This is a genomic window from Edaphobacter bradus (genome assembly GCF_025685645.1).
Taxonomy (GTDB): Bacteria; Acidobacteriota; Terriglobia; order Terriglobales; family Acidobacteriaceae; genus Edaphobacter; species Edaphobacter bradus.
Genome location: NZ_JAGSYF010000004.1, coordinates 458,442 through 516,112 on the forward strand (window position 1 = coordinate 458,442; position 57,671 = coordinate 516,112).

53 protein-coding genes and 1 other RNA gene (2 of these 54 cut by a window edge) are annotated in these 57,671 nt (G+C 61.0%); 22 read left to right on the forward strand and 32 right to left on the reverse strand.

The genetic code is table 11. From position 1 onward, the window contains the following. Nucleotides 1-375, reverse strand: the 5' portion of a protein-coding gene (locus OHL16_RS16985) for a ThiF family adenylyltransferase (RefSeq protein ID WP_263368372.1). 705 nt of this gene lie to the left of the window's left edge; the window shows 375 of its 1,080 coding nt (coding positions 1-375); its start codon is at nt 373-375; its stop codon lies off the left edge, out of view. A 199-nt stretch (nt 376-574) separates the two neighbouring features. Here OHL16_RS16985 and OHL16_RS16990 point away from each other — a divergent pair, with 199 nt between their 5' ends. From OHL16_RS16990 to OHL16_RS17010, 5 genes are all read left to right on the forward strand, one after another. Beyond that, the gene (locus tag OHL16_RS16990) at nt 575-3,823 is read left to right on the forward strand and encodes a POTRA domain-containing protein (protein WP_263368373.1); all 3,249 of its coding nucleotides are present in this window, start codon (nt 575-577) and stop codon (nt 3,821-3,823) included. Continuing rightward, nucleotides 3,824-4,609, forward strand: coding sequence for a peptidylprolyl isomerase (locus OHL16_RS16995; protein WP_263368374.1), 786 nt, complete (start codon nt 3,824-3,826; stop codon nt 4,607-4,609). Continuing rightward, nucleotides 4,606-8,892: a translocation/assembly module TamB domain-containing protein gene (locus OHL16_RS17000; protein ID WP_263368375.1), complete on the forward strand. Its 4,287-nt coding sequence runs from the start codon at nt 4,606-4,608 to the stop codon at nt 8,890-8,892. The genes OHL16_RS16995 and OHL16_RS17000 overlap by 4 nt, the downstream gene beginning before the upstream one ends. Nucleotides 8,893-8,981: 89 nt before the next feature. Further along, on the forward strand, nt 8,982-9,767 hold the full coding sequence (locus OHL16_RS17005; RefSeq protein ID WP_263368376.1) for a BON domain-containing protein: 786 nt from the start codon (nt 8,982-8,984) through the stop codon (nt 9,765-9,767). Nucleotides 9,768-9,833: 66 nt separating this feature from the next. Beyond that, nucleotides 9,834-10,700: a UbiA-like polyprenyltransferase gene (locus tag OHL16_RS17010; RefSeq protein ID WP_263368377.1), complete on the forward strand. Its 867-nt coding sequence runs from the start codon at nt 9,834-9,836 to the stop codon at nt 10,698-10,700. A 57-nt stretch (nt 10,701-10,757) separates the two neighbouring features. Here the strand turns inward: OHL16_RS17010 and OHL16_RS17015 are convergent, their stop codons facing one another. Next, nucleotides 10,758-10,907, reverse strand: coding sequence for a lmo0937 family membrane protein (locus OHL16_RS17015; RefSeq protein WP_263368378.1), 150 nt, complete (start codon nt 10,905-10,907; stop codon nt 10,758-10,760). 91 nt (nt 10,908-10,998) lie between these two features. On the opposite strand from OHL16_RS17015, the gene pheA reads away from it, so the two are divergent. From pheA to OHL16_RS17040, 5 genes are all read left to right on the forward strand, one after another. Further along, complete coding sequence (pheA, locus tag OHL16_RS17020; RefSeq protein ID WP_263368379.1) at nt 10,999-11,823, forward strand: prephenate dehydratase; 825 nt, start codon at nt 10,999-11,001, stop codon at nt 11,821-11,823. A 48-nt stretch (nt 11,824-11,871) separates the two neighbouring features. Then, nucleotides 11,872-11,969: signal recognition particle sRNA small type (gene ffs / locus OHL16_RS17025), an RNA gene on the forward strand. 248 nt (nt 11,970-12,217) lie between these two features. Then, nucleotides 12,218-13,234 (forward strand): beta-ketoacyl-ACP synthase III, encoded by a 1,017-nt coding sequence (locus OHL16_RS17030; protein ID WP_263368380.1) that lies wholly within the window; start codon nt 12,218-12,220, stop codon nt 13,232-13,234. Between the two features lie 136 nt (nt 13,235-13,370). Next, nucleotides 13,371-13,943 carry a PadR family transcriptional regulator gene (locus OHL16_RS17035; protein ID WP_263368381.1) on the forward strand — a complete coding sequence of 191 codons (573 nt, stop codon included), beginning with the start codon at nt 13,371-13,373 and terminating at the stop codon, nt 13,941-13,943. Between the two features lie 23 nt (nt 13,944-13,966). After that, a complete protein-coding gene (locus OHL16_RS17040) occupies nt 13,967-14,632 on the forward strand; it encodes a hypothetical protein (RefSeq protein WP_263368382.1) in 666 nt (221 codons plus the stop codon). A 13-nt stretch (nt 14,633-14,645) separates the two neighbouring features. Here OHL16_RS17040 and OHL16_RS17045 read toward each other — a convergent pair whose 3' ends face one another. Then, entirely contained in the window at nt 14,646-15,365 is a 720-nt protein-coding gene (locus tag OHL16_RS17045; protein ID WP_263368383.1) for a VTT domain-containing protein, read from the reverse strand. A gap of 60 nt (nt 15,366-15,425) precedes the next feature. Further along, nucleotides 15,426-16,301 carry a menaquinone biosynthetic enzyme MqnA/MqnD family protein gene (locus OHL16_RS17050; RefSeq protein WP_263368384.1) on the reverse strand — a complete coding sequence of 292 codons (876 nt, stop codon included), beginning with the start codon at nt 16,299-16,301 and terminating at the stop codon, nt 15,426-15,428. 36 nt (nt 16,302-16,337) lie between these two features. Between OHL16_RS17050 and OHL16_RS17055 the strand changes: the two genes are divergently transcribed. The 5 genes from OHL16_RS17055 to OHL16_RS17075 all read left to right on the forward strand — a co-directional run bounded on the left by OHL16_RS17055 (nt 16,338) and on the right by OHL16_RS17075 (nt 22,334). After that, nucleotides 16,338-16,550, forward strand: a complete 213-nt coding sequence (locus OHL16_RS17055; protein ID WP_263368385.1) for a DUF3565 domain-containing protein — start codon at nt 16,338-16,340, stop codon at nt 16,548-16,550. 121 nt (nt 16,551-16,671) lie between these two features. Beyond that, nucleotides 16,672-17,835 carry a DNA-processing protein DprA gene (gene dprA / locus OHL16_RS17060; protein WP_263368513.1) on the forward strand — a complete coding sequence of 388 codons (1,164 nt, stop codon included), beginning with the start codon at nt 16,672-16,674 and terminating at the stop codon, nt 17,833-17,835. A gap of 272 nt (nt 17,836-18,107) precedes the next feature. Continuing rightward, nucleotides 18,108-20,945, forward strand: coding sequence for a type I DNA topoisomerase (gene topA, locus OHL16_RS17065; RefSeq protein WP_263368386.1), 2,838 nt, complete (start codon nt 18,108-18,110; stop codon nt 20,943-20,945). 20 nt (nt 20,946-20,965) lie between these two features. Further along, entirely contained in the window at nt 20,966-21,385 is a 420-nt protein-coding gene (locus OHL16_RS17070; protein ID WP_263368387.1) for a DUF4760 domain-containing protein, read from the forward strand. A gap of 664 nt (nt 21,386-22,049) precedes the next feature. Further along, a complete protein-coding gene (locus OHL16_RS17075; protein ID WP_263368388.1) occupies nt 22,050-22,334 on the forward strand; it encodes a DUF427 domain-containing protein in 285 nt (94 codons plus the stop codon). A 264-nt stretch (nt 22,335-22,598) separates the two neighbouring features. On the opposite strand, the gene OHL16_RS17080 is transcribed toward OHL16_RS17075, so the two are convergent. Beyond that, entirely contained in the window at nt 22,599-22,979 is a 381-nt protein-coding gene (locus OHL16_RS17080; protein ID WP_263368389.1) for a cupin domain-containing protein, read from the reverse strand. A gap of 94 nt (nt 22,980-23,073) precedes the next feature. Between OHL16_RS17080 and OHL16_RS17085 the strand changes: the two genes are divergently transcribed. Next, entirely contained in the window at nt 23,074-24,540 is a 1,467-nt protein-coding gene (locus OHL16_RS17085; RefSeq protein WP_263368390.1) for a pyridoxal phosphate-dependent decarboxylase family protein, read from the forward strand. A gap of 156 nt (nt 24,541-24,696) precedes the next feature. On the opposite strand, the gene OHL16_RS17090 is transcribed toward OHL16_RS17085, so the two are convergent. From OHL16_RS17090 to OHL16_RS17160, 15 genes are all read right to left on the reverse strand, one after another. Next, nucleotides 24,697-26,268 (reverse strand): sensor histidine kinase, encoded by a 1,572-nt coding sequence (locus OHL16_RS17090; RefSeq protein WP_263368391.1) that lies wholly within the window; start codon nt 26,266-26,268, stop codon nt 24,697-24,699. A gap of 215 nt (nt 26,269-26,483) precedes the next feature. Continuing rightward, nucleotides 26,484-27,509 (reverse strand): ketol-acid reductoisomerase, encoded by a 1,026-nt coding sequence (ilvC, locus tag OHL16_RS17095; protein WP_263368392.1) that lies wholly within the window; start codon nt 27,507-27,509, stop codon nt 26,484-26,486. A 129-nt stretch (nt 27,510-27,638) separates the two neighbouring features. Then, nucleotides 27,639-28,259: an acetolactate synthase small subunit gene (gene ilvN, locus OHL16_RS17100; protein WP_263368393.1), complete on the reverse strand. Its 621-nt coding sequence runs from the start codon at nt 28,257-28,259 to the stop codon at nt 27,639-27,641. A 29-nt stretch (nt 28,260-28,288) separates the two neighbouring features. Then, the gene (locus OHL16_RS17105; protein WP_263368394.1) at nt 28,289-28,636 is read right to left on the reverse strand and encodes a hypothetical protein; all 348 of its coding nucleotides are present in this window, start codon (nt 28,634-28,636) and stop codon (nt 28,289-28,291) included. Further along, nucleotides 28,637-30,463, reverse strand: coding sequence for a biosynthetic-type acetolactate synthase large subunit (gene ilvB / locus OHL16_RS17110; protein ID WP_263368395.1), 1,827 nt, complete (start codon nt 30,461-30,463; stop codon nt 28,637-28,639). A 51-nt stretch (nt 30,464-30,514) separates the two neighbouring features. Beyond that, nucleotides 30,515-31,105, reverse strand: a complete 591-nt coding sequence (locus tag OHL16_RS17115) for a hypothetical protein (protein WP_263368396.1) — start codon at nt 31,103-31,105, stop codon at nt 30,515-30,517. Nucleotides 31,106-31,123: 18 nt separating this feature from the next. Further along, nucleotides 31,124-32,815 carry a dihydroxy-acid dehydratase gene (gene ilvD, locus OHL16_RS17120; protein WP_396127210.1) on the reverse strand — a complete coding sequence of 564 codons (1,692 nt, stop codon included), beginning with the start codon at nt 32,813-32,815 and terminating at the stop codon, nt 31,124-31,126. Beyond that, nucleotides 32,812-33,318, reverse strand: a complete 507-nt coding sequence (locus OHL16_RS17125) for a hypothetical protein (RefSeq protein ID WP_263368398.1) — start codon at nt 33,316-33,318, stop codon at nt 32,812-32,814. The genes ilvD and OHL16_RS17125 overlap by 4 nt, the downstream gene beginning before the upstream one ends. Then, nucleotides 33,315-33,950, reverse strand: coding sequence for a 3-isopropylmalate dehydratase small subunit (gene leuD / locus OHL16_RS17130; RefSeq protein ID WP_263368399.1), 636 nt, complete (start codon nt 33,948-33,950; stop codon nt 33,315-33,317). Before leuD ends, OHL16_RS17125 begins: the two co-directional genes overlap by 4 nt. Nucleotides 33,951-33,968: 18 nt before the next feature. Beyond that, nucleotides 33,969-34,433 (reverse strand): GyrI-like domain-containing protein, encoded by a 465-nt coding sequence (locus OHL16_RS17135; RefSeq protein ID WP_263368400.1) that lies wholly within the window; start codon nt 34,431-34,433, stop codon nt 33,969-33,971. Further along, nucleotides 34,430-35,896: a 3-isopropylmalate dehydratase large subunit gene (leuC, locus tag OHL16_RS17140; RefSeq protein ID WP_263368401.1), complete on the reverse strand. Its 1,467-nt coding sequence runs from the start codon at nt 35,894-35,896 to the stop codon at nt 34,430-34,432. Before leuC ends, OHL16_RS17135 begins: the two co-directional genes overlap by 4 nt. A 2-nt stretch (nt 35,897-35,898) precedes the next feature. Next, nucleotides 35,899-36,573 (reverse strand): hypothetical protein, encoded by a 675-nt coding sequence (locus OHL16_RS17145; RefSeq protein WP_263368402.1) that lies wholly within the window; start codon nt 36,571-36,573, stop codon nt 35,899-35,901. A 17-nt stretch (nt 36,574-36,590) separates the two neighbouring features. Continuing rightward, entirely contained in the window at nt 36,591-36,767 is a 177-nt protein-coding gene (locus OHL16_RS17150) for a hypothetical protein (RefSeq protein WP_263368403.1), read from the reverse strand. Between the two features lie 8 nt (nt 36,768-36,775). Then, nucleotides 36,776-37,879 (reverse strand): 3-isopropylmalate dehydrogenase, encoded by a 1,104-nt coding sequence (leuB, locus tag OHL16_RS17155; protein WP_263368404.1) that lies wholly within the window; start codon nt 37,877-37,879, stop codon nt 36,776-36,778. A gap of 106 nt (nt 37,880-37,985) precedes the next feature. Then, nucleotides 37,986-39,167, reverse strand: coding sequence for a 2-isopropylmalate synthase (locus OHL16_RS17160; protein ID WP_263368405.1), 1,182 nt, complete (start codon nt 39,165-39,167; stop codon nt 37,986-37,988). Nucleotides 39,168-39,285: 118 nt separating this feature from the next. On the opposite strand from OHL16_RS17160, the gene OHL16_RS17165 reads away from it, so the two are divergent. From OHL16_RS17165 to OHL16_RS17175, 3 genes are all read left to right on the forward strand, one after another. Beyond that, the gene (locus tag OHL16_RS17165) at nt 39,286-40,209 is read left to right on the forward strand and encodes a LysR family transcriptional regulator (RefSeq protein ID WP_263368406.1); all 924 of its coding nucleotides are present in this window, start codon (nt 39,286-39,288) and stop codon (nt 40,207-40,209) included. A gap of 114 nt (nt 40,210-40,323) precedes the next feature. Next, entirely contained in the window at nt 40,324-40,791 is a 468-nt protein-coding gene (locus tag OHL16_RS17170; RefSeq protein ID WP_263368407.1) for a Spy/CpxP family protein refolding chaperone, read from the forward strand. A 198-nt stretch (nt 40,792-40,989) separates the two neighbouring features. Then, a complete protein-coding gene (locus tag OHL16_RS17175) occupies nt 40,990-41,586 on the forward strand; it encodes an outer membrane protein (protein ID WP_263368408.1) in 597 nt (198 codons plus the stop codon). A gap of 81 nt (nt 41,587-41,667) precedes the next feature. On the opposite strand, the gene OHL16_RS17180 is transcribed toward OHL16_RS17175, so the two are convergent. Continuing rightward, nucleotides 41,668-44,367, reverse strand: a complete 2,700-nt coding sequence (locus tag OHL16_RS17180; protein WP_263368409.1) for a penicillin acylase family protein — start codon at nt 44,365-44,367, stop codon at nt 41,668-41,670. Nucleotides 44,368-44,477: 110 nt separating this feature from the next. On the opposite strand from OHL16_RS17180, the gene OHL16_RS17185 reads away from it, so the two are divergent. Next, nucleotides 44,478-46,088 carry a Na+/H+ antiporter gene (locus OHL16_RS17185; protein ID WP_263368410.1) on the forward strand — a complete coding sequence of 537 codons (1,611 nt, stop codon included), beginning with the start codon at nt 44,478-44,480 and terminating at the stop codon, nt 46,086-46,088. Here OHL16_RS17185 and OHL16_RS17190 read toward each other — a convergent pair. Beyond that, nucleotides 46,012-47,067, reverse strand: coding sequence for a CPBP family intramembrane glutamic endopeptidase (locus OHL16_RS17190; RefSeq protein WP_263368411.1), 1,056 nt, complete (start codon nt 47,065-47,067; stop codon nt 46,012-46,014). The two genes, OHL16_RS17185 and OHL16_RS17190, sit on opposite strands and share 77 nt — an antisense overlap. 139 nt (nt 47,068-47,206) lie before the next feature. Between OHL16_RS17190 and OHL16_RS17195 the strand changes: the two genes are divergently transcribed. Then, nucleotides 47,207-48,202 carry a phosphoesterase gene (locus tag OHL16_RS17195; protein ID WP_263368412.1) on the forward strand — a complete coding sequence of 332 codons (996 nt, stop codon included), beginning with the start codon at nt 47,207-47,209 and terminating at the stop codon, nt 48,200-48,202. 96 nt (nt 48,203-48,298) lie between these two features. Here OHL16_RS17195 and rseP read toward each other — a convergent pair whose 3' ends face one another. From rseP to OHL16_RS17235, 9 genes are all read right to left on the reverse strand, one after another. Beyond that, nucleotides 48,299-49,648: an RIP metalloprotease RseP gene (gene rseP / locus OHL16_RS17200; RefSeq protein WP_263368413.1), complete on the reverse strand. Its 1,350-nt coding sequence runs from the start codon at nt 49,646-49,648 to the stop codon at nt 48,299-48,301. Nucleotides 49,649-49,692: 44 nt separating this feature from the next. Beyond that, a complete protein-coding gene (locus OHL16_RS17205; protein WP_263368414.1) occupies nt 49,693-50,895 on the reverse strand; it encodes a 1-deoxy-D-xylulose-5-phosphate reductoisomerase in 1,203 nt (400 codons plus the stop codon). Between the two features lie 408 nt (nt 50,896-51,303). Then, on the reverse strand, nt 51,304-51,711 hold the full coding sequence (locus OHL16_RS20370; protein WP_396127211.1) for a Rap1a/Tai family immunity protein: 408 nt from the start codon (nt 51,709-51,711) through the stop codon (nt 51,304-51,306). Between the two features lie 203 nt (nt 51,712-51,914). After that, nucleotides 51,915-52,133, reverse strand: coding sequence for a PEP-CTERM sorting domain-containing protein (locus OHL16_RS17210; RefSeq protein WP_263368415.1), 219 nt, complete (start codon nt 52,131-52,133; stop codon nt 51,915-51,917). A gap of 766 nt (nt 52,134-52,899) precedes the next feature. Beyond that, on the reverse strand, nt 52,900-53,763 hold the full coding sequence (locus OHL16_RS17215) for a phosphatidate cytidylyltransferase (RefSeq protein ID WP_263368416.1): 864 nt from the start codon (nt 53,761-53,763) through the stop codon (nt 52,900-52,902). Nucleotides 53,764-53,834: 71 nt separating this feature from the next. Continuing rightward, on the reverse strand, nt 53,835-54,554 hold the full coding sequence (locus OHL16_RS17220) for a hypothetical protein (protein ID WP_263368417.1): 720 nt from the start codon (nt 54,552-54,554) through the stop codon (nt 53,835-53,837). A 154-nt stretch (nt 54,555-54,708) separates the two neighbouring features. Beyond that, nucleotides 54,709-55,113, reverse strand: a complete 405-nt coding sequence (locus tag OHL16_RS17225; RefSeq protein ID WP_263368418.1) for a cupin domain-containing protein — start codon at nt 55,111-55,113, stop codon at nt 54,709-54,711. A 50-nt stretch (nt 55,114-55,163) separates the two neighbouring features. Continuing rightward, complete coding sequence (locus OHL16_RS17230) at nt 55,164-56,081, reverse strand: isoprenyl transferase (protein WP_263368419.1); 918 nt, start codon at nt 56,079-56,081, stop codon at nt 55,164-55,166. 144 nt (nt 56,082-56,225) lie between these two features. Next, a complete protein-coding gene (locus tag OHL16_RS17235; protein WP_263368420.1) occupies nt 56,226-56,759 on the reverse strand; it encodes a helix-turn-helix domain-containing protein in 534 nt (177 codons plus the stop codon). Between the two features lie 215 nt (nt 56,760-56,974). Here OHL16_RS17235 and OHL16_RS17240 point away from each other — a divergent pair, with 215 nt between their 5' ends. After that, nucleotides 56,975-57,598: an HD domain-containing protein gene (locus OHL16_RS17240; protein ID WP_263368421.1), complete on the forward strand. Its 624-nt coding sequence runs from the start codon at nt 56,975-56,977 to the stop codon at nt 57,596-57,598. On the opposite strand, the gene pncA is transcribed toward OHL16_RS17240, so the two are convergent. Continuing rightward, nucleotides 57,595-57,671, reverse strand: the end of a protein-coding gene (pncA, locus tag OHL16_RS17245; RefSeq protein WP_263368422.1) for a bifunctional nicotinamidase/pyrazinamidase. It continues 562 nt past the right edge of the window; 77 of the gene's 639 nt are visible here — the last part of the coding sequence; its start codon lies off the right edge, out of view — the gene reads right to left on this strand; the stop codon is at nt 57,595-57,597. The genes OHL16_RS17240 and pncA overlap by 4 nt on opposite strands.

A 57,671-nucleotide genomic window follows, 5' to 3' on the forward strand; every position in this document is an offset into this window, starting at 1 on the left:
GGCGACGTTGGCCGGGACAAGGTCGGCGATGTGCGCGTTGACGCGGATGGTGGAGTTGAAGAGGGCGATTTTGCGGCGGGCGGCCTCGGCCTTGGGGAGCGAGTCGAGCGCGTCCTGTTCGTCGAATAGAATCTGGCGCTGAAGATTGGAGGGTTCGACGAAGTCTCGGTCGATTAGGGTGAGGGTTCCGACGCCGGCCCGGGCGAGGAGCGAGGCTGCGGCTGCGCCTGTGGCTCCACAGCCGACGATGGCGGCGTGAGATGTTGCGAGGCGGCGCTGGCCTTCAACTCCAATGCCGGAGAAGAGAACCTGGCGGGAGTAACGCTCCTGATCGTCGATGGTGGCCGGGACGGGTTCTTGCACAGTGTGGGACATGCTGATGGCTTTCTACGCCCGAAGACGCTGCTCTTCCGTAGTATAGGGAATGGACCGGGATGGAGGGGGCCGACCGCCAATCTGGTAAGGGTTTCCGCATCCGTGCGGTGTGAACCTCAATGGAAGCAGAGAGGGGCGCAGGCGCGGCTCGCAGGGCAGCGAGAGGCGCCTGTGGTGCAGGAAAAACGGAAGGGGATGGGTGGATTTTTTGGTCCAGGTGCAGCGAGGTCGGGTGCTGGAGGCGCGTAAGAAAAAAGGGCATGGGCGTGCCGGACGCGTGGGCTGGGCCGGAGTTCTGCTGATGTGCGCTGTGATGGGGGTGGCCCAGACGCCGTCCTCGACTCCCTCTGTGACTCGTTCGGCTGCTGCAAGGACCTCTTCATATTCTGCCGGCCGGCGGAGTCCTGCACCGCAGGCGCAGCAGCCTGCGAACGCGCAACAGGCGCCGGAGCTTGAACCGATCGGGCCTGCGCTCGGGACGTCGGTGTGGCAGTGGAAGGGGCTGATCGTCGAGAAGATCGAGTTTGCAGGAGTGGTCTTTGAGAAGGGAGACAAGCTGCCGGAGGAGATGGAGCAGAAGGCGGGGCAGCCGCTGGACCCGGAGAAGATGCGGCAGAGCCTGCGTCGGCTCTTCGACAGCGGGAGGTATCGCGATATTGAGGTGCGGGGGATTCGCCAAGGCAACCGCGTGACGCTGATCTTTGCCGGGCGGGCGCGACTCTACGTAGGGCGGGTAACGGTGGAAGGGGTGAAGAGCGACCAGCTGACGACGCTGCTTCAGTATGCGACAAAGATGAGTCCAGGAGCCGCAGTGACGCAGGGCGCTGTGGCGGCGGGGTCGGAGGGTATCAAGCAGACTCTCGAGCAGCAGGGGTACTACGAGTCGAGGGTGTCTGTCACGAGAACGGTGGATGTGCCGAACAGCCAGGTGAATCTTGTGTACACGGTGATGCTGGGGCCGCAGGCGCGCGTGGGGCAGGTCGCCGTGGAGGGCACCGTCGGAATGACGCCTGAGGAGTTTCGCAAGAAGGGGAAGCTGAAGCAGGGAAACAAGGTGAGCCGTGAGACGGCGAGCAACGCTATGGCCAGACTTCATAAGCTGTACCAGAAGCGAAACCGGCTGGAAGCGACGGTGACGCTGCAGAAGCAGACGTATATTCCGGCGCGGAAACAGGTGGACTACGAGTTTGTGGCACACGAAGGGCCGGAGGTGAAGGTTGCCGTGGAGGGCATCAAGGTCTCCACGAGAAGGCTGCATCTGCTGGTGCCGATCTTCGAAGAGGGGACGATCGACAACGACCTGCTGAACGAGAGCGTGTACAACATTCACAACTATGTGCAGCAGCAGGGGTACTTCGACGCAAAGGTGGGTGTCAGAGTAATCGGGCAGGAGTCGGGGTCGGAGAGCGTGGTCTTCACAGTCGATCGCGGTATCAAGCACAAGGTGGTTGCTGTGGACATCAAGGGCAACCATTACTTTGGGACCGATATTCTGCGCGAGCGCATGCAGGTGAAGAAGGCTGACGCATACCAGCGCAGCGGCCGGTATAGTCCGAGCATGGTGGAAGGCGATGTGAGCTCGATCAAGGCGCTCTATCGAGCCAATGGATTTGATCAGGCGCAGGTGACGACGGACGTAAAGGACATCGATCAGGTTAGCGGAAAGGAGATCGGTGAGATTCGGGTAATGTACACGGTTGTCGAAGGGCCGCAGCAGAAGTTTGGCTCGGTGGATCTGGTGGGGGTGGATCCGAGCCGCGAGAAGGACATCCGTGCACTGATCAACGCGCAAACGGGGCAGCCGTTTTCGCTGATAACGCTCTCGGGCGACCGGGAGGCCGTTGTCGGCTACTACCTGAGCCATGGCTTCGATCAGGCGAAGGTGGAAATCAGACAGCAGAAGGAAGACGACGACGCGAATGTCACGAACGTCTCGCTGAACGTGGTCGAGGGGCAGCAGGTCTTCATCAACCGCGTTCTGGTCTCAGGGCTCGTGCATACAAAGCCCAAGGTAGTGGCGAACAAGATTCTTGTACATCCGGGTGATCCTCTGGACCAGAACGCGCTGCTGGAGACGCAGCGAGGACTCTACGGCCTTGCGCTATTCAACGAAGTCGTGACGGCGGTGCAGAATCCTGATGGCAACGCTCCGCAGAAGAACGCACTGGTGCAGATTACGGAGGCGAAACGCTGGAACGTCACCTATGGCTTTGGCTTCGAGGCGGAGACAGGATATCCGGGGACGATCAACCAGACCAATGCAGGGTACTCGCAGGAAGGGAAGGCCGGGGTCAGCCCGCGCATTTCGTTAGACGTGTCGCGGATCAACTTTCGCGGGACGGAGGATTCGCTGACGCTGCACTCTGCGTACGGCATGTTGGAGCAGGTGGCAGTGTTGACTTTTCAGAACCCGCACCTGCGTGGGAGCCAGACTGTCTCAGCGTCGGTTTCGGGCGGCTATACGAATATTCGCGACATTACGACGTTCGCCTCTTCGACGCTGCAGGGTGACTTTCGCGTCACGCAGAAGTGGGGACGCAAAGATACCTTCATCTACCAGTTCCTGTACCGCAGAGTGAAGGTTGACCCGAAGAGCCTGCAGGTTTCGGTCGATCTGATTCCGCTGCTGTCGCAACCGGTGCGTGTGGGCGGGCCGGGGATTACGTGGTTCCATGACACGCGGTCACCGAGTCCATTGAACGCGGTGAAGGGATCGTATACGACGGTCCAGTTCTTCGATTCGTCGTCGAAGGTGGGGTCGGAGACGGACTTCTTCAAGCTGGATGGGACGAACTCGACGTACTACCGGTTCAACAAGGATCGATATGTGCTCGCGAGAAGCACGCGCATCGGCTATCAAGGAACCTCGGGACCGAACCCGAATGCGGGGAACCCCGTGTGCGAGGGCGTGCTATTGAACACGAATCCAACTTGTAACGCAGTGCCCCTGCCGGAGAGGTTGTATGCAGGCGGCGCTTCGTCGCTGCGCGGATTTCCGATCAATGGAGCAGGGCCACGCGACCTGCAGACGGGATATCCGGTGGGTGGCTCGGCGGTGTTTGTGAATTCGATTGAGTTCAGGATGCCTCCGCCGACGCTACCGTATGTGGGAGATAGCGTCAGCTTCGTTCTGTTCCACGACATGGGGAACGTCTTCCAGAACCCGAAGGATCTGTTCCCGAGTTTTCTGCGCTTCAATCAACCGAACAGAGGCACGTGCAAAGATGTCTCGGGGACAATCGGCACGTGCAACTTCAACTACTTCACGCATGCCGTGGGGCTTGGCGCGCGTTACCGGACGCCAGTCGGGCCGATCCGGTTCGACTTCAGCTATAACCTGAATCCACCGATCTATCCGGTGATCAACGACTACACGAACAACAGCGTTCCGCATGTCGGACAGGCAAATCACTTCAACTTCTTCTTCAGCATTGGGCAGACCTTCTAGATGCGCGTGATGGCTTACAACCCGGCGATGCGATGGAGCGAGAACGCGGCCGCACTTGTCCTGGCGGTTGCGTTGCTCGGTTTGCCGGTGTGGGCGCAGCAGCCCTCGCCGCAGACTCCCGGCCCGGCGGCTGCGGCAGGGAGTGCAGCGGCCGCCGATGCGGCAGGGCAGGGAGTCGTACTGGACCGAGTGGTTGCCGTGGTGAACGACGACGTGATCCTTGATAGCGATGTGGATGAAGAGCGGCGGTTTGAGATGATTCAGCCATACCGCGGCGCAGGGGAGTTCTCGCGTGAGCGGGCGGTGCAGCGGCTGATCGATCGCGCGCTGATTGCGCAACAGGCGGAGCTGCAGCCGGAGGCGGCGGTTACGGACCAGGAACTCGACGCTCAACTGCAGACGCTGCGCAGGGATATTCCGGAATGCAAGCAGTATCACTGCGAGACGGATGCCGGCTGGGAAAGGTACCTAACGGCCAAGGGATTCACCCTGGAAGAGTTTCGTGACCGGTGGCGGACGCGGATGCAGCTGCTGCGCTTTATCGAGGTGAGGTTCCGTTACGGGATTCACATCTCAGAGGAGGAAATCAAGGAGTACTACGAGAAGACGATGCTGCCGGAGTACGCGCGGCAGAAGGCGACTCCGCCACAGCTGGACACCATCTCGAAGAGAATCGAAGAGGTCTTGCTGCAGCAGCGGGTTGGCAATCTGCTGCGCGACTGGCTGGCATCGCTGCGGGCGCAGGGGAGCGTGCGAATCATTAGTCCCGAGGGGGTGGCCCGGTGAGCGAGAGAGTGCAAGGGCCGCTGAAGGAGGTTGAGCGCGTCAGGGAGAAGCTCACTGAGGTGAAGCGGTCCTTGATGGCGCGTATCGGACGCGGCATGATGTGGACCGTCCTGGCGGTGGTGCTGTTGATCGCGGCGCTGTTTGGGACGTTTGCGTGGTACTCGACGACATCGGATTTCGAGCGCAGAGTCGCGAGGGAGCTTGTGAGTGTGCTTGAGGACGCGACGGGCGGGCGCGTCGAGCTGAAGGCAGTTCACTTCAATCTGTGGAAGCTGTCGGTTGAGGCCGATGGGCTGGTGATTCATGGGCTGGAGGGGCCGGGCGAGGCTCCGTATTTTTCGGCCGATAGAGTCCTCTTGCGGGTCAAGCTCTTCAACTTCTTCACGCATGTGACGGGATCGGGGCTAGCTTCGCATGTGTCGCTGAACTATCTGCGGGTGGAACATCCGCAGATGCACCTGATCGTCGATAAGGATGGAAAGACGAATCAGCCCGCGCCGAAGCATCCGCGGACAAGCTCGACGCCGATGACGGACACGCTGCTGGACCTGAAGGCGAGGCAGGTGGAGTTGGCCGATGGTGTCGTGTCGTTCAACGATCACGCGATTCCGTTCGATCTGGCGGCGCGCGATCTGAATGCGGAGATCCACTACATCTTCGCGAGCGACAGCTATGGTGCGACGGTCGATCTGAACGATCTGCGGACAAAGCTGGGCAAAGAGGGTGAGGCGCAGTCGAAGGTGCATCTGGAGGCTGAGCTCGGACGTGATGCGGTGGAGTTGAAGAAACTGGATCTTCATACCGGCACGGACTCTGAGATCCACGCAACGGGGACACTGACTCACTTCGCGAAACCAGACTGGAAGGTTGAGGCGAAGGGCACGCTCGATCTGAAGCAGGTTGCGGTGCTGACCGGAGTGGATGGGCTGAAGACAGGGGCTGTCAATGTGGATGTGACTGGCCACAACTGCGGAGTGACTCCGGCTGAGACGAAGAAGCGGCCGCGATTCTGGGAATCGCTGCGTTCCGGGACAAAGACGAAGCCGGGGACGACGGTCGCGCTGCCTGCTTCGCAGTGCGAGGCAGGGTATCTGATCGAAGGCTCGGCCAAGGTGAGGAACGCCGGGTACCGTGATGAGTTCGTCCGGCTGCACGATGTGAACGGCAGCGGGAAGGTACATATAACCCCTTCAGAATTGCTGCTGACGCAGCTTGTTGGAGATCTGCCAGATGGCGGGAGAGCAGAGGGTGAACTGCGAATCGTGAACCCTTCGGCCGAGGGCGCAACCGCGCCGCCACAACAGCAGAACGCACATGCCTATCTGACTGCGACGCTGACAAAGGTTCCGTTGCGCACGATCATGGATGTTACGGCGCCCGAGAACTACGGCGATCTGGGCTTCGATACAGCGGTCAGCGGGCCAGTCAAGGTGGAGTGGGGAGGGCCGGCGAAGGACATTGCAGATACGGTGGAGGTCGACGGCAATCTCACGATGGCCCCGACGGGGGTGAAAAGGAAAGGCGCGCTGTCGGATATTCGAGTGACGGGCGATGTGCTGGCGCACTACACAGGGAAGGATGAGACGGTGCGCATCCAGAGGATGACCGCACATACGCCGCAATCAAACATGGTGGCGAGCGGAGTTCTGGGAGTGAACACAGGCGATCGATTGACCGCGCTGAATGTAAATCTCTCGGTCCGCGATCTCTCGGAGTACGACCAGTTGCTGACCACGCTGGGGCTCGAGGGGAATGGGAAGAAGGGCGCGGCTGCCATTCCTGTTTCGGTGCATGGCCTCCTCGATTTCGACGGGACTGCGAGCGGACCAATTCGTGACCTGGATGTGAAGGGACATGTGGAGGGCAGCCAGATTGAGTTTGCAATGGGTTCGACAGACGCGCTGATCGACTCGCTGGTTGCCGACGCGGAGTACGCGCCGAACGAAGGGGTCGCAGTGGCGAACTCGACGATCAAACGGGGCTCGGCTGTGCTGAAGGCATCCGGCACGGTGAAGCCGCGAAAGGTGGTCTCGCGGCGCGGCGTTGCCAGCTATGTGTGGGATGAGGACCTCACCTTCGATGCCAATGTGCAGCTTGCCGATGGTTCTGTCACAGATGTGCTGAAGATTACAGGCCAGCAACAGAACGTTCCGGTGACGGGAACGATTGCCGCGAATGCTCATGTGACAGGAACGGCGAATGAGATGACAGGCAGTGGACATATCTCGCTGGTGAATGGAGTCGCGTACGGTGAGCCCTATGAGTCGGCTGCTGCTGATCTGAGCATTCAGGGCAAGGATATCGAGGCAAGGCACGTTCTGCTGAAGCTGCATGGGATGAAGGCTGCAGGCGATGGCGGCTATGACATGACCAGCGAGAGGCTGCATGGCCATATCGAAGGCCATGACCTGGTGCTGTCGAAGTTCGAGACGGTGAAGAGGGCCAACATAAACGCGGACGGGACGCTGAGCGTGGTTGCCGATGCGAATGGCACGTTGACGGAGCCGGGGCTGAAGGCAAATGTGAGGCTTGTCAAGGCGACGTATCAGGGCCAGCCGATCGGAGAGGCGACGGCTGAACTTCACAGCACGGGAAAGACGCTGTATGCGACGGTGAACTCGACGCTGGTGGGCGCTAACGTGGATTTGGCCGGGCAGACGCAACTGACGGGGAATTATGAGACGCAGGCGAAGCTGACGGTAGCCAATCTCGACATCAACAAGCCGCTCGCGATATTTGCGCCGGGACAGATGTCTGCGCAGTCCACCATAAACGGAACGGCAACGCTGAGCGGGCCGTTGAAGACTCCGAAGGCGCTGAGCGGGGCTGCGGAGTTCAACGTGGCCGACGTGAAGCTGGAGGGAATCGAGCTGAAGGCGGCTGAGCCGCTGCGCGTGAGCCTGCGAGACGGAATTGCGACACTCGAGCAGGTGCACATTACCGGTCAGGATACGGATATGCGGATGAACGGGACGGCTCAGTTGATTGGAGCCACCGATCCGCGCGGCGGCAAGTTGAACATCAAGTCGAGCGGAAGCGTGAGCATGTCGCTGCTTCATACCTTCGATGCCGACTTTACCTCGAGCGGCAAGGTGGAGTTCTCGGTGGCTGCAGGCGGGCAGGTGAAGAATCCCACGCTTAGCGGCAAAGTGCAGTTCGACAATGTAAATGTTGCGTTCGATGGAGTTCCAAACGGATTGAGCAATATGAACGGCACGCTGGTCTTGAATGAAGAGCGGCTGGAGGTGCAGACGCTGACGGCAAGGACAGGCGGAGGCGATCTGAAGCTGGGCGGCTCGATTCGTTACCGCAACGGCATCTTCGCCGACCTCACAGCGACGGGAAGCGCGGTTCGGGTGAGGTTATATGGCTTCAGCGCGACTGCGAATGCGAACCTGAGGCTGCAGGGAACGCCGCAGAGCTCTCTGTTAAGTGGCAATATTCTGCTGACTCGTTTTGGTATGGGGCAGGATGTCGACATTGCGGCATTTGGCAGCGCTGGAAGCGTCAGCACTCCGCCTGATCCGAATGCTCCTTTGAACAGGGTGCGGCTGGATGTTCGCGTGAAGAGTTCGCCGCAGCTGGACTTTCAGAACACGTATGCGAAGCTGGCGGGAACGGTCGATCTGACGCTTCGCGGCACGGTTGCGGTCCCCTCGGTTCTGGGCCGGATCCAGATCACCGAGGGCAGTGCGACGTTTTCTGGAGTCAAATATCAGTTGCAGCGCGGGGATATTTATTTCACCAATCCTGTGCTGATCGACCCTACGATCGACCTGGATGCGACCGCTCAGGTGGAGAACTATCAGGTCACGGTGGGGTTGCATGGAACCTCGAGAAGCCTGAAGCCGACGTACCGTTCGGAGCCGCCGTTGAGCGAGGCCGACGTCTTCGCCCTGCTGGCGCTCGGCAGGACGCAGGAAGAGGCACAGCTCTACCAGGAAAGGCAGCTGCAGACGGGAACCGACCCGACAACCAGCGCCTTGCTGGGAGGTGCGCTGAACGCTACGGTGAGCACGCGCGTCGAGAAGCTGTTCGGCGTGGGAAGCGTGAAGATCGACCCGGCGTTCGTGGGCACGCTGGGCAACTCCTCGGCGCGTATCACTGTGCAGGAGCAGCTCTCCAAGCAGATCACTGCGACCTTTGCGACGAACGTGAATACGTCGGCACAGCAGCTGATTCAGGTGCAATATGACCTGAGCCACGATAACTCGATTGTGGTGACGCGCGATGAATCGGGCGTCTTCAGCATTGTGTATAAGGTTCGCCGGCGGTATCGTTAGCTCCCGAAGTGTGAAATCTGCATCGTAGAGGTTTAGGCCGTACGGCTGCCGCTGCGACGGCATGGGCACGGCCACACTGAGGAGGAACCATGAAGCGATTCGGAGCTGCTGTCTTGTTGTGCGTTGCGTGCGGGTTCATGCTGACAGGCGTGCCTGACAAGGCAGCGCTGGCGCAGGCTGGAGCAGCTGTGAGCGGGAAGGATGCCGAGATCCAGGCCGACGTGATGAAGGCGCTGGACAACAAGAGATTTTCGAATGTGAAGGTCTCGGTTCAGGGCGGTGTCGTTACGTTGAGCGGGACCGTGAACCTGTACGCCGACAAGGTGGACGCCGATCACAAGACGCACCACAGGAAAGACGTAAGAGGTGTGCAGAATCTCATCGAGGTTGGCGGACCAACGGTCGAGGACGTTACGCTTCGCGACAAGCTGGCCGAGAAGCTGGCATACGACCGCGTGGGTTATGGGACGACGGCGTTCAATGCCTTCACCATCGGCGTGCAGAATGGCGCAGTGACGCTAGGCGGAGTTGCCTATGGGCCGGTCGATAAGGATTCGGCGATCAGCCTGGTGTCGAACTATCCGGGCGTAAAGGACGTGATCGACAACATCGAGGTAGCACCGGTTTCGCCGATGGATGACCGCATTCGGCTGGCGGAGGCGCGGGCGATCTATGGCGCTCCGCAGTTGAACAAGTATGCGATCGATCCGGCAAAGCCGATCCGTATTACGGTGGTCAACGGCAATGTGACACTGTCGGGCGTGGTGGACAACAAGGGCGACAAGGACGTGGCCAACATTCGCGCCAACGGTGTGCCGGGGGTCTTCAAGGTCGTCAACAATCTGGAGGTTGCGGGCGCCTCGCAGGAGAAGTAGCCGCAGTTTTCGCGGAAGGGCCATCCCGGTCAGCCGGTGCGGCCCTTTGTCTTTTACGATAGAGATATGTCTTCATTATGGAAAAGCACGGCAGTTACGCTTGAGATGATCAAGTGGGAACACTCCATCTTTGCCTTGCCGTTTGCGCTTACCGCAGCGGTGCTGGCGGCGGGAGGATGGCCGCAGTTGCGAGTGCTGGGCTGGATCATCGTGTGCATGGTGGCCGCGCGATCGGCGGCCATGGCCTTCAATCGGCTGGTGGACGCGCGAATCGATGCAGCGAATCCGAGGACGGCGATGCGCGCAATTCCTGCCGGAGCGCTGAGCGGCCGGTTTGTCGGGGGCTTCGTTCTGGTCTCGGCAATGATCTTTACGCTGGGAGCGGCGATGCTCAATCGGCTCGCATTTGCTCTGGCTCCTGTGGCGCTTGCGGTGGTGCTTGCTTATAGCTATATGAAGCGGGTGACGAGGTGGTCGCATCTGGTGCTGGGGCTCGCGCTGGGAATTGCTCCATCGGCGGCCTGGATTGCAGTGCGGGGAACGCTGGACGCGCGCATTGTCGTGCTGACTGTGGCGGTGCTGCTGTGGGTCGGGGGCTTTGATGTTCTGTACGCGTGCCAGGACTATGAGCACGATCGCCGGGTTGGACTGAACAGCGTTCCCCAGGCATTTGGAGTTCGCGGGGCCTTCTGGATTGCGCGCGGAATGCACTTGGGGATGCTGGTTCTGCTGTGCTGGTTGATTGCGCTGTTCGGACTGGGAGAGATTGCGGCGCTGGGGGTGGTATTGGTTGCGCTGCTATTGCTGTATGAGCACCTGATCATCTCGCCGACCGACCTGCGGCGAATGAACGCAGCGTTCTTTACGATGAACGGTGTGATCTCTGTCGTGTTCTTCGCTTTTGTTGCGGCGGACGTCTTTTTACACAGATAGGTATTGAAGAGCAAAGAGGCCCGTCTTACGGCGGGCCTTCTTGTTTTACCGTAGATATTAGTGTGCTCGCCGGTGAGAATAGTGGCTAAAGAGGAGAACGATGATGGCGAGTGCGAGAAAGATGTGGACCCAGCCGCCAAGCACATAACTATTGGCCATCCCCAGTACCCAGAGGATGAAGAGACCGATGATGATTGCCCTAAGCATTGTCCCGGCTCCTGATAGGGTGTCAAACATATTGCGCCTGAAGGTGGGCGGGTTGCAAGAGTGAATAAAATAGGAGCATTCGGGGTACATCTTGAAGATCGCGATTCAGGGAGAGTTGGGCTCTAACAGCCATATGGCAGCGGTGGCGATGTTGGGGAGCGCAAATGGGCTGGATATCGTTGCGTGCAGCGCCTCGGCGGAGGTCTTCGCCAAGGTCGTGGATGGGAGCGTGGACGGCGCGGTACTCCCGATTGAAAACAGCCTGCATGGTTCGGTTTCGGAGCACTACGATCTGCTGCTCGAGAGGCCCGTTGGCATTGTGCGCGAGAGCCTGCTGCGGATTCGGCACAACCTGATCGCCATGCCCGGGGTGAAGCCGGCCGAGGTGAAGCGAGTGATGAGCCATCCGGTGGCGCTCTCGCAGTGCCGGAGATTTCTGGCGGAGCACCCGGAGCTTGAGGTCGTCCCTTTTTATGACACCGCCGGAAGCGTGAAGCACTTGATGGCCGAAGGTCTGCGCGACGTGGCCGGGATCGCTCCGGAGCTTGCGGCGACACAGTATGGCGGTGAGGTGCTGGTGGCAGGGATCGAGGACCATGCCCAGAACTTCACGCGCTTTCACCTGGTAGTGCGTGAAGGAGCGCCGGGATACGACGGAGCGGGTGCGGACAAGATGAGCCTGGCGTTTGCCGTCGAACACCGGCCGGGCACACTGGTTGCGGCGCTGGAACGGTTGGCTGCGGCTGGGGTGAACCTGACGAAGATTGAGTCGAGACCGGTGCCAGGCAGCCCGTGGGAGTATGTTTTTTACGTCGATGTGCGATTCGATTCCGCCGCGAAAGCGGACGAGGCGGTCGAAGCATTGCGGCGGCATTGCCGGATGGTGAAGCTGCTGGGACGATATCGTGCGGCGTGATGACTCTGTGCATCTTGAGACCGCCCGGAGATGTTAGAATGAGACGTGTGCCGGGTCCTACGCGACGTAATCCCGCCAACCCCGCCAGGTCCGGAAGGAAGCAGCGGTAACGGGCAACTACGGGCGCAGTGGGTCGCCCGGTACATTTTATTTTGTGGCATATCTGGCGTGCTTTTCCAAAGCCGTCGAGGTGGCTTACGGTCTCTTCTCCCCCCTCTTTTTCACCCACAACAGAGGCAAATACACGGCCGGTGTGGAGGAGAGAGTTGCGTGCGCCACACGAGTGCCATGGTAATTGAGTGACAGGCCGACCTTTCTCAGAGAGAATGGTTGGCGTTGGATGAATGACAATTCAGCGCGGCAATTTGGACCGCCGGCACTACGAGGTGAAGGGTTGAGTTTGACGTTGAAGCCGCAGGCACGGGTGCGAGCGAAGATCAGTTCCGTTGGGGTGTATGTTCCGCCGCGGCTGTTGACCAATGCTGATCTCGAAAAGATGGTCGAGACCAACGACAAGTGGATCGTGGAACGGACGGGGATCCGCGAACGTCATCTTGTGGATCAAGGTGTGGCGACGAGCGATCTGGCGGTGGAGGCGGCCAAGTGCTGCCTGGCAAAGCGCGGCGTGGATGTGAGTGAGGTTGAGGTGATCATCGTCGCGACAGTGACGCCGGACATGATGTTCCCGGCGACGGCGTGCCTGGTGCAGGACAAGCTGGGAGCCAAGGGCGCGTGGGGGTTTGATCTGTCGGCGGCCTGCTCGGGGTTTCCGTATGCGCTGCAGGTGGGAGCGAAGCTGGTCGAGAGCGGGATGCATAAGAAGGTTCTGGTAATTGGGGCCGATGTGATGAGCTCGATCATCGACTACACGGACCGCGCGACGTGCGTGATCTTCGGCGATGGCGCGGGTGCTGTGCTGCTCGAGCCTTGCGCCGAGGGCGAGGTGGGGCTGGTTGACTACTGGCATGAGGTTGATGGTTCGGGCGCGGTTGCGCTCAACATGCCGGGAGGCGGAAGCCTGAACCCTGCGACCGCCGAAACGGTGGCGAAGAAGATGCACTACGTCCACCAGGACGGGCAGGCGGTGTACAAGTTCGCGGTGCGGAAGATGGCAGAGGCGACGGAGATGGTGCTGCACCGCAATGGTGTCGAGGGCAAGGACCTGGGGTGCTTTATTCCGCATCAGGCCAACAAGCGGATCATCGAGTCGACGGCGCACCGGCTGGGGATGCCTGAGGACCGAGTGATCATCAACATCGACCGCTACGGAAATACGACGGCGGGAACGATTCCGCTGGCAATGCAGACCGCGCTCGACGATGGCCGCCTGAAGAAGGGCGATCTGGTGCTGCTGGCGAGCGTGGGGGCCGGGTTTACGATCGGCGCGACGCTGCTAAGGTGGGAGTTCTGAAGGGGTTACGGCCGGAGGTTTAGAAGGTGTTCTGAATCGGGGCGGGCTTATGGCCTGCCCTGATGTTTTGTTGCCGGCAGGACTGGAGCTAGTCAACTTGCCTAAATTGTATCTGTGAGATATATATCTTGCAGATATGAAGGCCGAACGTGGGGCGACGTTGAAGGCGCTGTTGGGGCTGCTGAGCCTGGGGCCGATGTCGGGCTATGACATCCGCGCGCTGATCCAGGAGTCGATCGGGCACTTCTGGAGTGAAAGCTATGGGCAGATCTATCCCGGGCTGAAGCGGCTTGCGACGGCTGGGCTGGTGGAGAAGAAGACGGAACGTCAGAAGGGAAGGCCAGACCGTCATCTGTACTCGCTGACCGATGAGGGGCGTGAGGAGCTGTGGCGATGGCTGCGACTGCCTCCGGTGGACGAGGTGCCACGGAATGAGCTTCTGTTGAAGCTCTTCTTTGGCGCGCAGGTTCCTGCGAGTGTGTGCCGGGAGCATGTTGCAGCGCACCTGGCAAAGCACGAGGCTCTGTTGAAGCGGTATAGCGTCGTTGCCAAGGCGCTTGAGCGGGAGCACGGCCACGACCCCGATCTGCCGTACTGGCTGATAACGCTGAGCCTAGGCCGTCACACGAGTTCGGCAGAGGCGAAGTGGTGCAAAGAGACCTTGAAGCGTTTGGAGGAGTTGGAGAGGAAGAAAAAAGGAGGCAGGTGATGCACGTACATGATCCGTTGTGGATGAAGATTTTTCTTGGAGTGCATATCACGGCCGGAGCATCGTCGTTTCTAATGGCTCCGATCGCACTGGTTACGGCAAAGGGTGGAAAGCAGCACAGGCGCTGGGGAAAGGTCTACCTATGGTCGATGGGGGTTGTAGCCGCGACGGCGTTGCCGATGGCGATCTATCGGCCAGTGCTGTTTTTGGCACTGGTGGCAGTCTTCAGTTTCTACTCGTGCTTTTCGGCGTGGAGAGTGCTGGCTCTGAAGGACCTTCCGAAAGGTGGGAGCGCAAAGCCCATTGACTGGGCCGCGGGTGCGATCACGTTTGTAACGAGTGCCTGTCTGGCGGGGTTTGGTGCGTTCAAGCCTGCCATCGTGCAGAACATGGGGATTGTGGCGATTGTGTTCGGGTTTATCGGGATGGGACTTGCGTCTGGGCAGTTGAAGAGCTTTATCGTGAAGCCCAAGGAGAAGATGTTCTGGTGGTATACGCATCTGGGGAACATGATCGGCAGCTACATTGCGGCGTGGTCGGCGTTCTCGGTGGTGACGTTGTCGCGGTTTCTTGGGAGCCGGTGGTACGTGTGGCTGTGGCCGACGATGGTGGGTGTGCCGGCGATTGTGCTGACGATGGCGTATTACAAGCGGAAGTTTGCGCCGAAGACGAGAGCAGCGGCTGCCTGAGGTTGAGGCCGAGCTACGCTACTGTTCTGGTGTGGCTTGCGATCCCTTGTGGGGCTTCGACGCTGCGTGAGGTCTTGTAGAGCTTCCAGAAGGCAAAGGCCGCGCTGCCCAGAATGGCGGTCCACATGACGATGAGAATTGGAGTGGCGTACTGCGTGGAGAGGTGGTTCCAGAGCCGCAGGACGTGGCGGCCATAGCGGACGCCAAGCCAGATCGCCGAAGCGTGGCGCAGGCTGCGGCTGATGCCAAACGTGGTAAGGAACTTCTTGCGTGACATCTTGAGCGCGCCGGCGGCGAGGACAAAGGGCGACAGCGGGATCGGCGGTGGCAGCAGTGCGGGAATCGCGATGGAGAGGATGGCATGCTGCTCCATCCATTCGCGGACGAGGTTGAAGGTGCGTGGCTGGACGTGTCTTTCGAGGAGACTGATACCGCCGGCGTATCCTGCGCGGTAGCTGAGGTATCCGCCGACGAGCGAGCCCGAGATTGAGGCGAGCAGAAGCAGCAGGATGTTGGTGTGTCTCGCCGCGAGCACGATGAGCATGATGTCGGTGATGCCCGGCAGGGGCAGCGGTACGAAAGACGAGTCGACGAGCGCGACAAAGAAGAGGCCGAAGAGGCCGAGGCTGAAGAGGACGTGCAGCAGCGCAGAGTGAGGCCGCGCCGGCGGGGCAAACGCCTCTGCGGCAACTGCTGAGTCGGCCACGATGGCTGTCGCTACGGTCGGCGTCATATAGATATGACGCCGACCCCGTGTCGGAAGTCGCGGGGAAAGAAGCGAAAAGCTACCGGTCTAGAGAAAGCGCAGGTTAGGGAGCGGGGGAAGAGCGTTGATTTCAGCGGCATACTGCCGAAAAAGCTGGATCGTGCGGATGCAGTCGGCGTCGAGGCGGTAGTGGATGTTGCGGGTCAGGTAGTGGCGGATAGTCTCGGATGAAAGTGGAAGGCGTTGAGTCCACTCAGAGACGAGGTCTTCGATGTGGGCGAGGCCGTGATCGCGCGAGAGAGTGAGGTTGTCGATGAGCTGCGCTGGAGTGATGTGAGCGATGGAGAGGGCCTCCGGTCGAACGGCCCAGACGGCGGCGACCCAGGGGAGCGAGGTTCGCGTGCGCCACTCGTGCGCGAGATCGAACCAATGGCAGTGGCCGACGGCCTGCTCGATCTCCGCGCGTGATTCGACGGCGCGCAGAGCGGGGTCTCCGATCAGGAGCGCGGCGTCGGCCTGCTTGAGCATTGCGACAGGGTCGGCCGTTGCCGGGACGAAGGCAGGATGGACGTTGAGGAACCTGCGGAAGAGGATCTCGGCATAGGCGACCGAACTGCGCGAGGCGGTATCGGAGGCGATGGACCGGATGGATTCGAGAGGCTGCGATGCGCCCCTGTGGTCTTTGACGATGAGCTGGATGGAGCGGACGTGGTCGAGAGATGCGATCGTGCAGTTGGGAACGACGGCCAGATCGGGCGTGAGTGAGGCGATGGGGATGAGGCCGAGATCGGCGCGGGCGGCGAGGAGTTCTTCCGCGCAGCGCGAGGGAAGCGTGTAGTGGAGCTGGAAGCGCTCGGCCAGCGTAGTGGCGAGCGGTGGATGCTCGAAGTCCCACATGAGAGGGGCGGGATTAAGAAACTTGATAGCGGCGACGCGGACGGGATGTGACGAGCTAGGGGCCAAGCAACTAGTTTATTGGATGAAGCGATAAGGACAAAGATGAAGCGAGCGATTATCGGGTTCGACAAAGATGAGGAAGGCCACTGGGTGGCGAAGCTGGAGTGCGGGCATGGGCAGCATGTGAGGCACGATCCGCCATGGACGGTGCGCGAGTGGGTGACGACGGAGGAGGGAAGAAGGTCGCGGCTCGGCGCTGTGCTTGAGTGCAAGCGGTGTGATGAGGAGTCGCAGAGCGAAGCCTCTGGCGAGTGACCGGATGGTAGTTGCTTGACATGAGAGGGGAGTGCCGTTAGGCTCTGCCGTCGATGGTTCTCGTTCTGGAGGTTGAAGGAGGCAAGTGGGCTCAGCGGGTTCGGTGGGGCAGGATGAAGGCTTGAGGGTGGGCCAACGTGAGACAGCGCGGTTAGCGTGGCTGGCGTTGATCCTTACGCCTGGCATGGGCGCAAAGCGGATATGGAAGGCGATGGCGCGGCTAGGAGGTGCAGCGCGGCTCTTCGACGCTTCTCTGACTGAGCTTGAGGGGTTCGGAATGCCTGCGCAGTCGGCGCAGTTCGTCTTCGAAGGGAAGGCGCGCGAGGCTGCCGAGAACGAGATGGCTCGGGTGATCGAGGCAGGCGGCCAGATTATGACGCCGGAGGATGAGGGATATCCGGCGAGGTTGCGGGAGATCTACGATCCGCCGGCTGTGCTGTGGGTTCGCGGAAGCGTGGAGCTGTTGTCGCGGCCGGGAATTGCCGTTGTCGGCACACGGCATCCTTCGCCGTATGGCGCTGGAATGGCGGAGATGCTCTCACGCGATCTGGCTGCGCGAGGAATGACGATTCTGAGCGGCATGGCGCGTGGCGTGGATACGGCGGCGCACAAGGGAGCGTTGGAGGCCAGAGGGAAGACGGTCGCGGTGTGGGGAACGGGGATCGACGTCATCTACCCGAAGGAGAACAAGAAGCTCGCTGAGAGTATTGTTGCGAGCGGCGGGACCATCGTGAGCGAGTATCCGCTGGGGACGTTTCCTGCGCCGCAGAACTTTCCGATCCGCAACCGGATTTTGAGTGGGATGAGTGTGGGCGTGCTGGTCATCGAGGCGGCCGAGTACAGCGGCACCCGGATCACGGCGCGTTGCGCGATGGAGCAGAACCGCGATGTCTACGCGGTGCCGGGGAACGTGACAAACAAGAACGCCTGGGGGCCGAATACGCTGATCAAGCAGGGAGCGAAGCTGACGGCGACCTGGGAAGATGTGTGGGAGGAGCTCTCCTCTGATATAAGGAGACAACTCGAAGATGAGATTGGAGTTGCAGGCGGCGATGAATCGAAATCGATGGGTGCTGCATCCTTATTTAGCGATTCGCCGCTGGCAGAGCACGAAAGGGCCGTTCTGGAGCGGCTGCGGCACGACGAAGCAACGCAGCTTGACGAGCTGATCGAGCGTCTTGAGGCGGAGTTGGGTTCCGCGGAGATATTCACCGCGCTGTTCGAGCTGGAACTCGCGGGACGCGTGAAGCAGTTGCCAGGCAAGAATTATGTTCGAGCTTTTTGACGGCGAGTAGAATAGCGGCCGGTAGAGCGGTGGAAAAGTCACAGAGATGTTTTAGTAAGTAGGCAGCTTGATTCGACTTGGCGGAAGGTTGGTAAATTGCTTCCCGCGTTTGGATCATTGGGAATTACAGTGACGTTTTGTGATGAAATGCGTCAGTTCAGGCATTGCGCTGAGATGACGTTTCTGAGAAAGCATGTTAGGTTCGCAAGGGAATGAGCGATGAAGGGAACGTTTTGTTTCGGCGGAGCGTTTCTGTTGGATGAAGGGAAGAGATGGCTAAGTCACTTGTGATCGTAGAGTCGCCGGCGAAGGCGAAGACGATCAATAAATATCTCGGCAATGATTACCAGGTGGAGGCCTCGCTGGGGCACATCATGGACCTGCCGAAGAACGATATCGGCGTGGAACTGAAGAAGCGGACGTTTGAGCCGACTCTGATCGTGTCCCCGGGCAAAGAGAAGGTAGTAGCTCATCTGAAGAAGCTGGCGTCGAAGGCGGAGATGGTGTATCTCGCACCTGACCCTGACCGCGAGGGGGAGGCGATTGCCGCGCATCTTTCGATGCAGCTTCTGCCGATGGTGAAGGACAAGAGCAAGGTGCGGCGCGTGACGTTTAACGAGATCACGCAAAAGGCCGTGAAGGCCGCGTTCTCGCATGCTCGCGATGTAGACGAGAACCTGGTGGACGCGCAGCAGACGCGTCGTGTGCTGGATCGACTTGTGGGGTATCAGATCTCTCCTCTGCTGTGGGACAAGGTTCGCCGTGGACTGAGCGCGGGGCGCGTGCAGACTGTGGCTCTGCGGTTGATCGTGGAGCGCGAGCAGGAGATCAACGAGTTCAAGCCGGTGGAGTATTGGACGATCAACGCGGTGTTGAAGCCAGGTGCAGACGGGCAGGAGTTCGTCGCGAGGTTTGTCGGTATCGATGGCGTTGCTGCGCGTGTTGCGAACGGAACGGATGAGAGCGGCAAGGAGCTTTTCATCGCCAGCTCGCTGCCGAACAAGGAGCGCATTGATCAGGTCGTTGCGCAACTTGAGAGAGCGAAGTGGAGCGTGCGTTCCGTTGAACGCAAGGAGCGCAAGCGGAACCCGACGGCTCCGTTTACGACGAGCAAGCTGCAACAGGATGCCTCGGGCCGGCTGGGCTTCAACGTCCGCCGGACGATGGGCGTCGCGCAGCGTCTATATGAGGGCGTAGAGCTCGGCAGCGAGGGCACAGTCGGTCTGATTACGTATATGCGTACCGACTCGACGCGCGTGGCTCCCGATGCGATCGTCGATGTACGGGAGTACGTTGAGAAGAAGCTTGGCGCGCAGTATCTGCCGGCGAAGCCGAACGAGTACAAGAGCAAGAAGGATGCGCAGGATGCGCACGAGGCGATTCGTCCGACGAACGTGGCGTTCACTCCCGACAGCATTCGCAGGTATCTGAGCGATGAGCAGTACCGGCTTTACCGGCTGATCTGGCAGCGGTTTGTGGCGTCGCAGATGGTTCCGGCGGTGTTCGATCAGACGACGGTGGATATTGCTGCGGTCGCGGACAAGACGTATGACTTCCGCGTCTCGGGTTCAGTGCTGAAGTTCGACGGCTTCCTGAAGGTGTATGAGCAGGTGAAGGTCGACTCGGCGAAGAAGGATGACGAGGACGACGATGCTGATGACAAGCGTCTGCCCGCATTGAACGATGGCCAGGCGCTGACGAAGGTACGCGTCGATTCGGAGCAGAAGTTCACCGAGCCGCCGCCGCGTTACAACGAAGCCTCCCTGGTGAAGGTGCTGGAGGAGCGCGGAATCGGGCGGCCTTCGACTTATGCGTCCATCATTAATACGATTCAGGATCGCGACTATGTGAAGAAGATCGGCGCAAAGTTTGTGCCGACTGAAATCGGCATCGTCGTGACGAAGCTGCTGGTGAAGAACTTCCCGTACATCTTCGACACGCAGTACACGGCGACGCTCGAGGGCGAACTCGATGCGGTTGAGGATGGCCAGGAGCGCTGGACCGATCTGCTGAATGGCTTCTACGACCACTTTGAGAAAGAGCTCAAGGTCGCCGAGAAGCACATGGAAGACATCAAGCGAATGGAGGAGCCAACGCACGAGGTCTGCGAGAAGTGCGGCTCTCCGCTGATTCTGAAGTGGGGCAAGTTCGGCAGCTTCTATTCGTGTTCGAACTTCACCAAGGTGAAGCCGATGACGGTTGCGGCTGGTCCGTGGAAGAAGGACCAGAAGGCAGTGGTGAAGAAGATTACTTCGGCGCTGCACTATCCGATGACGGTGAAGGCGACGACGGACGATGAGATCGCGTTTACCAGAGAGGCTGCGGACGCGAAGGCCCTCGTGGCTGCGATCGACGAGGCTTTCACGCAGGGCAAGAAGGTGACGGCCGAGACGTTCAGCTGCGACTTCACCAAGGAAAACTTCGCGGCGAAGCCGGATTTAAGCGCTCCGGGCGCGGAGGAAGACCCGGAGGAAGAGGCCTGCGACAACTGCGGCCGGACGATGGTGCTGCGCAATGGACCGTGGGGGCCGTTCATGGCTTGCCCGGGCTACAACGAGGATCCGCCTTGCAAGACGATCCGCAAGCTGAACCAGAAGGTGCAGCAGAAGCCTCCGGTGCAACTGGAGGAGAGCTGCCCGCGGTGCGGCAAGCCGTTGCTGCTGCGCAATGGGCAGTATGGCGAGTTCATCAGCTGTAGCGGCTACCCGAAGTGCAAGTACATCAAGCAGGAGCTACTGGATGTGAAGTGCCCGAAGGACGGCGGAGACATCGCGGTTCGGAAGACGAAGCGCGGCGATGTGTTCTACGGCTGCGTGAACTATCCGAAGTGCGACTTTGCCTCCAATCTGAAGCTGATCGACCATACGTGCCCGAAGTGCGACAGCGCGTATCTGCTCGAAGTGGTCAACGACAAGGGCACGTACTGGGTCTGCCCGAACAATCATGAAGCTCTGCCGAAGCGCCGCAAGAAGAAGGGCGCTGAGGAAGAGGCTCCAACAACACCGCGTTGCAACTATGAGAAGAAGGTCGCAGGACCGGCGCAGACGACGGTTGAGCGGCCTGATCCGGAGAAGACCCGGCCGGTGGTTGAAAGCGTTGTTGTTGCATAACAGTAAATCAAGGAGAACGAATGGCTACGGCAGCAGATGCTGAGGTGATACTGCGTTTGTACGAACTGCGGCAGGAGGAAGCCCTGCGGCGAGCACGGAAGTTTATGGTCTTCGAGTTCAACCCGAAGAACCTGGAGGAGCTGAGGGCAGTCTCACGAAATCCCGGGACGCAGGAGAACGCGTACTGGCGACAGACGGTGACCTACTGGGAGATGGCTGCCTCGTTCGTGCTGCGCGGGGCGGTCGATCCGGAGCTGTTCTTTGATTCGGCGGCCGAGGGCGTCCTGCTGTACGCCAAGTTTCACCACTTCCACGCGGTGACCGAGAAGGAGTCGGGGAACCCGTTCATGCGGAATACAGCTGCGCTGATTGAGCGGTTTCCGGCGGCTAACTCGCTCCACGAGATGTTTCTGAAGGCGTTTGGGCAGACGAAGTCCTGACGGATGGCACCTACCCCCCCCCCGGGTATTGTGCGAGTAAAATATCTGTTTTCAAGGGTTTATGCGTTTTGTCCTCCGCAAAATATTCTATTCAAAGGGTTTAGTAGTCAAAATATTCAAAACAAATGGGTTATAAACAGGAAAGCCCCGGACGGGTCCGGGGCTTTCCTGTTTCTTGTCTGTTTCTATTTTAGCGGATTGAGGGAAACTACTCTGCCACTTGGAAGTGGTTTGTTTTTATGGAGTTGAGTGGTTTGGGGGCTTGACAGGATTTCTGTGGAAAACTTGGGTAACGAGTCAGTGGTTGCGGGAAGGAGAATGTGGGTAGAGCAGCGGATTTCTCCGCTCCGCAGTGCGATGAGACTGCACTGCCCCGGTCGAAATGACAGATCTTACGCGATTGGGGAAGGGCAAGAAACAGATTCCTCCCCATTCGACCTCGCGAAGGGCAGGCTGCTGCGCTGCGGAATGGCAACAAGAGAGGTGCGGCAATTGGCAAGAGCAACAGAAAGAGCAACAAGCGAGCCTTCACTCAGGAGTGGGCTTTGGTTTTTGCATCATTTCTGTTACAACTAGAGAGTAGGTGTGGGGGTATGGGACCGGCAGCGAGGGTCAGGTTGGTGTCTGAGCTTGTCGTAAGTTATTGAAAAGAAGGTAGTCTACGATGGCGAAGGCAGTTTGGAATGGCCAGGTTCTGGCCGAGAGCGAGACGTACGAGACGATTGAGGGCAATATTTATTTCCCCGACGAGACGGTCAAGCGGGAGTTCCTGAAGCCAAGTTCGACGACCTCAAGCTGTCCCTGGAAGGGACAGGCGAGGTACTACACGGTGGTCGTGGATGGACAGGAGAACCAGGACGCGGCGTGGTACTACCCCGATCCCAAGCCTGCGGCCCGAGGTGTGAAGCACCATATTGCCTTCTGGCGTGGCGTGGAAGTGACTAAGTAAGCGCAGGCTTTGCCATAGCGGGCACCCGAGCTTTAGTGGCTCTCCAGGCGAACAGCAGATTCCTCGGCTTCGCTCGGAATGACAACCAAAAAGGCGAGTGGTTTTGTGGCTGGCGGTGTGGTTCTTTCCTACCCATGCCGCGATGTGGCTGCGGCATGAATGGGGCACCCGAGCTTTAGTGGCTCTCCAGGCGAACAGCAGCTCGGAATGACAACCAAAAAGTGGTGGAACTCGTAACGAGTTGCTCCGATTCCGGTTGCGGGCTCATTTTTCCTTCTCGAGTTCCACGACCATTACTTCAATCGGTTTATCACCGGCGTTGACATCGCTATGCATAGCGCCTGGGGGCATCGCGGGGAGCCAGTAGGCTTTGCCGGTCTCCCAGACGTGGCGCTCGGTGGGGCCATTCTGCTCAACGATGTTCATTGTTCCGCCGTTGAGCGCAATGATGACGCGGGGGTGATCGTGGCGGTGCATGGTCAGCGGCGCATTGGGCAGGATGACAGACTTCCACACCTTTACGTCTTCGTTCTCAAACTGAGGGAGGCGCTGCGTCTGTTGTGCGGCCTGCTGGGAGTGCATGACGCCGAAGACGGCCAGCGGGAGAGCCAGGAAGATTGCGGCACGGATCAGGTAGGTTTTCATAGAGGATTTTCCTTCGGCGGGAGGATAGCACCTGTTTGGGAACTGGCCTGCGATTTATTGCAGCAGCGTATGGTTAAAGTCTGCGGAGGGCAGGTTGAAAGGCAAGGATGAGGGGTTGCGCACGGGGATGACGGAGAAGACTCTCGATCCGGTGAGCGAGGCGGAGTGGGCTGAGTTGCGCGGGCTTGGGCACAAGATGCTGGACGGAATCTTTGACCACCTGCAGGGTTTGAGGACTCAGCCGGTATGGCAGGCTCCCGAGGCGGCGCTGCGGACACTTGCTGCCGAGGGCGTTCCGCGCCAGGGGCAGGGTGCGGCTGCGGCCTACGAGAGCTTCTTGAGGGACGTGCTGCCTTCTTCGGTGGGGAATACGCATCCGCGGTTCTGGGGATGGGTGATGGGGAGTGGAACGCCGGTAGGGATGCTGGCGGAGATGCTGGCGTCGGGGATGAATCCGAACGTGGGTGGATTTAACGACGCCCCAATGGTGGTTGAGGAGCTGGTAATCAGGTGGATGGCAGAGCTGATGGGGCTGCCGGAGGGGACGAGCGGACTGCTGACGAGTGGCGGGAGTATGGCGAATCTGGTCGGGCTGGCGGTTGGACGACATGCTCGAGCGGGGTTCGATGTGCGCGCGGAGGGAATGCAGGGAGGACCGGAGCTGCGGGTGTACTGCTCGACCGAGACGCATAGCTGGCTGAAGAAGTCGATGGAGCTGATGGGGATGGGGAGGGCGAGCCTTCGTTCAGTCGGAGTAGATGGCAGCTACCGGATGAAGATTGCCGAGCTGCGTGAGGCGATTGCGGCTGATCGGGCTGCGGGGCATCGCCCAGTGTGCGTGGTGGGGACGACGGGCACGGTGAATACCGGCGCCACGGACGATCTGACGGCGATCGCGGATGTGTGTGCGGCCGAGGGGCTGTGGTTCCATGTGGACGGGGCGTTTGGAGCGCTGGCCTACTGGAGCGAAAGGCTGCGGCCTGCGCTGAAGGGGATGGAGCGTGCGGATTCGCTGGCGTTCGATCTGCACAAGTGGGGGTATGTGCCGTATGAGATCGGGTGCGTTCTGGTGCGGGATGCGGAGGCGCACAAGGCGGCATTTGCCACGGGAGCAAGCTATCTGACGGCGATGGAGCGAGGGCCGGTGGCGGGCGGGATCAGGTTTGCCGACCGCGGCGTGGATCTGTCGCGGGGGTTCAGGGCGCTGAAGGCGTGGATGAGCCTGAGGGCGTATGGCGTGGATGCCCTGGTCGCTCTGGTTGAGCAGAACGTGGAGCAGGCGCGGTATCTGGCGGAGAGAGTAGAGGCTTCTCCGGTGCTGGAGCTGGCGGCGGAGGTTCCGCTGAATCTTGTGTGCTTCCGGTATCGCGGGGCGAGTGACCAGGAGAACAAAGAGATATTGATGCGGCTGCAGGAGAGCGGTGTGGCGGTGCCTTCGGGGACAGTGGTGGGCGGCCGATTTGCGATTCGTGTGGCGAATACGAATCACCGGTCGCGGCGGGAAGACTTTGATCTGCTGGTGGAGGCGGTGGAGAGGATTGGGCGCGAGGTGGTTGGGTGAGTTTTAGACGCTGGCTGACTTGACAGTGTGATTTCCCGGCACCCGATCACGATCGATAGCCGAGGCGTCCTGCGAACCCAGGTCTCAGAATCGAGACCCTTCGGCAGGCTCAGGGCAGGCTCTGGGGCACCCACTGTTGTTGCTATCCCAGGTGGGTTAGTAGGCGAGGGCCTGGTCGATGGGGATGCGGACCTGGAAGCATGTGGATCCGGGCTTGGAATCAACATGGATGTAGCCCGAGTGTTTGCTGACGATGCGCTGAACCGTGTCGAGTCCGAGTCCGAGTCCGTCGCCGAGGACCTTGGTAGAGAAGAAGGGCTCGAAGATGCGGTCGCGCAGCTCGGGCGGGATGCCGGGGCCTGAGTCCCATATCTCAACGAAGGCCATATGGCCACTGAGGTGCGTTTTGAGGCGGAGCGTTCCCTGGGCTGTGCCGTCCTTGCTGCCGGCGCTCATGGCGTCGACGGCGTTTTCGATGAGCGCGAACCAGACCTGGTTGAGCTCGCGGCCGAAAGCGGCGACGCAGGGTAGCGCGGGGTCGAAGGTAGTTTCGACGGTGACGTGGTGCAGGCGCGACTTGAACATGACGAGTGTGTTCTCGAGCGACTGCGCGAGATCGACGTCCTGAACGGGCGCCTGGTCCATGTAGGAGTAGTCCTTGATGGCGCTGATGAGGTCGAAGATGCGCAGGGTGGAGCTGACGACGGTCTCGGCCATGCGCTCGGCGCGGAGCGAGCTGGCGACTGTGGAGACGGCCACAGGGAGGGCTTCGGAGGACATGATGCCGGCGAGCTCGTCGAGTTTGGAGATGGGCAGGAAGGTCTCCGCCAACGCCGGGGCGATGGCCCAGGGATTTGGGACGTTGTGGGACTCGAGCCAGCGGAGGAGCTCAAGCTCGCGGTCGCTCTCGGCAAGGAGGTTTGGGGAGCTGACGGCCTGGGCCTCCCGCTCGGCCATGCTGGCACGGGCGCTGGCGATCCATGCACGGTACTGCGAGGTGATGGAGTCGGGGAGACAGAGATTTCCCATGCGGTACTTCTGGTCGCCGTACTGGCGCAGCTCGGAGAAGAGGCTGGAGGCGGAGCGCTGCGCGGCGGAGGCCGGGTTGTTGAGCTCGTGCGCGAGGTTGGCGGCGAGCTTGCCGAGGGCAGCGAGCTTTTCAGCCTGTTGCTCGATGCGCGTGACCTCGCGGACGCGGTCGAGCAAGGTGGAGACGCTGCGCTGCGCCATGGAGGGAATGGCTGCGAGCATGGCGGGGAAGAGGTCCTGATGGATGTCGAGCGCCCAGGTGTTGCCGATCGAGTAGCCGTCGGCGCCGAAGGTCTTCATGCGCGAGAAGGGCAGTTTGCCGGTCATCTGCCCGGCGCGGCCGATCCAGAGGGTCAGGGGGCCGGTGTTGTGACGGCGGACGTGGATCTCCCCCCTGAGGATGAAGGTCATGCGGTCGGCTGGGACTCCTTCGAGGAAGACGATCGAGCCAGGTTCGCCGACGCGCTCGGCGCCGTGGGTGGCGAGCCAGGCGTACTCCTCTTCAGTGAGGCCGTCCAGCGGCGGAACCGTGCGAAGGGCGGCGACGATCTCGTGCAGCGGAGTAGGATGCGCGGGCGGCCCGGCGAAGACCAGCGGACTCTCGGCCGGGAGGGTGATGTCGGGGATGTAGTTGTCGAGAGTGCTGATAATGCACCTCCATGTGCTGGCGAAGGGTGCGGGCCCTAAAAGACAAGCCAAGCTACCTTCCTATTGTTACAGAGAGTACGAAGGGCCCGATAGGAAGAGTTCCGATTATGTGACAAAGCGTCTGGTCTTGGGTGCCATTTGCAGCAGCTTCGCTATAGACAATGATAAAGCTTCGCGCAAGAGTTTGTGGACGGACCAATCCTTTGCGAAACCATCAGGCCTCCTGCTTGAGGAGGCCTGATGGTTGAAGCGGGTTGTGGCGGGCGTCAGGCCTTCTGCACGGTTCCGTCGACGACCTTGACGGGGTCGAGGAAGGGCATGGACTTGCGCAGGCCGGCGCCGACGGTCTCGATGGGGTGCGCGGCCTCCTGCTGGCGGATGCGGGCGAACTCGTGGCGGCCAGTCTCGTTCTCTTCGATGAACTTCTTGGCGAAGGAGCCGTCCTGGATCTCTTCGAGGAGCTTCTTCATGGCCTTTTTGGTTTCGTGGGTGACGATGCGGGGGCCGGCCATGTAGTCTCCCCACTCGGCGGTGTCGGAGATGGAGTGGCGCATGTAGGCGAGGCCGCCGCGATACATGAGGTCGACGATGAGCTTGAGCTCGTGGAGGACCTCGAAGTAGGCGAGCTCAGGCTGGTAGCCGGCTTCGGTGAGGACCTCGAAGCCTGCCTTGACGAGGGCGGCGGTGCCTCCGCAGAGGACGGCCTGCTCGCCGAAGAGGTCGGTCTCGGTCTCCTCGGTGAAGGTGGTCTGGAGGACTCCGGCGCGGGTGCAGCCGATGCCCTTGGCGTAGCTGAGGGCGAGCTTCAGAGCGTTACCGCTCGCGTCCTGCTCGACAGCGACGAGGCCGGGGACTCCGCCGCCTTCGGTGAAGACCTCGCGGACGCGGTGACCGGGGGCCTTAGGGGCGACGAGGGAGACGTCGACGCCAGCGGGCGGGACGATGGTGCCGAAGCGGATGTTGAAGCCGTGGGCGAACATGAGGGTCTTGCCGGGGGCCAGATTGGGTTCAACCTCAGCCTTGTGGACCTTGGCGGCGGTCTGGTCAGGCGTGAGGTTCATGATGACGTCGGCCCACTTGCTGACGTTGGCGACGGTGTCGACGACGAGGCCGGCCTTGCGGGCGCGCTCGGCGTTGGGAGAGTCGGGGCGGAGGCCTACGCGGACCTCAACGCCGGAGTCCTTGAGGTTGAGGGCATGGGCATGGCCCTGCGAGCCGTAGCCGATGATGGCTACCTTCTTGGCCTGGATGAGGGAGAGGTCTGCGTCTTGGTCGTGGTAGGTCTTTGCCATGGTTCTCTCTTTCTATTTAGTAGGGTATCTCAGTAAAACGACCGCGGATTGACGCGGAAGAACACGGATTAAACGCAGATTTGTTTCGATTCTGTTCTTCATCCGTTCCATCCGTGTAATCCGTGGTCGCTAGGTTTCGTCCTCGGCGAACTGGTTGGGCAGGTCTTCGTGAGGCTCGGGGCGGTTGGGGTAGGCGGCGTGAGGCTGCTCGCCGTTGTTGGTGCCGAGAGCCTTGAGGACGCGGCTGGTGTGGTGGCCACGGCGCATGGCCATGCGGCCCGTGCGGGAGACCTCGAGGACCTCGAAGCTGGATTCGCGGAGGACCTGCAGGAGGCCCTCGATCTTGCTGGCCGCGCCGGTCATCTCGAGCATGATGGACTCGGGGGCGAGGTCGACGACGCGGGCGCGGAAGACGTTGGCTAGCTCGAAGATCTGCGAGCGCGACTGCTGGCCGTGCGGGTGGTTGGGTCCGGCGGCGACCTTGATGAGGCAGAGCTCGCGGATGACGGCCTCGACGCGACCGAGCTCGTCGACGTCGCGGGTGATCTCGAGCTTGTAGAGCGAGGCGCGGATGCGGTCGGCGGCGTGCTCGGGGGCGTCGCAGACGATGGTCATGCGGGACACGCCCTCACGCTCGCTCTCGCCTACGGTGAGGGAGACGATGTTGACGTTGAGACGGCGGAAGAGGGAAGCGACCCGGGTTAGGACTCCGGGTTTGTCGTCTACCAGGGCTACGAAGGTATGGAGCATGAGGGCCTTTCTAATTCAGCGGTCATGAATCAAAGACGGACGGTTGTAAGGAAGCACGCTCCACCCCACAGCACGGCGAGCATAATGCAGGAGATTCCCAAAGACACCAGACGGCTCGATCGGTTTGCAAACGCGAAAATGGCGGTGAGCAATAAAACAATTGCGTTGCCGCTCATAATCGAGAATCTTGTTTTGCTATGATCGGCGCCCACAAGATTTTCGTTGAGCAAAGGTAGAAACCACCATCCGTAACTTAGTGTTGCGATCCATATTGCAATAGTTATCTTGCCTGCCAGTTTGCGACGTTTATAGGCCAACACCGAACATCCCAAAAAGATACCTGGAAGCGCATAAATCAAGGCAATTAGCAATGACATCTACTCGTCCTCTGCGGTTTCGATGAGTGGGTCGGGTCGGCGGACCATCTCGTGTAGGGCGGCGCCGGGGGCTATCATCGGATAGACGCCGTCTTCTTTTTCGACTGCGAAGTTGATAAGGAAGGCTGACGGCGCGGTGCGCGCTTTTGTGACTGTGGGGGTTACATCTTTGCGTTGGGTGATGTGTGCGCCGGGGATGCCGTGGGCGTCGGCAAGTTTGACGAAGTCGGGCGAGAGGATGGGCGAGCAGGCGTAGTTTTTGTCGTAGAAGGTCTCCTGCCACTGCCGGACCATGCCCAAAAATCCGTTGTTGATGACGGCGATGTTGATGTGGAGGTTCTCCTGGACGATGGTGGAGAGCTCGGCGGCGGTCATCTGGAAGCCTCCGTCGCCGGCGATGACCCAGACGTCTTTCTCCGGGCAGGCTACCTTGGCGCCGATGGCGGCGGGGAGCGCGAAGCCCATGGTTCCGAGGCCTCCGCTGGTGACGAGGGTGCGGGGTGCGGTGTGGTGGAAGTACTGGGCCTCCCACATCTGGTGCTGGCCCACATCTGTGACGATGATGGTTTCTTTTTCGCGGCCGGCAGCTACGGCCTCGCGCCAGATGTCGTGGATGACGTGCGCGGCGTAGAGGTGGCCGTTGTCGGGGAGGTTGATGATGTCGCGGACGGCGGCGGTGCCTTTGGAGGTGTTGATGTGCTTGAGCCATGCGTCGACTTCGGTGCGGTCCCAGGCATTCTGCAAAGGTGAAGCAGTTCCCTCCGCTTCGCTGCGCTCCGGTCGGGATGACACTTCTGAGGAGGGGATGAGGGAGAGCAGGGTTTCGAGGACTTCTTTGAGGTCGCCGATGAGGGCTACGTCTACCTTGACGTTCTTGTTGATCTCGGAAGGGTCGATCTCGATGTGGATCTTCTTCGCGTGCGGGGCGTAGCTGGCGAGGTTGCCGGTGACACGGTCGTCGAAGCGCATGCCGAAGGCGAGGAGGAGGTCGGACTCCTGGATGGCGTTGTTGACCCAGGACTCGCCGTGCATTCCCATCATGCCGAGCGAAAGCGGGTGCGAGGCGGAGAAGCTGCCGAGGCCGAGCAGCGTGCTGGCGACGGGGATGTGGAGGCGCTCGGCGAACTCGATGACCTCTTTTTCGGCACCGGACTGGTTGATGCCGTGGCCGGCGAGGATGACGGGCTTCTTCGATTGCTTGATGAGCTCGATGGCCTCGCGGGCCGCGGAGCTTTCGGCTCGGAGCATGGGATGCGGGCGGTAGGGCCCAGGCTGGGCGTCGTCGAAGTTGAAGAGCGCGGTGCCCTGCTGTGCGTCCTTGGTGATGTCGACCAGCACGGGGCCGGGGCGGCCGGACTGGGCGATCTGGAAGGCCTGGCGGAGCATGGGCGCGATGTGGTCGGGGCGCGTGGCGACGAAGTTGTGTTTCGTAATCGGCAGGGTGATGCCGGTGATGTCGATCTCCTGGAAGGCGTCACTGCCGAGAACTTTGCTCGAGACCTGACCGGTGATGCAGACGATGGGAATGGAGTCCATCATGGCCGTGGCGATACCGGTGACGAGGTTGGTCGCGCCGGGGCCGGAGGTGGCGATGGCGACTCCAACCTTGCCCGAGGCGCGCGCGTAGCCGTCGGCCATGTGCGCGGCTCCCTGCTCGTGGCGCACGAGGACGTGGTGGATGGGGAACTTGCGCAGAGCGTCGTAGGCGGGGAGGATGGCTCCGCCGGGGTAGCCGAAGACCGTGGTGACACCTTCGCCTACTAGCGTGGCCCAGAGGATTTCGGCTCCGGTTAGGGTGGGGTGTGCGTTTTGATTGTTGTCGGTCATGATTGGCTCCTTCTGCCTCGGGTCCTCTCGGATTTCATGTTCAAAGCTGATTTATTGCGCACTTGCGGTGGAGTTGTAGCGCCTTATCAGCCAAGGTCGGTACCGCTGTAGCATTCCCACGACAAACTCGATCTCCACAAGCGCTTCTTCTTCTAACCGGCCCTCCAACTTCCCCTGTCTCATAAGAAGGGAGAAGTGGTCCTCTAGAAATTCAACGGATTCCTTCCCAAGTCGTCTCACCAAGCCGTGCGCAAACGGGATCCGAGTCGATTTATAGAAAGTTCGCATCGATTCAGCATCGCTAGGTGTGATTACCGCAGGCTCCAATTGAGTCAACATCGACTCGAAGGTGTTGTTCCTGTCTCCTTCCAGTTCTCTTTCCACTTCCCCGAAACGCGACATGTCCCCGTCAAGACGAGTCTGCAGTGCAAGTGCCACTGAGAGATCGCGTACAAATAGCTCCAGCAACGACGAACTTACAGACACGGCCGCCAACAGAAGGCCCATCGATAGACAGTCAGCTATTTCCGAGGTGTACAGTTTGTATCTTGTCGGATTTTGGCCAAGCTCTGATAGAGCGCTGATGAGAGAAGCAATCTTCTTAATCTGTTCTTGTTCAAATGACTCTGTGTATGGGCGCATAACATTCTTCCGGGTTCATTAGGTTGTGACAGCGCCTTCGCTTGCGCTGCTTACGCTGTTGGCGTACTTGGCGAAGACTCCGCGCTTGTAGCGGGGTTCGGGGGCCTTCCAGGACTTGAGGCGGGCGGCGATCTCTTCGGCTGGGACTTCGAGGCGCAGCTCGCGGTTGGGGATGTCGAAGGTGATCTTGTCGCCTTCGCGGACGGCGGCGATGGGGCCGCCTAGCTGAGCTTCGGGGGCTACGTGGCCGGCCATGAGGCCGCGGGTGGCTCCGCTGAAGCGGCCGTCAGTGAGGAGCGCGACGGTTTCGCTGAGCTCGGGGATGCCCTTGATGGCGGCGGTGACGGCGAGCATCTCGCGCATGCCGGGGCCTCCCTTGGGGCCTTCGTAGCGGATGACGAGGACGTCGGAGGGATTGATCTTTCCGGCCTCGACGGCGGCGAAGCAGGCGTCCTCGGAGTCGAAGACGCGCGCGGGGCCGGTGTGATTGATGCGCTCGTGGCCGGCGACCTTGATGACGCAGCCCTCGGGCGCGAGGTTGCCCTTGAGGATGACGAGGCCTCCGGTGGGCTTGAGCGGCTTGTCCCAGTTGTGGATGACGGGCTGGTTGGGCGTCTCCTGCGCGAGCTTCGCTTCTTCGTGGAGGGTCTTGCCGGTGACCGTGATGGTGTCATGCAATGCGCCGCGCTCCATGAGGCGCTTGGCGAGGACGCGCGAGCCGCCAGCGTCCTGGTAGTCCTTGGCGACGTACTTGCCGCCGGGGGAGAGGTCGCAGATGAAGGGAGTGCGCTCGCTGATCTTGTCGAAGTCGTCCATGGAGAGCGGGATGTCGAGCTCGCTGGCGATTGCGATGAGGTGGAGGACGGCGTTGGTGGAGCCTCCGGAGGCGCAGACGGCGGCGATGGCGTTCTCGATGGACTGGCGGGTGAGGATTTTGGTGGGCCGGAGATCGTTCTTTGCCAGATGCATGACGAGCTTGCCGGCCTCGCGCGAGGCGTTGGCCTTCTCGGGCGACATGGCGGGGACTCCGGTGAGCTGGATGGGAGAGATGCCGAGGAACTCGGCGGCCATGGCCATCGTGTTGGCGGTGAACTGGCCTCCGCAGGCTCCGGGGCCGGGGCAAGCGGCGGCTTCTACGGCTTCTAGCTGGGCATCATTTATCTTTCCAGCCGCGTGGGAGCCGATGGCTTCGAAGACGTTGAGGATGGTGATGTCTTTGGTGGTGCCGTCGGATTGGGGTAGGTGGCCGGGCGCGATGGAGCCTCCGTAGAGCATGAGGCCGGGGATGTCGAGGCGGGCGAGGGCCATGATGGCGGCGGGCATGTTCTTGTCGCATCCTGCGATGCAGATAAGGCCGTCGAAGCTGTTGCCGCGCGTGACGAGTTCGATGGAATCGGCGATGATCTCACGCGAGATGAGCGAGGCCTTCATGCCCTCGGTGCCCATGGTGATGCCGTCGGAGATGGTGACGGTGTTGAACTCCATGGGGGTTCCGCCGGCCTCGCGCACGCCCTGCTTAACGGCTTCGGCGACCTGGCGGAGATGGAAGTTGCAAGGGCCGATCTCGGTCCAGGTGTTGGCGATGCCGATGATGGGCTTGTGCAGGTCTTCTTTGGAGAAGCCGACTCCGCGCAGGTAGGAGCGGGCGGCCGCTCGGCTTGGGCCTTCGGTGAGGACTTTGGAGTGCTGCTTGGGATCGACGATGCTCAAGAGTGGTATTCCTTCCATTTGTTGCCACTTGCGACAGGCAGATTGGGGATGATCTCGGTCATGGCTTTATGAAAGCGGGGCTGGTTTCCGAAACCGGGATACGGGGTGCAAAAGGTCTGACAAGATAGTCCCGCCTCATGCATTGCCTTCAGGACCATCGGCCTGATCGAGATGAGCAGGATGACAACTGCTTTGGGGTTATAGTCCCGTAGCCTTTTGGCAAACGACGAGACTGCCTTCCTGCAGAACGAGCGGCGATCCTTGTCTTCCAAGTGATTGACGGGTTCGAGCACGAGGTCGTCGAGATAGAAGCCGTTGCGTTTGAAGTTGTCGAGAAAGCGCGCTTCGCCTCGAAATGCTTTTCGTATCTCCCGAAAGAGCCCACTGTCCTGGTTGTAGAAAAACGTGCCGCCGTGCGGCGCCGACTCACCCACAAAAAGAGTGGTGATGCGGTCTGGCCGGTAGCTGGCTCGCGTTCCTTCAAAGTTGGTTATCGAATTCATACGACGGTGGCTTTTGGTGCGGACCAGAATTCTTTGTCGTGTTGGCTTTCGAATTTGTCGATGGCTTCGGCCTGGCGCAGGGTTAGGCCGATATCGTCGAGGCCATTCAGCAGGCAGTATTTGCGGAACGGGTCGATGTCGAAGTGGGCGTTGAAGCCTTGATCGTCGGTGACGGTTTGGGCTTCGAGGTTGATGGTGAGCTTGTGCTCTGGGTTCTTTGTGCAGCGGTCGAGCAGGGTTTTGACTTCGTCTTCGGTGAGGCGGACGATGATCATGCCGTTCTTGCCGGCGTTGGAGAAGAAGATGTCGGCGAAGGTGGGGGCGATGACGGCGCGGAAGCCGTACTGCTGTAGCGCCCAGGCGGCGTGCTCGCGCGAGCTGCCGCAGCCGAAGTTGCGCTCGGCGATGAGGACCTCGGCGCCCTTGTGCTCAGGTTTGTTGAGGACGAAGTCGGGGTTGGTGGCGGGGTGGCCGGCATCGTCGAAGTTATAGCGCCAGTCGTAGAAGAGGAACTCGCCGTAGCCCGTTCGCTCGATGCGTTTGAGGAACTGTTTGGGGATGATCTGGTCCGTGTCGATGTTGGGCAGCGGCAGCGGGGCGGCTTTGGAGGTGAGGATATTGATGGGTTCCATTGAGGCTCCGGAGGCGAGTTAGTCGATGAGTGGACGATTGAGTTCAGTGCGCCAGGTGGACGGGTCCGGGCTGGAGTCGGGATTGATGAGATACCGCTCCCAGAGGTCGGTTGCGGTCTTGTGTCCGTTCGCGTCGAGCCACTCGTGGAACTCTCTCCACGCCGCGGGAAGGCCGCTGTAGTTTCCGTGGAAGATCGTTCTGGCCACGGTCATGGCCGGCCATGTGGACGGGACGACGCGACCGGCGGGAGCGATGGGCTGCGAGACGGGGAAGCAGATCTGGAAGTCGAAGGTGTCGGTAGGCCTTCTGAAATGGTGGGTGAACCATGGGCCGGTGGGAGCGATTCCCTGAGCAGAGATCGCGGCGAGGACCTCTTGCACTCCGGGACCCATGACGCTACGGATCTGGTCGCTCGGGACGGTGAGATGGAGCGCGGCGGTGTGCTGCTCGGTGGTTTGCGTGATATACGGCGTTTCGATCATGCTCTACCTTCCGGGGAAGATTTTTCTGAGCTATTGGAGTTCCATTGACGGATGTCGGTGAAGTGGCCGGTGATGGCAGCGGCTGCTGCCATCTCAGGGGAGACGAGGTGGGTGCGGCCTCCGCGGCCCTGGCGGCCTTCGAAGTTGCGGTTGCTGGTGGAGGCGCAGCGCTCGCCGGGGGAGAGGATGTCGGGGTTCATGCCGAGGCACATGCTGCAGCCGGGCTCGCGCCACTCGAAGCCCGCGGTCTTGAAGATGGCGTCGAGGCCCTCCTGCTCGGCCTGGCGCTTGACGGCCTGAGAGCCAGGGACGACCATCGCGCGCACGGTGGTCGCGATGTGGTGGCCTTTGACGACCTTTGCGGCGGCGCGGAGGTCTTCGATGCGGGCGTTGGTGCAGGAGCCGAGGAAGACGGCGTCAACCTTGATTTCCTGCATCGGCGTGCCGGGCTTGAGGCCCATGTATTCGAGGGCGCGGGCGAAGGACTTGCGGTCGGCTTCGGTCCGCGCGTCTTCGACGGAGGGAACCTTGCCGTCGATTCCAGTGACCATGCCGGGCGAGGTTCCCCAGGTGACGCGCGGGGCAAGCGTGGCGGCGTCGATGTGCAGCTCACGGTCATAGGTCGCGCCGGGGTCGGTGGGCAGAGTGCGCCAGTGAGCTACGGCCTCGTCCCATGCTGTGCCAGTGGGCGAGAAGCGGCGGCCCTTGAGGTAGGCGAAGGTGGTCTCGTCGGGGGCGATCATGCCGGCCCGGGCTCCGGCCTCGATGCTCATGTTGCAGATGGTCATGCGGCCTTCCATAGAAAGCGCGCGGATGGCCGAGCCCGCGTACTCGATGACGTAGCCGGTGGCTCCGTCGGTGCCGATCTTGCCGATGATGTCGAGGATGATGTCCTTGGCGGTGACGCCGAAGGGAAGCTCGCCGTCGACCGTTATGCGGAAGGTCTTTGGCTTTGACTGCGGGAGGGTTTGCGTGGCCATGACGTGCTCGACCTCGCTGGTACCGATTCCGAAGGCGAGGGCTCCGAATGCGCCGTGCGTCGAGGTGTGCGAGTCGCCGCAGACGATGGTCATGCCGGGCTTGGTGGCTCCTAGCTCGGGGCCGATCATGTGGACGATGCCTTGGGAGGCGTCCTGTACATCGAAGAACTCGACGCCAAACTCAGCGCAGTTCTTACGCAATGCGTTGACCTGTGCGGCGGAGATCTGGTCGACGATGTGGAGCCGGTCGTAGGCGCTGGTGGTGGGGACGTTGTGGTCCACGGTGGCGATGGTGCGGTCAGGGCGGCGCAGCTTGCGGCCAGCCATGCGGAGACCGTCGAAGGCCTGTGGCGAGGTGACCTCGTGGATGAGGTGGAGGTCGATGTAGAGGATCGTCGGCTCGCCCTCGGGCTCGGCGACGAGGTGCTGCTGCCAGACTTTTTCGAAGAGTGTCTTGGGTGTTGATTGGGGTGCTGTGCTCATACTTAGGTTCCTGTGCTGTTGCTTGTGCAGATTATTGAGGAGATTCCGAGCTTGTCTGTTGTGGCCAGGTGGGGCGTTCCGTCCGTATCAACGACCGCAGCGAGACGAATTTGTGGAGCGCAGCCGTCTGACCTCGTCCAGTCGGCAAGGGTACTTTGCAATTGAAGCGGGACATGCAGAGGATCAATGTTGCGATCTGGGAAGAGCCAGAGTGAGAATGGTGCGTCCTTTTCATCAGGTGTACGGCTCTGCTCATCCCAACGCATTGCAGCGAAGACGATGAGCGGCTTCGTTGCTCCAAGGTCCATCCAGAGAAGACCGCGCTGCGTGCACTGTGCGACCACGCAACCTGTAATCGTAAGGTATCGATTGGCTGTAGAGGTTACGTGGCCCTTCCCTGAGAGAAAAGCAGACGCAGCCTCGCTAAGCGGAAGGCCATTTCCCCAGAAGGTCTGCGGGGCCTTTAGCTCATTTTTCAGTAAGTCAGCGAAACGTGAGTCGGCGAGTAGTGCAGCCTTTTGTCCGTCGGGTGCAGGCTGTGTGTACTGCCAGAGCCAGGAGAAGTCTTCGGTCTGCGGTTTGTCGTGCTTGAGGTGAAGTTGCGCGCGCGCCGCAGTGGCTCCTATGACGAGGAGGAGGGTGATGGCGGCGAGCTGGAGCGAGCGGCGCATATTCAAACCTAAGCAGAGACTCCTTACTTTTTCGATAAAGCTGAGTTCTTTGCAGCGAGGACCATCAGAATGTTGACCAGCGGGAACATGATGAGTCCGGTAATGATGAGCGGGACTGTTGGCGAGCCGTGCAGCCATCGGTAGATGATCGCCCCTGCTACGGCGAGATTCATCAGGATCATTTTGGTTCGCGGGACCATCGGCTTACTCATACGGCGTGCAGGGCCTGGCGGCGGTCGATGGACTCCGTGAGAGCCTGGTGAACGCGCTTGCCCATCTCATGCGTCGAGATGGTCTGGGTGTCGCTTCCGCGGGCGATGTCGGCGGTGCGGTAGCCGGCTTCGAGGACGGTGTGGACGGCCTGTTCGACGGCCCGGGCGTCCTGCTCGAGGTTGGCCGAGTGGCGCAGGACCATCGCAGCGGTGAGGATGGCTCCGAGCGGATTCGCCTTGCCTGTTCCGGCGATGTCGGGCGCGCTGCCATGGACGGGCTCGTACAGGTTGACCTGGCCGCCGATAGTGGCAGAGGGCAGCATGCCGAGTGAGCCGGTGATGACTCCGGCCTCGTCGGAGAGGATGTCGCCGAAGAGGTTCTCTGTAAGCACGACGTCGAAGTTGCGCGGGATGTTCATGATGTGCATCGCCATGGAGTCGACGAGCTGATGCTCGAGTGTGATCTCCGGGTAGTCCTTCGCAACTTCGGTGACAGTCGCGCGCCAGAGTTGCGAGACCTCGAGAACGTTTGCCTTGTCTACAGAGGTGACCTTCTTGCGGCGTTTGGCAGCGAGCTCGAAGGCGACGCGGGCTACGCGAACGACCTCGTCGCGTGTGTAGCGCATGGTGTTGATGGCCTCATTGGTCTCTTTGTTCCACGAGCGTGGAGCGCCGAAGTAGAGCCCGCCGAGGAGTTCGCGGACGAAGAGGATGTCTACGTCTTTGGTGACCTCGGGGCGAAGTGGCGAGCTCGATGAGAGTGCGCTGTACGCGACAGATGGGCGTAGGTTGGCGTAACCGCCTAAGGCTTGGCGGAGCTGAAGCAGGCCCGCCTCGGGGCGCTTGTCGGGAGTGAGCGAGTTGAACTTGTTGTCGCCGACGGCGCCGAGCAAGACGGCGTCCGAGTCGAGCGCGACATCGAGCGTAGCGGTGGGCAGAGGCGAGCCGGTCTCTGTGATGGCGATGCCGCCGATGCGGGCTTCAACGAAGGTGAAGTCGTGGCTGCCAAGCTCCGCTACGGCGCGGAGGATGTTGGTGGCTTCACGGGTGACTTCGGGGCCGATGCCGTCGCCGGCGAGGACTGCAATCTTGAGACGCATGCTTGAGTTCCTTATGACGTTGTTCCGGGGCTAAGCCCCTTTTACGTTGGCGCGTGTTCAGCGGGCTGAAGCCCGCTGCTCCCTCCGAAAGACAAAACCTCGTGGCTTAGGGAACAGTTTCGACCGGGATTGATTTGTTCGGCTGAAGCAGGCCGAGGATGTCCTGGTCGTAGATGGCTTTCTTGCGGTCGGCGAGTTCGGTGAAGCGGTGATAGACGTCGTCCAACTGTTCGCGCGTGAGGCCGTAGCCTAATTTTTCGAGGCGGTCTGCGAGGGCGCGGCGGCCGGAGTGCTTGCCCAGGACGAGATTGGTGTGCGCGACTCCGACGGATTCGGGCGTCATGATCTCGTAGGTGAGCGGGTTGGCGAGGACGCCGTGCTGATGGATGCCCGATTCGTGGGCGAAAGCATTGGCTCCGACAACGGCCTTGTTGGGCGATACGCCGAAGCTGATGAACTCCGCCAGCAACTTGCTGGTGGGGTAGAGCTGGTCCATCTTGATGTGGTGCGTGTAAGGGAAGCGGTCGCGACGGACCATGATGGCTGCGGCGATCTCTTCGAGTGCGGCGTTGCCGGCGCGCTCGCCGATGCCAGTGATGGTGCACTCGACCTGGCGGGCTCCGCCCTGGATGGCTGCAAGCGAGTTGGCGACGGCCATTCCGAGGTCGTCGTGGCAGTGCGCGGAGAGGACGACGTTCTCGATTCCCGGAACGCGCTGTTTGACCATGCGGAAGATGGCTTCGTACTCGGCGGGCGTGGTGTAGCCGACGGTGTCGGGGATGTTGATGGTGGAGGCTCCGGCCTGCACAGCAACGGTGATCATCTTGACGAGGAACTCGGGGTCGGTGCGGGTGCCGTCTTCCGTGGAGAACTCGACGTCATCGACGAAGGTGCGGGCGAAGCGGACGGACTCGGCGGTCTGGTCGAGCGCCTGCTCGCGGGTGATTTTGAGCTTCGCTTCGAGGTGTAGGTCGGACGAGGCGAGAAAGACGTGGACGCGATTGCTGGCGGCGGGCTGGACGGCGCGACCGGCGGCTTCGATGTCCTCGCGCTTGCAGCGGGCGAGCGAGGCGATGCGGGTGCCTTTGACCTCGCGGGCGATGGTCTGCACGGCGTGGAAGTCGCCTTCGGAGGCGATGGCGAAGCCGGCCTCGATGATGTCGACGCCGAGGTCGCGGAGCTGATGCGCCAGCCGGAGCTTCTCGTCATGGTGCATGGTGCAGCCGGGGGACTGCTCGCCATCGCGGAGGGTGGTATCGAAGAAGACGATCTGATTTGGCTCGAGCATAGAATAACTCCCGGTCTGGACGTTAGTATAACTCCGGCTTATGATGGCATTCGAGAGTATCAGAACTTCTAATCGTCATATTGAAGCCGGTAATTCTTCGGCCGCAGCGAGGTGAAACTTGGATCTGGTCCAAATGGAGACGTTTCTGGCGGTCGCCGAGGAACGAAGCTTCTCGCGCGCCGCGGCACGCCTCCATCGTACTCAGCCTGCGGTAAGTCAGGCAATCGCGAAGCTCGAGGGTGAGCTGGGCGAGGTGCTGTTTGAGCGGACATCGCGGGATGGGACGCTTACGGATGCAGGCGAAGTTCTGAAGGATTATGCCGCTAAGTTACTGAATCTGCGCGGCGAGGCGTCCGAGGCTCTGGCAGAGTTGCGATCGCTGCACCGGGGGCGTCTGAACCTGGCGGCGAACGAGTACACATGCCTGTATCTGCTGCGCGTCCTCGATGAGTTTCGGCGGCACAACCCGAGGATCAAGCTGGCGGTGCAGCGGGCTCTGGCGAGCAGGATCTCGGACGAGATATTGATGCACTCGGTTGAGATCGGTGTGCTTTCGTTCCGGCCGGATGATGCGCAGCTCAAGTCGACGGTGGTGTACCGGGACGAGCTGGCATTTGTGGTTAATCCGCGGCATCCGCTGGCGCGGGAGGAGAAGGTCTCGATCAAGCAGCTTGGGGCGCAGAACTTTATTGCGCATAACGTCGCTTCGCCGCAGAGGCAGAAGGTGATTCAGACGTTTCGGAAGCATAAGACGCCGCTGCAGATGGGAGTGGAGCTGCCTTCGCTGGAGGCCATCAAGCGGTTTGTGGAGATGGGCAACGGCGTGGCGCTGGTTCCGGGCCTGACGGTGCGGCCGGAGCTGGAGAGCGGCGCGCTGGTGCGGGTAAAGGTGCCTGAACTGCAGATCGAGCGCAGGCTGCGGCTGGTCTACCGGAGGCAGGCCAGCTTGTCTCATGCGGCGCTGGCCTTTCTGAAGATTGTTGAAGCTTACTCAGCGCGACATGGCGATCCCTACTGTTTCTTGCCGGAGCGGGGGGCCTAGGGGCGCAACAGGCTACTTTTTCGTCATCGAGGCGGAACATTTTTCGTGAGTTCACGTCTGTACGGGCAGACTCGCCCCGGCTTCCGGTGGATGAGATGTGAGGTGACAAATCCGATGATGAAGACTCTGTTTCGCAAATCAGGCTCATGGACGGCGGCACTGGCGCTCGTTTTCAGTCTGCTGTGCGCAATGCCGTTGATGGCGCAGGATACGGCTCCACCTCCGGGACTCCCGCAGGCCGGGCATCGTGGCGGCCCAGGGATGGGAGAACACAATCTGAAGTTCCTGACCGAGCAATTGAACCTGACACCGGATCAGGTGAGCCAGGTGAAGGCGATCGACGACAACACGATGAGCCAGATGAAGGCTCTTCGGGACGACACGTCGCTCTCCCCTGCCGACAGGCACGCGAAGATGATGGACCTCCACAAAGCATCGCAGGACAAGATCCGCGCGCTGCTGACGGATGATCAGAAGACCAAGTACGACGCGCTCCGAGCCGAGATGAAGGCCAAGGCACAGGAGCGGATGCAGAACCGTAACGGCGGAGGAGCGCCACCACCACCGCCTCCTCCGCAGTAGCGCAGGGCTCGAAAACTGAGGTGGAAAAGAAGGCCGAGGGCGGAGATTCCTTCGGCTTTCTTGCGTATGGCAGACCCATGAGATTCCGTCCATGCGGTTACAATGAAATGACATCTGCAAGTTGCACTGCGGCGGCAGCGAAATCGCCTCGGGATAACCTGGGACGTTACGGACGAATTTGAAGGGGTCTAGCGAAGAATGAAGAAGACGATGTTGTTGGGCGCGCTACTGCTCGTAGCGGCTGCCGGGTTTGCGCAGGAGAGTCGGCAGGACGTGAGCGTAAGCGCCATTGGCGTATTCGCGCCGCATGTAGATGGCAACGCAGTGCACTTGAGTACGACCAGCACGCTGGGCTTCCTTGGGAGCTATCGCTATATGCTCACCCCTCGCAGCGCGCTGGAGGTGAACTATTCGTTTGCGGAGAACTCCTACAAGTACCGGACCAGCTTTCTTCCGAATGGCCGGGTGCACGCCCGCCAGCAGGAGATTACCGGAGCCTATGTCTTCAACATGAACTTCAGGAACTTCAACCCGTTTCTGGAAGCCGGCGTGGGCGGCCTGATCTTTTCGCCGATCCGCGATGAGGGCACGAACCTGCTCGACACCAAGCAGAACACGAACATCGGCGCGTTATTCGGCGGCGGTGTGGCCTATGAACTTAGCCCAAGCTGGGACATCCGCGCCGAGTATCGCGGCTTTATCGTGAAGGCTCCGGACTTCGGCCTGACCAACTTCAAGACGAACCGCTATGAGCTTGTGTCGCTACCGGCAATAGGTGTCGCTTACCACTTCTAAGGTTTTGCTCTTCGCTGGAAATGAGGAATGCCCCGGAGTTGCTCCGGGGCATTTTGCTTTTGCGTGGGTGAATCAGGTGTCTTAGTTGGGAGTCAGGGTCAGGGTGTGAGTGGTTGCGGAGCGGACGGCCTCGGCGCTGAAGGGCATCGGGAAGGTTGTTCCCTTGTACCAGGCGGGCCACTGGTCGAGGAACCATGGGCTGGCCGGATTGCCGGACTCACCGAGGACGAGATTGAGGGTGGAGTTGTCGAGGTTACCGAGATCGGCGGTGAGGCGCTCCGAGGGGCCGAAGGAGCGGTCGACCTGCTTGACGGTGGTGGTATCGCCGCTCTGGGGTTGAACGCCGGTGCCGATGGGCAGGCCGATCAGCAGGTTGTGCAGAGGGACATGGGTGAAGACGGGGTGTTCGATCTCGACGGGATGGGACTTGCCCTCGCTCCAGTGGGTGAGATCGGCGGGAGCATTGGTGCTGGCGAGGCCTCGCGCGACGGCGGCGGTTAGCAACTCGTCCCAGTTGTGGTAGGTGGAGGGGAGCCAGCGGTCGGGGGTGTGCATGATGATCTGCTCGCCAGCGTAAGACTTCTCGCCCCAGGAGTAGAGCTGCCAGAGGGGCTCGCCGGGGCCGCTTTGCGAGCTCGGGCTTGTGGCTGGAGTAAGCCGGGGCGCAAGGATGAGGGCCCAGAGGGCGTTGCGTGCGGCGATAGCGATGGGGGCGGCGGGTGAGTCTGCAGTGACGTTGCCGTCCCAGTTGCGCAGGAGGTCAGCTGCCTGGTGGAGGCGGCGGTCCTTTGTGCCGGAGTGGTCGATCGCGTAGGCGAGCCGCTGGGCGACGTCATGGTCGAGGTCGGAGTAGATGTCGGTCTGGAGTGCGAGCATGTCGGCCGGCGTGAGATGGTCGCGGCCGAGAAGGACCTTCCAGATGCGCTCGTTGCGATAGGGCGCGGCCCAGTCGAGGGTGATGGGGTAGGGGTAGCCCTCGGGTGCGACGCGGGCGTTGGCGGTGGCGAGGACGCCGTTCGGCGGATCGAAGGCCTGAGGAAGCTTGTCGAACGGGATGTAGCCGGACCACTCGTGGGCGGTGTCCACCGCGACAGGGACCGATGTGAGGGGGGTGGGCTGCGCGAGGCTGCCGCGCACGGGGATGTAGCCGACGGCGTGATAGCCGATGTGGCCCTGGTCATCGGCGTAGACGACGTTCTGCGCTGGGCCGCCGAAGGTGGAGAAGGCAGCGAGGAAGGAGGTCCAGTCAGTGGCGGAGTTGATAGAGAGCAGTGGCGTGTCGAGCGTGGCGGGGTCGTAGATCGTCCAGCGGAGCGAGAGGGGGCGCTTTTCGCTGGGAAGCAGGCTGGAGAGGATCGGCGTGATGGTGTTGCCGTGGCGTGTGGCTGCGACGTCGAGGGTGACATCGTGCCCGTTATGGACGTGGATGACCTCAGTCTGGTGGAGGACGGGCTGCCAAGAGCCGTCGGAGGCGAGGAACTGCTCGGACTGGCCGGAGCCGCGGAGCTGCTCGATGTAGATGTCCTGTACGTCGGCGCCGAGATTGGTGAATCCCCAGGCGATGTGGGAGTTGTGGCCGACGACGATGAAGGGAAGCCCCGGAAGAGAGACGCCGGCAGCGTGAAACTCTCCTGTGGAGGCGGGAGATTCGAGGTCGGCCTCGTACCAGATGCCGGGAACGCTGTGGGCCAGGTGCATGTCGTTCGAGAGCAGCGGCTTGCCCGAGGCAGTGCGCGAGCCGGCGACGACCCAGTTGTTGGAGCCAGCGAGACATCCTTCACAGACAGGGTTCCGGAGGGATTGCTGGAGGGCGAGGAGGTCGTGGGCAGAGCTTGTGGACGCTGTGGCGCTCCGATCCCAGGTCTCAGAATCGAGACCCTTCGGCAGGCTCAGGGCAGGCTCCGGGTCCCCCGGATTTGTGGCAGGTGTGGCGGGCTTTGTAAGTCTGGTCTGGGACTCGTCGAGCGGGATGTCAGGAATGCTCTGCTGGGGTGCGGTTAGGTCGACGGCGGGCTGGGTGGGCGGATGGTCGCGCCAGGAGCCTACGGGGTAGAGGTCGTCGACGAGTTCGGGCGAGAGATGGGCGGCAATGGCCTCGCGCGAGAGCTTGACGGGAAAGGTGTTGGTGAGGTCCTCGAACATGGCGAGGCCGACGAGGAGGGAGTCGCGCGGAGTCCACGGCGCGGGCTTGTAGCGGAGGATGCGGAACTCGAGGGGAAGGTGCGCGCGCTGGAGCTCGATGGAGTCGTTGACGCCGCGAGCGTAGAGCTCAAGGTAGTGGAGCTGATCGGCCGGAAGCGCGGCGACGACGCGGTCGGCGGCGGCACGGAGCTGGAGCGTGCGCTGGGTGCGGTCGTGGATGAGCAGATTGGCACCCAGAATCTCAGCAAGTTCACCGGCGGCGTGGCGGCGCAGCAGGTCCATCTGAAAGAGTCGGTCCTGCGCGGTGACGAAGCCTTGGGCAAGGACGAGGTCGTCGAGCGAGGCGGCGCGGATGTGCGGCACACCGTGGCTGTCGCGCTGCACGGTGACGGGGGCTGAGAGGCCGGCGATGGAGAGGCTGCCGTCGATCTGCGGCAGCGATCCGCGCAGGGCCTGGTGGGTCCAAAGGCGGATGAGGGTGAAGGCGAGGACAACGAGGATCAGCAAGGAAAGAAGAATCCAGCCGAAGCGGCGAAGGTTGCGGTAGGGGAGTTTTGCGGGCGAAGCAACAGCGCCGCTGTCTGCGACGCGGCGGGTGAGCAGGATGGGCTCAGGGGAGGCGGGGTCGAAGGGCATCATGCTGTTATAGAGAGTTTAGTTCACCCGGGACCGGTTTTCGCTCGCAAGGCAGCGAGACGGCGCGTAGCGGTTTTGGTTTACTGATGGGGTCGGTACGAAAGGAGGCAGCGGTGGTCGCTTCAGCGGAGAGCCTGCATGCATTGGAACGTGTCGTGCTGGTTCTGCTGGTGATGGTGGCGGCGTTTGCAGTAATCGCACACCGGCTGAAGGTGCCGTATCCGATCGTTCTGGTGCTGGCGGGGCTGGTGCTGAGCTTCTCTCAGCATGTGCCGCACATTCCGTTGGATCCGAATCTGGTGTTTGCGATCTTTCTGCCGCCGCTATTGTATGGATCGGCGTGGACGGTCTCGTGGCGGGAGTTTCGCCAGAATGCGTTTGTGCTGGCTCTGCTGGCGGTTGGATTGGTGGGCTTCACGGTATGGGGCGTTGCCGAGTTCTCGGACCGCTTCATCACGGCGCTGGACTGGAAGGCGGGATTTCTGCTGGGGGCGGTGGTCTCGACGACAGATGCGATCGCGGCGACTTCGGTGGCGCACGCGCTAGGTCTGCCGCGGCGCGTTGTGGACATCCTCGAAGGGGAGAGCCTGCTGAACGACGCGACGGGACTGCTCGCCCTTGAGATCGGGCTGAGTCTGCTGGCGCGCGGAGATCTGCCGACGGTCGGTGAGGGGCTGGCGCGGCTGACGTACCTGATTGTCGCCGGATTAGTGGTCGGCCTGCTGCTGGGGGTGGTGGTTGGGTGGCTCGAGCGCTACATCGACAATGGGCCTGTAGAGGTGGTCTTGAGCCTGATCGTTCCTTACGCGGCGTATCTGGCGGGTGAGGAGGCGAAGGCATCGGGGGTGCTAGCTGTGGTGGCGTGCGGGCTGTATATGAGCCGTCGGAGCGCGACGTTCTTCTCGCCGGGGGTGAGGATTCAGGTGAAGGGCGCGTGGGAGGCGATGACATTTGTGCTGAACGGCATCGTGTTTGCGCTGATCGGGTTGCAAATGCCGTATGTGCTGGCGGGAATTCGCGGCGACTATAGCATTCTGACGCTGGTAAGGTACGGCGCTGTCTTCAGCGCAATGTTGATTGCGCTGCGGATGGTGTGGGTGTTGCCTGCGTTGAAACTGGCGAACTTTATTGGGCGCCTACAGGGACTTAAGAAGGCAACGAGCGGACGCGAGTCTCTGGTGATCGGCTGGACTGGTATGCGCGGCGTGCTGGCTCTGGCGGCGGCGGTGTCGGTTCCGGAGATGATCAACGACAAGCCGTTCGGGCCGCGGAACCTGATCGTGTTTGTGACGTTCTCGGTGATTCTGGTGACGCTGGTTCTGCAGGGGCTGACGCTGCCTTCAGTGATTCGCGCGCTAGGCCTGGCGGGACAGACGGGCATGGGGCCGGAGGAGCGGAACGCACGAAAGGTGGCCCTCGAAGAGGCGCTCGAGTATCTGAGGAGCAAGAGACACGAGGCAGGTGAGGTTCACTCGCACGCATTTGAAGATGTGATCGACCGGTATCGGCGCCGGTTGGAAGCGCTGGGCGAGGACGAGGCACGCAAGGAGAGCGCAGTGGAGACAACGCAGACTGTGATTCGGCTATCCAAGGGGGCGCTGCGGCGGCAGCGAAGCGCGATGATCCGGATGCGGAACGAGGGGCGGATCAGCGATGACGTGCTTCGGACAGTGGAGCGGGAGTTGGATCTGGAAGAGAGCCGCTATCTGTTGAGGAAGAGCTAGCGTGCGGCAGGCTGGCGGCGTAACTGTGTGGGCCGCGCGGCAAAGTAACGACGATGACGCCGCAGAGCAGCACCAGGACAGGCAGGGCAAAGACACTGCCTTCAGGGCCGGTCGCTCCGCCGCTGAGCAACGGCCTGCCTGCAGGATGAGTGGCGAGCAAGTGGAAGCGCACGATGACTCCGCTGTCGGCGACGCCGTAGAGGAAGGACTGGGCCCAGTCCCATGCAGCGTGTGCACCGATGGCCCACCAGAGCGACCCGGTGCGCCAGAGGCTCAGGCAGAAGACGAGAGATACGAGGCCTGCGCAGACGAGCCCTACGGGGCTCTCTCCGGGGTTCCGGCCGTGCATAGCTCCGAAGCCGAAGGAGACGAGAGCGGCGGCGGCCCAGAAGCCGACGGTCTGCGGCTTGACGCGAGCGGAGAGGCTGCGGGCGAGTCCGGCGAGGCCACGGCTGAGGGTGTACTGCAGGTAGCCACGGAAGAGGTACTCCTCGAAGAAGCCGATGGCCAGGAAACCGGGCGCCCACGCGAGGGCGTAACGTAGAACGTCTCTTCCGAAGAGGAGACGGCCGTCGATGACCAGCAGACTGCTCTTGATGAGCAGGAAGACGAGCAGCGATAGGAAGATGACTCCCCAGACGAGTCCGGCGAGCAGATGACGAAGCTTGTGACGGCCGCCAAGGCCGTAGATCAAGACGGGGCGGCGCTCGATCTTCGCCATGATCCAGGTGACCAATGCGACGCAGAAAAAGGCGATGGACTCGCCTACGAAGATGCGGGCGGGAGTGGGGTCGCTGCTCGACGACAGCAGATGAGTCCGGAGGGCGAGCCAGTTGACTGTGGGAACGATCGCCAGGAAGAGCAGGACTGCGATGAGGAGGCTCCAACTTGCACGGAGTCCGTCAGGGCCGAAGAAGAGGGAAGGCCGGTGACGGGTGGCGTGGTTCGGCGGGGTGAGCGGTGCGTTAGTCGGATCCAAAAGGGGCCTTCCTGATTGTCTCAAGGAGTATACGCAGTGCCGGGGGCGGAGGGTTCCCGCTTGGCTCAGGATAGAAGGCCGGATATGCTAGTCACTTCGGCATCGGATGGGATGAGACGCCGAATGGGGGCGGGTTCCTTTGGAGTGCAAGGTTTTCTTTCATAACAAGTGTTTTGACGGCGCGTGTTCAGCTTCTGTATTTACGCGGTTTCACCGTGAGTGCGTGAAGACGGCCTCGAAGTTTTCATACCACGGGCTTGTGCATCGCGCGGGAGCGCTGTTCGACGAGCGTGAGTTTCTTGGCGTTGCGAACGGCGACGAGAACGCAATCGTGGACTTCAAGTACTCGGCCTCGCCGAATGTGATCTGGTGGTTTGACCATCATCTCAGCGCGTTTCTGACGCCTGCGGACCAGGCGGACTTTGAGCGCGGGCAGGCAGATGGCTCCACCGCGATGCGGAAGTTCTTCGACCCTGGCTATCCCTCGTGCACGAGCTTTATCGCGCACATCGGGAAGACGAAGTTCGGCTTCAATGTGGAGCCGCTGGCGGAGTTAACCAAGTGGGCTGACATCGTGGACAGCGCGAGGTATGAGAGCGCAAAGGCTGCCGTGGAGATGGCGGAGCCGGCGATGAAGCTGACGATGGTGATTGAGAGCGCCACGGATGACGGCCTGATCCCGAAGCTGATTCCGCTGCTGACGGAGATGCCGCTAGCTGAGGTGCTGGCCCAGCCGTTTGTGCATGAGCTGCTGGGGCCGCTGATGGAGCGTCACTGGGCTGGGCTGGAACTGATCCGGTCGCGCGCGTCGCTGAACAGGGGAGTGATCACGTTCGATATCACCGACCAGCCGACGGAGGGGTACAACAAGTTCATCCCGTACTACCTGTTCCCGGAGGGGACGTACAACGTGGGCCTGAGCAAGTCGAGCTTCCGGACCAAGGTGGCAGTGGGGACGAACCCGTGGACGAAGGTTCCTGCGGAGAAGCTGGCGAACGTGGCGGTGATCTGCGAGCGGTACGGCGGCGGCGGACATGCGCGCGTCGGAGCCATCAGCTTTCCACCGGACCGCGAAGATGAGGCGCGCAAGGCAGCAGCCGAGATAGCGGCGGAGTTGCAGGGCCTGAGCAACTGAACCGAAAACAAGACGACCGCGGATGACGCGGACAAACACGGATAAGAGCACAGGTCCTGTCCGTATTGATCCGTTGAATCCGCGGCCGTCTTGTTCTTACGGCTTGAGTCGTCCGAAGACCCCGAGCTTGCTGATGTCGTTGAAGATGACCATAGCGGCGAAGACCAGGATGCAGACGAAGGCGACCTGGTAGACGCGCTCTTTAAGTTGCTGGTTGAGGTCGCGCCGAAGGACGCTCTCGACCAGCAGGAAGAGAATCATGCCACCGTCAAGGATGGGTATCGGCAGCAGGTTGAAGATTCCGAGGTTCAGCGAGATGTACGCCATCAGGCCGATGAGCGGCATCCAGCCCGGCATCGAGGCGGCCTGGTGAATCTGCTGGCCGATGCCGATGGGGCCGGAGAGGCTGCGCACGGAGACCTGCCGAGTGAACATGCGCCGGAGGACCTCAACGATCAGCAGCGAACCCTTCTTGTTGTAGTCCCACGATGCGACGAGGGCCTTGCTGAAGGGGAGACGCTCGATCTTGACTGGCGGCTGAACCGGGTGGAAGCCGAGGCGGTAGTCCTTAGTGCCGTCACCGACGTCCGCGAGCTGCGGAGTGATCTGGATGGGAAAGGTCTGGCCTCCGCGGTCGACGATGAGCGAGGCAGGCTTACCGGCCTGATCCTGCATGTACGCAAGCAGGGCAGGGACGGAGTGAAGCTGGAGGCCGTCGATGGAGAGGATCTTGTCCTCTGACTTCAGGCCGGCCCGGGCCGAGGGCATGTTCGGCTCAAGGGAGTCGATCTGAACGGGTGCATTCTGCATCTTCGGGATGAGACCGAGCCGGTCGAGTGAGAAGTTGTCGGCGCCACCCTTGGACTCGACGAAGAGCTTGGTGTTGATGCGCTGACCGTCGTGCGTGTACGAGAAGGCGACCGTCTGGTTGATGTTGAGTAGCGAGCGGATGGCGACCTGGTCCCAGGTTGGGTTCTCGACATTGTCGTAGTGGACGATGGTGTCGCCGGAGCGGATGCCGGTGTGCGAGGCAGGCGTGTTGGCCGGAATGTAGTCGGTGTAGGCCGGGCTGGAGAGATACTCCTGCACTTCGTTGTGCAGCATGGAGACGCCGGTCATCAGGCCGAAGGCGAGGATGAAGTTGGCAAAGGGGCCTGCGAGCGCGACGAGGATACGCTGCCAGCGAGGGTGGGCGTTGAACTCACCTGGGTCGCCCGAGGGAGCTTCGCCGGGGTTGTCGCCGGCCATTTTGACGTAGCCGCCGAAGGGGAGCAGCGAGATGCGATAGTCGGTCTCGCCTTTCCTGTAGCCGAAGAGACGTTTGCCGAAGCCAATGGAGAAGACCTCGACCCGGATTCCGCAGAGCTTGGCGACGGCGAAGTGGCCGAACTCGTGCACGAGAACCATGATGCCGAGCACGATGGCAAGCTGAATGACTGTTGACATGAGAGAGTTGGATGACCTCGCTGCCTAAAGATGAGGTACGGTATTCATCGAAGAACGCCGGTGAATTGCCGGGAGATGACCTCGCGGGCGCACGCTCGTGCTGCCAGGTCAGCCTCGAGCACTTCAGTGATGGACGCAGGATGACGGCTGGAGGTTTGCATCAGCACCTGTTCTATTGTACGCGGAATCCCCAGAAAAGGGATGGCCTGGGCAGGGTCCGGGGCGAGGAAGGCGGCGACGGCGACTTCGTCGGCGGCGTTGAGGGCGATGCAGGCCTCGCCTCCTGTCTCAGCGGCCTCGTAGGCGAGGCGCAGGCAAGGGAAGCGGGCGAAGTCGGGCTGGGAGAAGTCCAATTGGCTCAACGCGGCGAGGTCAAAGCGGAGGCCGGAGTCGGCCGGCGCGTTGACCCGCTCGGGGTAGGCGAGGGCGTAGAGGATCGGCAGGCGCATGTCGGTGACGGAGATCTGCGCGAGGATGCTGCCATCGACGAACTCGACGAGCGAGTGCACAGTGGACTGCGGGTGGATGGTGGTGCGGACCTGCGCAGGAGGCAGCGAGAAGAGCCGACAGGCCTCAATGACCTCGAAGCCCTTGTTCATCATGGTGGCGGAGTCGATGGTGATGCGCTGGCCCATGACCCAGGTGGGATGCTTGAGGGCTTGCGCGGGGGTGATGTGCTCGAAGTCGGCGAGCGGGGTCGAGCGGAAGGGGCCGCCTGAGGCGGTGAGCCAGATCTGGCGGACCTCCGCGGGTGTGCCTCCGCGCATGCACTGGTGTACGGCGTTGTGCTCCGAGTCGATGGGGAGCAGGGCGACGTTGTGCTCCTTCGCGGCGTCCATGATGAGCTCACCGGCGGCGACGAGGCACTCCTTGTTTGCGAGACCGATGGTCTTGCCGGCCTTGACGGCAGCGTAGGTGGCTTCAAGGCCCGCGACTCCAACGATGGCCGAGACGACAAAGTCCACCTCGGGCAGCGTGGCAACGCGAACCGTGCCCGCTGACCCGTAGACGACTTCAATGCCGGTAATTCCGGCGGCCTTGAGGCGGCTCTGGAGCTGGGCGGCGAGTTCTTCTGTCGCTATCGAGATGACTCGTGGCCGCCAGCGGTGGCACTGTTCGAAGGCTGCGTCGAGGTTCTGGCCTGCGGCGAGGGCAATGGGACGGTAGCGGTCGGGGAAGGACTCGCAGATGGAAAGGGTGGAGTTGCCGATGGAGCCGGTCGAGCCGAGAATCGCGATCTTCTTCACAGGTGTTATTTTCTCAGAGCATTGGGCTTCGGGATACTTCGCGCTACCCTCCCCCGTCAAAACTGTGCAAAGTATTCAAAGCAGATACTTTAGATCTGGACCTCGCGCGCAATTTCACTGCCAAGCTTCAGAAAGCCGGGGAATTGGGGTTTGGTGATGCGTAAAGTATTCCAAACAAATGTCTTGATCTAACCTCCTCGCACAATTTCGAGTCATTGGTTACAAAAGTAGAAAAGCCCGGCGGTTTGCCGAGCTTTGACTCTCTTTATTTAAGATTAGCAGGGGTGTCAAGAGTGGTTGTGGAAAAGCGGTTCGCGTTCTTCGCGGTGCCCCACTCATCCCGCGATGAGACTCTTTTACGACCAGTACACGTTCGAGCGAATGCGACGCCCCTGTGAGTTGGAGGAGTTATTTCTTGGGTGCTTTGCAGGGGTATGCCTCAACGAAAGCGTCCCATACCGTATCAGCTGCTTCTTCATGGAGGCGATTTGGATGGTTGTCCATGTACTTCAGGAAGACGAGCGGCCATTCTGAGGATGAGTTAGCAGGCAGGCACATTCTGGGCTCGCTTCTAGGCTTACCGGATGCCGCTTCCTTAAACATTCCTTGAGTGAACGCATAGAAGAACACATTGCAGTACGTGGTACTGAAGGTGTCTGCCACCCCCGTCGGTTTGTTTGTGTCTCTAGAGGCTGTAGCGTTCAGGCCTTTGGCGACTTTGCAATTTTTGATGAGATCCTCTGTTGTCGTGAACGCTTGAGCGGAAGGGACTATGATCGCCATCATTAACAGACCGGCTAAGATCCCAGGGCGCATGGTTCCACCTCGTAAAACAGAGAATAGCGTACACCCTTGAACTGGCTGGGTGGCCCACCTTTAGTCGCTGCTAGTCGCTTCGCGACGAAGATGGGCACCCGAACTCAGATCCGGGCCACCCAGCCCCATAGTATGGCTAAGACGCGCAGCCATACTATGGGGCTTCCTAACGTTGATTCTCTATGACAGGAGATGATTGCTTTCTAGACGTGAATTCGGCGCCGGATGGATACAAGGCCACCCAGCACGCCTGTCGTCAGCAGCAGCAACGATTGAGGCTCTGGAACCGGAGAGGAATCAACGAGCAGATCGAACGGAACAAAATCCGGCGGCAAGTTAGCGATGATCTGTGAATCCCACACCGGGAACGGCTTGATAACCGGACGGGTATAAACGGTCCAGGTACCGGGGTCCCAGTACACCGATCCTCCCCCCGACCAAGAGGCGCCTGAATCAACTGGGAAGAGACCAAACCCGTCGGCTGTGGCGAGAGAATAAATATTATCAGCAGGGGGGAGAGCCGAAAAGCAAATTCCAGTGAGCGATATTGCCGCTTCCATCTGTCTGAACCTGAAACGCTCCAATGTTGGATGGCCCATTCAAAGTTCCGCCGGACGTATGGAAGAACGCATTTGAGAACGTGTCATAGCCATCGGTGAAGATGTAAGAGGTTGAGGTCAATGAGCTGTAGGTTGTGTTTGGTGCGAGCGGGGATGCACCGTGAATGATCCGCGGACGTAATTCGACGTAGTGTAGGGTGCAGTTATGCTATTGGTGAATGGGTGTCCTGTATAGGTGTAGATCGTATCTGCCAGCAGCGGAGCTGACAGGAAAAGGATAAAAGACAGAAAAAGGCGTGTTCGCATTGATCTCTCCATTGTTTGTAAGGCGAATGCGAACGAGTATCCCATTTCCAGTGAAGAATTCAAGCGCATTCTTTTGCAATGAGATAGGGACTTTTTTACAACCAGTGGTTCCAGCGAATACGGCGCCTTGCTGGTCTCATGCTGAGAAGGGACGCCGTTGCAGGTCCTGACCTTTCCGTTTGCGGTGATGTGTCCCCTGGCCGGAGATGTCTACGCCGAAGGGCAACAAAGAAAGCAAAAGCAAAAAGCAGATTCCTCCGCTACGCTGCGGAATGACAACAAGGAAAGAGGGCTGCGGAATGACAACAAGAAAAGGAAAAGGCTAGAAGCGGCCGAGGCCGAAGTAGTCCTTGATAAGCAGCGCGTACCAGAGGACCGGCGCGGCGACGAGCAGCGCGTCGATGCGGTCGAGAATGCCGCCGTGGCCGGGGAGCATGGTGCCGGAGTCCTTGACGCCCGCTCCGCGCTTGACGGCAGATTCGAGCAGATCGCCGGCTTGGGCGGCGATGTTGAGGATGGCGGCGAGGAGGAGGGTCTGCCAGAGGGGCTCGGTGATGTGCAGGATCAGGTTGCCGCGCTCGGTGAGCAGATCGCCGACCCAGATGACGAGCCCGGCGGCGGCGATGCTGCCGGCGATGGAGGCGACGGAGCCCTCCCATGTCTTGCCGGGGCTGAGGCGCGGGGCCAGTTTGTGCTTGCCGAAGGCGCGGCCGATGTAGAGTGCGGCGATGTCTCCGGCCCAGACACAGACCATGAGGAAGACCACGAGCGCGATGCCGTCCTCCTGCTTCCAGAGCAGAGGAATGAGCGTGAGGGGGTAGGCGATCCAGATGAGGCCAAAGAGACCCTGTGCTGTGTCGGGCAGCACTTGAATCAGTGGAGCGCGGAAGCCGTTCCAGGCGAAGAGCGCGAGAGCGACCGCGCTGAGTACGGGAAGCTGCGCCTCGACGGGGAAATTCGGCAGCGTGACGACGAAGGCGAGGGCGGTGCCGAGCGCCATCCACCAGCCCGGGATACGGAGCGTCGCGCCGTGTGTCTCTGCTCCCACGGCGGCGAGCTTGAGGTACTCGAAGCCGGCTAACTCAGCGACGAGCGCGGCGAAGAGCGTGATCATCCAGAGCTTGCCGAAAAAGATAAGGGCGAAGACGGCGAGGATGAGGACTGCTGCGGTAAGGATTCGCTTCATGTGTTGCTAGTAAGCATATAGGACAAAGGGGGATGAGCGAGCCGCGTGAGAGGCACCTCTTGACCTCCCCGTCATAGCACTGGACATGCAGGGAATCCTGGGCAGTTCGGAGGCGTGTGTAGCGTCGGCGAATGTTGCGACGTCGCCGCGTGAATGCCAATGGCAGTGGTTACTGCGAACGCCGCCACCATCACTCCGATGAAGACCTTGGCCCCGGTAGACATGCCCTCGCTGCGTTGGATCGCTGAGACCTGGCTGGCCGTGAGCGGCTCGCCAACCAGCCGCTTAACCTGGTTGATGAGGTTGACCACTTCGGCGTCGAACTTCTTGTCGCGTGTCTTCTTAAATCCTGCGAGGGAGTTGAGATTGGAGGTCATGCTCCAGAGCAGCGACTGCGTTTTTGGATCGATGATCCTGAGGCGAAGCTGCGGTGTGTAGGTTGACATCCCTGACCCGTTGCTTACGTTGACGCCTGACAGAGTGATAGCGCTGATCTCGAAGACTACATCGGCGTCGGAGGGCGAGGAGGCGATCTGGTAGCGTGCCCAGTGCTGCATATCTGGATAGAACTGGTTGTAGGCGCGGTTGGGGCCGCCATCAACGAGAGCATTGAAGTAGTCGTCTCCACCGGCATTGGAGATGAAAACTTTCTTTGCATTGAGGATTTGTGGAGGAACGGGCGCGGAGGGGGTGGCGCTGGGGCCGGGTTGCTGGGCAAAGGCGAGGGGACCGAAGCAAAAGACGAGTCCCAGGACGACAGAGCGAAACAGACGGATTCCCAAGACATGCATAGCCACGTCCTAGTGCTGCAACTTTCTGCTCGGCCAATACTTATGCCGATTGAGGCTGCGAGGTAGACGAGGGTCTGTGCTGGAAGGTTTCTACCGTATGCGAATAATTCTCGGTGAAACCTAGCGCGGGTGCGTTCGCGGGGGTGAAGGCGGATCAGCTTCCCGTGGGACGGATGGTATCGGTCTCGACCATCAGCATGACGGTGCGCTCAGGGGCGCGCGGGCGATGGAGGACTTCTTTGGGGATGACGACTCCCTGGCGCGGGTTCAGGGTGATGGTGCGGGGGGTGGCCTGGGTGGTGGCGGGATCGTCAGGATCGATGAGGTCGATGTGCAGGCGGCCTTCGACGATGTAGAAGAACTCGTCCTCGTGCTGATGTTTGTGCCAGTGATAGTTCCCCTGCACGACGCCGAGCCGGACCACTGAGTTGTTCACGTTGCAGAGCGTCTCGTTGTACCAGGGGCGCGGAGCGGCGTCCGCAGTCAGCTTCTCTTCGATGACTTCAAGAGGCTTGTACTTGGTATCGAGAATGGTGATGTAAGGGAATTCGGTGGGCATCTTCCGCTCCTTTTAGCCATGAGAAACCACCAACTGTTCAGATGGGCTTGCTAGCGGCGGGTGAGTTCGCGGGGCGGGGAGAGCTCGGTGGCGATCTCGGTCTCGAGCTCGGAGACTGGCTGGAGGGTGTCGATCTTCTCGTCGGAGTTGTCGCTGAGGCCTCCGAAGCGGCGGTCGCGGCGCTGGTAGTCGGCGATGGCCTCGAGGAGGTGGATGCCGCGGAAGTCCGGCCAGAGGCGGTCGGTGATGAAGATCTCCGAATAGGCGATCTGCCACAGCAGGAAGTTCGAGATGCGTTGCTCGCCCGAGGTGCGGATGATGAGGTCGGGGTCGGGCATGTCGTGGGTGTAGAGGGCACGCGAGATGGTCTCCTCGTTTAGCCCGTCGAGCGCGCCGGCGCCGAGCAGGTCTTCGACCGAGCAGCCGCGAGTGTGCGCCTCGGTCGTCATGTCGGTGAGGATTCGGCGGAAGGCGTCGACGATCTCGGAGCGCGCGCCGTAGTTCAGCGCGAGGGTGAGGGTAGTGCCGGTGTTCTTCGCCGTCGACTCCATGGCCCACTGCATGGTCTCCTGCACCTCCTGCGGGAGATCGTAGGTGCGGCCGATGTAGTTCATGCGGACGTTGTTGTCGTTCATGCGCTTGACGTTGCCGATGAGGTAGTTCTTGAGCAGCTTCATCAGGAAGCTGACCTCTGACTTGGGACGGCGCAGATTGTTTTCAAGCGAAAAGGCGTAGAGGGTGAGGAAGGGAAGTCCGATGCGCGAGGAGGTCTCGACGACGTACTGCACAGACTCGGCGCCCTGCTGATGGCCGAGGAACCGCTTGAGCGCACGCTTGCCTGCCCAGCGGCCGTTGCCGTCCATGATGATGGCAATGTGTTTGGGCATACGCGAGGGATCGAGCTGGCGGAAAAGGTTCAGCTCGTCGGGAGGAAGCTCATGGACGCGATTGGGAGAGACGGGTGACAATACTACCTCACAAAGCATGACGCTAGCACACCGGGGTGGCATGTGCAATGAACGCATTGCAAAGCAAGGCCGTACGCGCTGGAGAGCGCCGCACCGTCACAAACAAAAGGACGGTGCGGCACGGAGGTTAGGAGGCAGCGCGAACTATGCCGTACGGCGGCGCCCGGCGGCCAGTTCCCGAACGTGGTTCAGGAAGATGGAACGCTGAAGCGCGTCAAGCTGTGAGGTGTACGCGGCGATCTCGGCGAGGAAGGGGTCCGTCATGAGGACGGCCGTCTCATCGCGATGACGCGTGCTGGCGTCGCGCAGCAGCGTCGAGATATCGACCTGCAGGGCCTTGGCCAGGCGGTCGAGCGACGACAGCGTGGGCATTGCCTTGCCATTCTCAATCTTCGAGATATATGTGCGCGGCACGTTCATGCGCGCCGCAAGCTGACGCTGCGACAGGTTACGCACGTGGCGCAGATCGCGAACGGCGGTTGCGACCTGAAGTCCATCCGCAGGGGCAGCCGGCTGAGAGACCAGTGATATTGGGGCGGGAGCAGGTGCCGGCTCCTCGACCTCGAGGCACTTGTGGCAGCGCCGGCACAGAGCATTTGCTGTGCGGAACTGCACCAAACTGCAATGGTCACAACGCAAGACCTCACGTTGTTCTACGGGCGCCATCATGGTTGCCATAAGTTGTCTTCACCGCGGGCGGACCCAGAGCAAGGACCGCAGCACATGTCCGATAACGGAACGATGTGATGTGCCTAGAGTGACACCCCGTAACTTTGGAGTCAAGAGAAACCCGTTGATTATTACTATAAAAACCGGAAAAAACAGGAAAGGAACCAAAGTGGTAACTTGTAAGGGCAGGGAATAAGGCTTAGGGCGCAGGGACAGGAGGAGAGATGGAGGGAGGGTTTGGGCGCAGCGAGGCGCTGGCGTTGCTCGAGGAGTGGACGGCGAGCGAGTCGCTGCGCAAGCACGGGATGGCGGTTTCGGTCTGCACGGAAGCGTACGGCAGGCGCGAGGCCGAGCGGCTGGGGTTGGCCGGGGCCGAGGCTGAGGCGTTTGTGGAGGCCTATGCCTGCGCGGGCATGCTGCATGACATGGACTATGAGCGGCATCCGTCGCTTGAGGAGCATCCGTTCGTTGGCGTGAAGCATCTTCGCGAGCTTGGATGGCCGCAGCATGTGCTGCAGGCGATCCTGGCGCATGCGGACTACTCCGGCGTGGCGCGCGAGTCGCATCTGGAGAAGGCGCTGTTTGCGTGCGACGAGCTGGCGGGCTTTCTGACGGCCTGCGCGCTGGTGAAGCCGACGAAGTCGATCCGCGACGTCGAGGTGGCCGGCGTGAAGAAGAAGATGAAGGACAAGGCCTTCGCCCGTGCCGTGAAACGCGAGGACATTACCGGCGGGGCGGGGCTGCTGGGGATTCCGCTGGAGGAACACCTGGGGAACTGCCTGAAGGCGATGCAGGAGCGGGCGGAGGAGCTGGGGCTGGCGGGAGTTGTGAGCGAGTCGGCGAGTTAGCTAGTCAGCAAGTCAGCGCTTGAGATGCGGCGGATGTTTTTTTCTGCTAAGGCTGCGTTTGTGTCTTCGATGG

Bases quoted from the DNA above. Each gene is read 5' to 3' on its own strand.
- OHL16_RS16995 (WP_263368374.1), top strand. From the start codon at position 3,824: ATGCGCGTGATGGCTTACAACCCGGCGATGCGATGGAGCGAGAACGCG.
- OHL16_RS17005 (WP_263368376.1), top strand. From the start codon at position 8,982: ATGAAGCGATTCGGAGCTGCTGTCTTGTTGTGCGTTGCGTGCGGGTTC.
- OHL16_RS17010 (WP_263368377.1), top strand. From the start codon at position 9,834: ATGTCTTCATTATGGAAAAGCACGGCAGTTACGCTTGAGATGATCAAG.
- OHL16_RS17015 (WP_263368378.1), bottom strand. From the start codon at position 10,907: ATGCTTAGGGCAATCATCATCGGTCTCTTCATCCTCTGGGTACTGGGG.
- OHL16_RS17035 (WP_263368381.1), top strand. From the start codon at position 13,371: ATGAAGGCCGAACGTGGGGCGACGTTGAAGGCGCTGTTGGGGCTGCTG.
- OHL16_RS17040 (WP_263368382.1), top strand. From the start codon at position 13,967: ATGAAGATTTTTCTTGGAGTGCATATCACGGCCGGAGCATCGTCGTTT.
- OHL16_RS17045 (WP_263368383.1), bottom strand. From the start codon at position 15,365: ATGACGCCGACCGTAGCGACAGCCATCGTGGCCGACTCAGCAGTTGCC.
- OHL16_RS17055 (WP_263368385.1), top strand. From the start codon at position 16,338: ATGAAGCGAGCGATTATCGGGTTCGACAAAGATGAGGAAGGCCACTGG.
- topA (WP_263368386.1), top strand. From the start codon at position 18,108: ATGGCTAAGTCACTTGTGATCGTAGAGTCGCCGGCGAAGGCGAAGACG.
- OHL16_RS17070 (WP_263368387.1), top strand. From the start codon at position 20,966: ATGGCTACGGCAGCAGATGCTGAGGTGATACTGCGTTTGTACGAACTG.
- OHL16_RS17075 (WP_263368388.1), top strand. From the start codon at position 22,050: ATGGCGAAGGCAGTTTGGAATGGCCAGGTTCTGGCCGAGAGCGAGACG.
- OHL16_RS17080 (WP_263368389.1), bottom strand. From the start codon at position 22,979: ATGAAAACCTACCTGATCCGTGCCGCAATCTTCCTGGCTCTCCCGCTG.
- ilvC (WP_263368392.1), bottom strand. From the start codon at position 27,509: ATGGCAAAGACCTACCACGACCAAGACGCAGACCTCTCCCTCATCCAG.
- ilvN (WP_263368393.1), bottom strand. From the start codon at position 28,259: ATGCTCCATACCTTCGTAGCCCTGGTAGACGACAAACCCGGAGTCCTA.
- OHL16_RS17105 (WP_263368394.1), bottom strand. From the start codon at position 28,636: ATGTCATTGCTAATTGCCTTGATTTATGCGCTTCCAGGTATCTTTTTG.
- ilvB (WP_263368395.1), bottom strand. From the start codon at position 30,463: ATGACCGACAACAATCAAAACGCACACCCCACCCTAACCGGAGCCGAA.
- OHL16_RS17115 (WP_263368396.1), bottom strand. From the start codon at position 31,105: ATGCGCCCATACACAGAGTCATTTGAACAAGAACAGATTAAGAAGATT.
- OHL16_RS17125 (WP_263368398.1), bottom strand. From the start codon at position 33,318: ATGAATTCGATAACCAACTTTGAAGGAACGCGAGCCAGCTACCGGCCA.
- leuD (WP_263368399.1), bottom strand. From the start codon at position 33,950: ATGGAACCCATCAATATCCTCACCTCCAAAGCCGCCCCGCTGCCGCTG.
- OHL16_RS17135 (WP_263368400.1), bottom strand. From the start codon at position 34,433: ATGATCGAAACGCCGTATATCACGCAAACCACCGAGCAGCACACCGCC.
- leuC (WP_263368401.1), bottom strand. From the start codon at position 35,896: ATGAGCACAGCACCCCAATCAACACCCAAGACACTCTTCGAAAAAGTC.
- OHL16_RS17150 (WP_263368403.1), bottom strand. From the start codon at position 36,767: ATGGTCCCGCGAACCAAAATGATCCTGATGAATCTCGCCGTAGCAGGG.
- leuB (WP_263368404.1), bottom strand. From the start codon at position 37,879: ATGCGTCTCAAGATTGCAGTCCTCGCCGGCGACGGCATCGGCCCCGAA.
- OHL16_RS17160 (WP_263368405.1), bottom strand. From the start codon at position 39,167: ATGCTCGAGCCAAATCAGATCGTCTTCTTCGATACCACCCTCCGCGAT.
- OHL16_RS17170 (WP_263368407.1), top strand. From the start codon at position 40,324: ATGATGAAGACTCTGTTTCGCAAATCAGGCTCATGGACGGCGGCACTG.
- OHL16_RS17175 (WP_263368408.1), top strand. From the start codon at position 40,990: ATGAAGAAGACGATGTTGTTGGGCGCGCTACTGCTCGTAGCGGCTGCC.
- OHL16_RS17180 (WP_263368409.1), bottom strand. From the start codon at position 44,367: ATGATGCCCTTCGACCCCGCCTCCCCTGAGCCCATCCTGCTCACCCGC.
- rseP (WP_263368413.1), bottom strand. From the start codon at position 49,648: ATGTCAACAGTCATTCAGCTTGCCATCGTGCTCGGCATCATGGTTCTC.
- OHL16_RS20370 (WP_396127211.1), bottom strand. From the start codon at position 51,711: ATGCGCCCTGGGATCTTAGCCGGTCTGTTAATGATGGCGATCATAGTC.
- OHL16_RS17215 (WP_263368416.1), bottom strand. From the start codon at position 53,763: ATGAAGCGAATCCTTACCGCAGCAGTCCTCATCCTCGCCGTCTTCGCC.
- OHL16_RS17220 (WP_263368417.1), bottom strand. From the start codon at position 54,554: ATGCATGTCTTGGGAATCCGTCTGTTTCGCTCTGTCGTCCTGGGACTC.
- OHL16_RS17225 (WP_263368418.1), bottom strand. From the start codon at position 55,113: ATGCCCACCGAATTCCCTTACATCACCATTCTCGATACCAAGTACAAG.
- OHL16_RS17235 (WP_263368420.1), bottom strand. From the start codon at position 56,759: ATGGCAACCATGATGGCGCCCGTAGAACAACGTGAGGTCTTGCGTTGT.
- OHL16_RS17240 (WP_263368421.1), top strand. From the start codon at position 56,975: ATGGAGGGAGGGTTTGGGCGCAGCGAGGCGCTGGCGTTGCTCGAGGAG.